The organism is Aquitalea sp. ASV11 (genome assembly GCF_016429185.1).
In the GTDB taxonomy this organism is placed as follows: domain Bacteria; phylum Pseudomonadota; class Gammaproteobacteria; order Burkholderiales; family Chromobacteriaceae; genus Aquitalea; species Aquitalea pelogenes.
In genome coordinates this window covers 1-55,435 of sequence record NZ_JAELUD010000022.1, presented here as the reverse complement: position 1 = coordinate 55,435, position 55,435 = coordinate 1, and the positions used below count along the sequence as shown (strand labels likewise).

Annotated in this window: 57 protein-coding genes (1 of these 57 cut by a window edge); 36 read left to right on the top strand and 21 right to left on the bottom strand. The window is 59.6% G+C overall.

The window, feature by feature from the left end:
* Together JHD62_RS09530 and JHD62_RS09525 are read right to left on the bottom strand one after the other, a co-directional pair.
* Positions 1–522: the 5' portion of a mechanosensitive ion channel domain-containing protein gene (locus tag JHD62_RS09530; protein ID WP_199102689.1), read on the bottom strand. The gene continues 354 nt to the left of window position 1, outside the view; only the first 522 of its 876 coding nucleotides appear in the window; the start codon lies at positions 520–522; the stop codon falls past the left edge of the window.
* A 13-nt stretch (positions 523–535) separates the two neighbouring features.
* Complete coding sequence (locus tag JHD62_RS09525) at positions 536–2,146, bottom strand: peptide chain release factor 3 (RefSeq protein WP_199102688.1); 1,611 nt, start codon at positions 2,144–2,146, stop codon at positions 536–538.
* 245 nt (positions 2,147–2,391) lie between these two features.
* Between JHD62_RS09525 and JHD62_RS09520 the strand changes: the two genes are divergently transcribed.
* The 8 genes from JHD62_RS09520 to JHD62_RS09485 all read left to right on the top strand — a co-directional run bounded on the left by JHD62_RS09520 (position 2,392) and on the right by JHD62_RS09485 (position 8,250).
* A complete protein-coding gene (locus JHD62_RS09520; protein ID WP_199102687.1) occupies positions 2,392–3,012 on the top strand; it encodes a riboflavin synthase subunit alpha in 621 nt (206 codons plus the stop codon).
* Between the two features lie 172 nt (positions 3,013–3,184).
* The gene (gene ribBA, locus JHD62_RS09515) at positions 3,185–4,291 is read left to right on the top strand and encodes a bifunctional 3,4-dihydroxy-2-butanone-4-phosphate synthase/GTP cyclohydrolase II (protein WP_199102686.1); all 1,107 of its coding nucleotides are present in this window, start codon (positions 3,185–3,187) and stop codon (positions 4,289–4,291) included.
* Between the two features lie 102 nt (positions 4,292–4,393).
* Entirely contained in the window at positions 4,394–4,861 is a 468-nt protein-coding gene (ribH, locus tag JHD62_RS09510; protein WP_045844974.1) for a 6,7-dimethyl-8-ribityllumazine synthase, read from the top strand.
* Between the two features lie 44 nt (positions 4,862–4,905).
* Positions 4,906–5,352, top strand: a complete 447-nt coding sequence (nusB, locus tag JHD62_RS09505; RefSeq protein ID WP_045844975.1) for a transcription antitermination factor NusB — start codon at positions 4,906–4,908, stop codon at positions 5,350–5,352.
* Between the two features lie 70 nt (positions 5,353–5,422).
* Entirely contained in the window at positions 5,423–6,379 is a 957-nt protein-coding gene (thiL, locus tag JHD62_RS09500) for a thiamine-phosphate kinase (protein ID WP_199102685.1), read from the top strand.
* On the top strand, positions 6,363–6,878 hold the full coding sequence (locus JHD62_RS09495) for a phosphatidylglycerophosphatase A (RefSeq protein WP_199102684.1): 516 nt from the start codon (positions 6,363–6,365) through the stop codon (positions 6,876–6,878). The genes thiL and JHD62_RS09495 overlap by 17 nt, the downstream gene beginning before the upstream one ends.
* A gap of 19 nt (positions 6,879–6,897) precedes the next feature.
* Entirely contained in the window at positions 6,898–7,782 is an 885-nt protein-coding gene (locus JHD62_RS09490; protein ID WP_199102683.1) for a neutral zinc metallopeptidase, read from the top strand.
* 120 nt (positions 7,783–7,902) lie between these two features.
* Complete coding sequence (locus JHD62_RS09485) at positions 7,903–8,250, top strand: hypothetical protein (RefSeq protein WP_045844979.1); 348 nt, start codon at positions 7,903–7,905, stop codon at positions 8,248–8,250.
* 57 nt (positions 8,251–8,307) lie between these two features.
* On the opposite strand, the gene JHD62_RS09480 is transcribed toward JHD62_RS09485, so the two are convergent.
* Together JHD62_RS09480 and JHD62_RS09475 are read right to left on the bottom strand one after the other, a co-directional pair.
* On the bottom strand, positions 8,308–9,573 hold the full coding sequence (locus tag JHD62_RS09480; RefSeq protein WP_199102682.1) for an Hsp70 family protein: 1,266 nt from the start codon (positions 9,571–9,573) through the stop codon (positions 8,308–8,310).
* A gap of 61 nt (positions 9,574–9,634) precedes the next feature.
* Positions 9,635–10,783, bottom strand: coding sequence for a site-specific integrase (locus JHD62_RS09475; RefSeq protein ID WP_199102681.1), 1,149 nt, complete (start codon positions 10,781–10,783; stop codon positions 9,635–9,637).
* A gap of 114 nt (positions 10,784–10,897) precedes the next feature.
* Here JHD62_RS09475 and JHD62_RS09470 point away from each other — a divergent pair, with 114 nt between their 5' ends.
* The 3 genes from JHD62_RS09470 to JHD62_RS09460 all read left to right on the top strand — a co-directional run bounded on the left by JHD62_RS09470 (position 10,898) and on the right by JHD62_RS09460 (position 14,440).
* Complete coding sequence (locus JHD62_RS09470; RefSeq protein WP_199102680.1) at positions 10,898–11,854, top strand: 2-hydroxyacid dehydrogenase; 957 nt, start codon at positions 10,898–10,900, stop codon at positions 11,852–11,854.
* A gap of 92 nt (positions 11,855–11,946) precedes the next feature.
* Positions 11,947–13,086, top strand: a complete 1,140-nt coding sequence (locus JHD62_RS09465; protein WP_199102679.1) for a PleD family two-component system response regulator — start codon at positions 11,947–11,949, stop codon at positions 13,084–13,086.
* Positions 13,087–13,381: 295 nt separating this feature from the next.
* Complete coding sequence (locus JHD62_RS09460) at positions 13,382–14,440, top strand: DNA-binding protein (RefSeq protein ID WP_199102678.1); 1,059 nt, start codon at positions 13,382–13,384, stop codon at positions 14,438–14,440.
* Between the two features lie 68 nt (positions 14,441–14,508).
* Here the strand turns inward: JHD62_RS09460 and JHD62_RS09455 are convergent, their stop codons facing one another.
* The 5 genes from JHD62_RS09455 to JHD62_RS09435 all read right to left on the bottom strand — a co-directional run bounded on the left by JHD62_RS09455 (position 14,509) and on the right by JHD62_RS09435 (position 18,416).
* Positions 14,509–14,991: a GAF domain-containing protein gene (locus JHD62_RS09455; protein WP_199102677.1), complete on the bottom strand. Its 483-nt coding sequence runs from the start codon at positions 14,989–14,991 to the stop codon at positions 14,509–14,511.
* 115 nt (positions 14,992–15,106) lie between these two features.
* Entirely contained in the window at positions 15,107–15,847 is a 741-nt protein-coding gene (gene phbB / locus JHD62_RS09450) for an acetoacetyl-CoA reductase (protein ID WP_045844985.1), read from the bottom strand.
* Between the two features lie 117 nt (positions 15,848–15,964).
* Positions 15,965–16,849, bottom strand: a complete 885-nt coding sequence (gene rsgA, locus JHD62_RS09445) for a ribosome small subunit-dependent GTPase A (protein WP_199102676.1) — start codon at positions 16,847–16,849, stop codon at positions 15,965–15,967.
* Positions 16,846–17,172 carry a 4a-hydroxytetrahydrobiopterin dehydratase gene (locus tag JHD62_RS09440; RefSeq protein ID WP_199102675.1) on the bottom strand — a complete coding sequence of 109 codons (327 nt, stop codon included), beginning with the start codon at positions 17,170–17,172 and terminating at the stop codon, positions 16,846–16,848. The genes rsgA and JHD62_RS09440 overlap by 4 nt, the downstream gene beginning before the upstream one ends.
* Positions 17,169–18,416, bottom strand: a complete 1,248-nt coding sequence (locus JHD62_RS09435; protein WP_199102674.1) for a M48 family metallopeptidase — start codon at positions 18,414–18,416, stop codon at positions 17,169–17,171. The genes JHD62_RS09440 and JHD62_RS09435 overlap by 4 nt, the downstream gene beginning before the upstream one ends.
* A gap of 72 nt (positions 18,417–18,488) precedes the next feature.
* Between JHD62_RS09435 and orn the strand changes: the two genes are divergently transcribed.
* From orn to JHD62_RS09420, 3 genes are all read left to right on the top strand, one after another.
* Positions 18,489–19,034 carry an oligoribonuclease gene (orn, locus tag JHD62_RS09430; RefSeq protein ID WP_199102673.1) on the top strand — a complete coding sequence of 182 codons (546 nt, stop codon included), beginning with the start codon at positions 18,489–18,491 and terminating at the stop codon, positions 19,032–19,034.
* A gap of 140 nt (positions 19,035–19,174) precedes the next feature.
* On the top strand, positions 19,175–20,827 hold the full coding sequence (pgi, locus tag JHD62_RS09425; RefSeq protein WP_199102672.1) for a glucose-6-phosphate isomerase: 1,653 nt from the start codon (positions 19,175–19,177) through the stop codon (positions 20,825–20,827).
* Positions 20,820–21,323: a CinA family protein gene (locus JHD62_RS09420; RefSeq protein ID WP_199102671.1), complete on the top strand. Its 504-nt coding sequence runs from the start codon at positions 20,820–20,822 to the stop codon at positions 21,321–21,323. The genes pgi and JHD62_RS09420 overlap by 8 nt, the downstream gene beginning before the upstream one ends.
* Before the next feature lie 248 nt (positions 21,324–21,571).
* Here the strand turns inward: JHD62_RS09420 and nudC are convergent, their stop codons facing one another.
* From nudC to JHD62_RS09395, 5 genes are all read right to left on the bottom strand, one after another.
* Complete coding sequence (gene nudC / locus JHD62_RS09415) at positions 21,572–22,375, bottom strand: NAD(+) diphosphatase (protein WP_199102670.1); 804 nt, start codon at positions 22,373–22,375, stop codon at positions 21,572–21,574.
* 72 nt (positions 22,376–22,447) lie between these two features.
* Positions 22,448–23,569: a YbdK family carboxylate-amine ligase gene (locus JHD62_RS09410; RefSeq protein WP_199102669.1), complete on the bottom strand. Its 1,122-nt coding sequence runs from the start codon at positions 23,567–23,569 to the stop codon at positions 22,448–22,450.
* A gap of 1 nt (position 23,570) precedes the next feature.
* Positions 23,571–24,767 carry a cation:proton antiporter gene (locus JHD62_RS09405; RefSeq protein ID WP_199102668.1) on the bottom strand — a complete coding sequence of 399 codons (1,197 nt, stop codon included), beginning with the start codon at positions 24,765–24,767 and terminating at the stop codon, positions 23,571–23,573.
* 239 nt (positions 24,768–25,006) lie between these two features.
* Positions 25,007–26,305 (bottom strand): MFS transporter, encoded by a 1,299-nt coding sequence (locus tag JHD62_RS09400; protein WP_199102667.1) that lies wholly within the window; start codon positions 26,303–26,305, stop codon positions 25,007–25,009.
* Between the two features lie 213 nt (positions 26,306–26,518).
* Positions 26,519–27,583: a nitronate monooxygenase family protein gene (locus JHD62_RS09395; protein ID WP_199102666.1), complete on the bottom strand. Its 1,065-nt coding sequence runs from the start codon at positions 27,581–27,583 to the stop codon at positions 26,519–26,521.
* Between JHD62_RS09395 and JHD62_RS22540 the strand changes: the two genes are divergently transcribed.
* From JHD62_RS22540 to JHD62_RS09285, 22 genes are all read left to right on the top strand, one after another.
* Positions 27,548–27,862, top strand: coding sequence for a hypothetical protein (locus tag JHD62_RS22540; protein WP_233160795.1), 315 nt, complete (start codon positions 27,548–27,550; stop codon positions 27,860–27,862). The two genes, JHD62_RS09395 and JHD62_RS22540, sit on opposite strands and share 36 nt — an antisense overlap.
* Before the next feature lie 141 nt (positions 27,863–28,003).
* Positions 28,004–28,732 carry a 30S ribosomal protein S2 gene (gene rpsB / locus JHD62_RS09385; protein WP_199102665.1) on the top strand — a complete coding sequence of 243 codons (729 nt, stop codon included), beginning with the start codon at positions 28,004–28,006 and terminating at the stop codon, positions 28,730–28,732.
* A 74-nt stretch (positions 28,733–28,806) separates the two neighbouring features.
* Positions 28,807–29,673 carry a translation elongation factor Ts gene (tsf, locus tag JHD62_RS09380; protein ID WP_045844998.1) on the top strand — a complete coding sequence of 289 codons (867 nt, stop codon included), beginning with the start codon at positions 28,807–28,809 and terminating at the stop codon, positions 29,671–29,673.
* 92 nt (positions 29,674–29,765) lie between these two features.
* Positions 29,766–30,485 (top strand): UMP kinase, encoded by a 720-nt coding sequence (gene pyrH / locus JHD62_RS09375; protein ID WP_045844999.1) that lies wholly within the window; start codon positions 29,766–29,768, stop codon positions 30,483–30,485.
* An 81-nt stretch (positions 30,486–30,566) separates the two neighbouring features.
* Positions 30,567–31,124 carry a ribosome recycling factor gene (frr, locus tag JHD62_RS09370; RefSeq protein ID WP_045845049.1) on the top strand — a complete coding sequence of 186 codons (558 nt, stop codon included), beginning with the start codon at positions 30,567–30,569 and terminating at the stop codon, positions 31,122–31,124.
* Positions 31,125–31,135: 11 nt separating this feature from the next.
* A complete protein-coding gene (locus JHD62_RS09365; RefSeq protein ID WP_045845000.1) occupies positions 31,136–31,885 on the top strand; it encodes an isoprenyl transferase in 750 nt (249 codons plus the stop codon).
* A gap of 6 nt (positions 31,886–31,891) precedes the next feature.
* The gene (locus JHD62_RS09360) at positions 31,892–32,698 is read left to right on the top strand and encodes a phosphatidate cytidylyltransferase (protein ID WP_199102664.1); all 807 of its coding nucleotides are present in this window, start codon (positions 31,892–31,894) and stop codon (positions 32,696–32,698) included.
* A 9-nt stretch (positions 32,699–32,707) separates the two neighbouring features.
* The gene (gene ispC / locus JHD62_RS09355; protein WP_199102663.1) at positions 32,708–33,889 is read left to right on the top strand and encodes a 1-deoxy-D-xylulose-5-phosphate reductoisomerase; all 1,182 of its coding nucleotides are present in this window, start codon (positions 32,708–32,710) and stop codon (positions 33,887–33,889) included.
* Positions 33,883–35,229, top strand: coding sequence for an RIP metalloprotease RseP (gene rseP, locus JHD62_RS09350; RefSeq protein WP_199102662.1), 1,347 nt, complete (start codon positions 33,883–33,885; stop codon positions 35,227–35,229). The genes ispC and rseP overlap by 7 nt, the downstream gene beginning before the upstream one ends.
* Before the next feature lie 9 nt (positions 35,230–35,238).
* Positions 35,239–37,539, top strand: coding sequence for an outer membrane protein assembly factor BamA (bamA, locus tag JHD62_RS09345; protein ID WP_199102661.1), 2,301 nt, complete (start codon positions 35,239–35,241; stop codon positions 37,537–37,539).
* Positions 37,540–37,557: 18 nt separating this feature from the next.
* Positions 37,558–38,046 carry an OmpH family outer membrane protein gene (locus tag JHD62_RS09340; protein ID WP_199102660.1) on the top strand — a complete coding sequence of 163 codons (489 nt, stop codon included), beginning with the start codon at positions 37,558–37,560 and terminating at the stop codon, positions 38,044–38,046.
* A 52-nt stretch (positions 38,047–38,098) separates the two neighbouring features.
* A complete protein-coding gene (lpxD, locus tag JHD62_RS09335) occupies positions 38,099–39,148 on the top strand; it encodes a UDP-3-O-(3-hydroxymyristoyl)glucosamine N-acyltransferase (protein ID WP_199102659.1) in 1,050 nt (349 codons plus the stop codon).
* Positions 39,141–39,593, top strand: coding sequence for a 3-hydroxyacyl-ACP dehydratase FabZ (gene fabZ, locus JHD62_RS09330; RefSeq protein ID WP_045845007.1), 453 nt, complete (start codon positions 39,141–39,143; stop codon positions 39,591–39,593). The genes lpxD and fabZ overlap by 8 nt, the downstream gene beginning before the upstream one ends.
* Positions 39,594–39,595: 2 nt before the next feature.
* Positions 39,596–40,372, top strand: a complete 777-nt coding sequence (gene lpxA, locus JHD62_RS09325) for an acyl-ACP--UDP-N-acetylglucosamine O-acyltransferase (protein ID WP_062788913.1) — start codon at positions 39,596–39,598, stop codon at positions 40,370–40,372.
* Between the two features lie 2 nt (positions 40,373–40,374).
* Entirely contained in the window at positions 40,375–41,559 is a 1,185-nt protein-coding gene (gene lpxB, locus JHD62_RS09320) for a lipid-A-disaccharide synthase (RefSeq protein ID WP_199102658.1), read from the top strand.
* Complete coding sequence (rnhB, locus tag JHD62_RS09315; RefSeq protein WP_199102657.1) at positions 41,556–42,149, top strand: ribonuclease HII; 594 nt, start codon at positions 41,556–41,558, stop codon at positions 42,147–42,149. The genes lpxB and rnhB overlap by 4 nt, the downstream gene beginning before the upstream one ends.
* Positions 42,150–42,160: 11 nt before the next feature.
* Positions 42,161–42,667 carry a DNA-deoxyinosine glycosylase gene (locus JHD62_RS09310; RefSeq protein ID WP_370541049.1) on the top strand — a complete coding sequence of 169 codons (507 nt, stop codon included), beginning with the start codon at positions 42,161–42,163 and terminating at the stop codon, positions 42,665–42,667.
* A gap of 110 nt (positions 42,668–42,777) precedes the next feature.
* Positions 42,778–43,905 carry a succinylglutamate desuccinylase/aspartoacylase family protein gene (locus tag JHD62_RS09305; RefSeq protein ID WP_199102656.1) on the top strand — a complete coding sequence of 376 codons (1,128 nt, stop codon included), beginning with the start codon at positions 42,778–42,780 and terminating at the stop codon, positions 43,903–43,905.
* A gap of 176 nt (positions 43,906–44,081) precedes the next feature.
* The gene (locus JHD62_RS09300) at positions 44,082–44,300 is read left to right on the top strand and encodes a hypothetical protein (RefSeq protein ID WP_045845011.1); all 219 of its coding nucleotides are present in this window, start codon (positions 44,082–44,084) and stop codon (positions 44,298–44,300) included.
* A gap of 82 nt (positions 44,301–44,382) precedes the next feature.
* Positions 44,383–44,940 carry a molybdopterin-guanine dinucleotide biosynthesis protein B gene (gene mobB / locus JHD62_RS09295; RefSeq protein WP_233160793.1) on the top strand — a complete coding sequence of 186 codons (558 nt, stop codon included), beginning with the start codon at positions 44,383–44,385 and terminating at the stop codon, positions 44,938–44,940.
* Complete coding sequence (glp, locus tag JHD62_RS09290; RefSeq protein WP_199102655.1) at positions 44,927–46,120, top strand: gephyrin-like molybdotransferase Glp; 1,194 nt, start codon at positions 44,927–44,929, stop codon at positions 46,118–46,120. Before mobB ends, glp begins: the two co-directional genes overlap by 14 nt.
* Positions 46,121–46,122: 2 nt before the next feature.
* Positions 46,123–46,467: a 2Fe-2S iron-sulfur cluster-binding protein gene (locus JHD62_RS09285; protein WP_199102654.1), complete on the top strand. Its 345-nt coding sequence runs from the start codon at positions 46,123–46,125 to the stop codon at positions 46,465–46,467.
* Between the two features lie 86 nt (positions 46,468–46,553).
* On the opposite strand, the gene JHD62_RS09280 is transcribed toward JHD62_RS09285, so the two are convergent.
* The 7 genes from JHD62_RS09280 to JHD62_RS09250 form a co-directional block, all read right to left on the bottom strand.
* Positions 46,554–48,194: a CHASE2 domain-containing protein gene (locus JHD62_RS09280; RefSeq protein ID WP_199102653.1), complete on the bottom strand. Its 1,641-nt coding sequence runs from the start codon at positions 48,192–48,194 to the stop codon at positions 46,554–46,556.
* A 2-nt stretch (positions 48,195–48,196) separates the two neighbouring features.
* Entirely contained in the window at positions 48,197–49,747 is a 1,551-nt protein-coding gene (locus JHD62_RS09275; protein ID WP_199102652.1) for a FecR domain-containing protein, read from the bottom strand.
* Between the two features lie 185 nt (positions 49,748–49,932).
* Complete coding sequence (locus tag JHD62_RS09270) at positions 49,933–50,751, bottom strand: ABC transporter permease (RefSeq protein ID WP_045845016.1); 819 nt, start codon at positions 50,749–50,751, stop codon at positions 49,933–49,935.
* A gap of 26 nt (positions 50,752–50,777) precedes the next feature.
* On the bottom strand, positions 50,778–52,046 hold the full coding sequence (locus JHD62_RS09265; protein WP_199102651.1) for an ABC transporter permease: 1,269 nt from the start codon (positions 52,044–52,046) through the stop codon (positions 50,778–50,780).
* A gap of 112 nt (positions 52,047–52,158) precedes the next feature.
* Positions 52,159–53,184: an ABC transporter substrate-binding protein gene (locus JHD62_RS09260; protein WP_233160791.1), complete on the bottom strand. Its 1,026-nt coding sequence runs from the start codon at positions 53,182–53,184 to the stop codon at positions 52,159–52,161.
* Positions 53,185–53,253: 69 nt separating this feature from the next.
* Entirely contained in the window at positions 53,254–54,360 is a 1,107-nt protein-coding gene (locus JHD62_RS09255) for an ABC transporter ATP-binding protein (RefSeq protein ID WP_199102650.1), read from the bottom strand.
* A gap of 157 nt (positions 54,361–54,517) precedes the next feature.
* On the bottom strand, positions 54,518–55,435 hold a 918-nt coding region (locus tag JHD62_RS09250; RefSeq protein ID WP_199102649.1), incomplete at its 5' end, for a hybrid sensor histidine kinase/response regulator.

Here is a 55,435-nt window from a genome sequence, read left to right as displayed (position 1 = left end):
GTAATTTTCCCGGATCACCGCATTGGACAGCAGCAGGCTGTTGGGAAAGGTAAGGGCGCGGCCGGTCATCTGGTGGGCATTGTGCTGCGGCCCTATCTCCATCACCGTGGTGGACAACAGACCGATATCCACTACCCGGCCGCGTATATTGCCCACCTCGATATGATCCCCCAGGCTGTAGCTGTTGGACGCGTGGCGCACCACGAAGCCCGACACGCACAAAATCAGCTCCTTGGTGGCCAGAATCAGCGCTGCGGCAAAGGCCAGCATGGACACCGCGATGGTTTGCAGCTCTTCCGCCCAGATCAGGCCTATCCCGGCCAGGCCGGAAATGAACAGCACATTGCGGGTGGAGACCGACCAGCGACGGCGCTCCTCCACCGGCACGCTGACGTTGCTGGACAGGATATGCCCCACCACGACGCGGATCAGCACCAGCACGGTCACCAGCATCAGCGAGCGCACGATTTCGTGGCTGTAATCGGTGCGCAGCTGACGCAACAGGTCGATCAGTTCGGACATGGCGCTGTCAGGCTCAGTCGTTCAGCTTGACCGCGTGTTCACGGGTTTCGTGGAACACGATGTCCGGCCAGCGTTCCTGCGTCAGTTGCAGGTTGACGCGGTTGGGGGCCAGATAAGCCAGGTTGCCGCCGGCGTCGGTGGCAATGTTCATTTGCAGGGCCTTGATGAATTCATCCAGCTTCTTGCGGTCGCTGCAGGTAAACCAGCGCGCCGACCAGATGCTGGCGGATTCAAACACCGCGTCCACGCTGTATTCCGCCGCCAGGCGGCTGGCCACCACTTCGTACTGCAGCACTCCAACAGCACCCAGGATCAGGTCGCCGCCGCTATGTGGCTTGAATACCTGTACCGCGCCTTCCTCGCCCAGCTGTTGCAGGCCTTTTTGCAGCTGCTTCAGTTTCAGCGGGTTCTTGATGCGTACCGAGCGGAACAGTTCCGGCGCAAAGAAGGGAATGCCGGTGAAGGCCAGTTCTTCGCCCGAGGAAAAGCTGTCGCCAATCTGGATATTGCCGTGGTTGGGGATGCCGATGATGTCGCCGGCAAAGGCTTCTTCCACGATCTCGCGGTCATGCGACATGAAAGTCACCACGCTGGAGGCGGCAATCTCACGGTTCAGGCGCAGGTGCTTCATTTTCATGCCGCGCTCGAACTGGCCGGAACACACGCGCAAGAACGCAATGCGGTCGCGGTGCTTGGGGTCCATATTGGCCTGGATCTTGAACACGAAGCCAGAGAACTTGCCTTCGGTCGGGCTCACCATGCGCACGGTGGCGTCACGGTCTTGCGGGGCCGGGGCCCAGTTGATCAGGGCATCCAGGATTTCGCGCACGCCAAAGTTGTTGATGGCCGAGCCAAAGAACACCGGGGTGAGTTCGCCAGCCAGGAATTCTTCCAGATTCCATTCGTTGGACGCGCCCTTGACCAGTTCGATCTCCATGCGCAGATTGTCCATTTCCAGCGGAAACAGCTCGTCCAGGCGCGGGTTGTCGATGCCCTTGATCACTTCGATATCGCTGATCAGTTTTTCGCTGCCGGCTTCAAACAGGATGACTTCGTCGTTCAGCAGGCTGTACACGCCGCGGAAGGTCTTGCCCATGCCGATAGGCCAGGTGATGGGCGCGCAGCGGATTTTCAGCACGTTTTCCACTTCGTCCAGCAATTCCAGCGAATCGCGCACTTCACGGTCGTACTTGTTCATGAAGGTGACGATGGGGGTGTTGCGCAGACGGCAGACATTCAGCAGCTTGATGGTTTGCTCTTCCACACCCTTGGCAGCGTCAATCACCATCAGCGCGCTGTCCACGGCGGTGAGCACGCGGTAGGTATCTTCCGAGAAGTCCTGGTGGCCCGGGGTGTCCAGCAGGTTGACGGTGTGCTCGCGGTAGTCGAACTGCATGACCGAGGAGGCTACCGAAATGCCACGTTGCTTTTCGATTTCCATCCAGTCCGAGGTGGCAAACTTGCCACCCTTCTTGCCTTTTACCGTACCGGCCATCTGGATGGCGCCTGAAAACAGCAGCAGTTTTTCGGTGAGCGTGGTTTTACCGGCGTCAGGGTGGGAAATGATGGCGAAGGTGCGGCGGCGCGCCACTTCCTCGGCAATGCGGGACAATTCTGCGGACATGGATTAGGAACAGGCTTGATCTTGAGAAGGCGGTGATTTTACAGGATAGCTGCGCACAACAAAACCTCGGGCGCTGCAAATAGTTTGCGCCGGTTTTTCTTTTTCACATCAGCAAGATAGCGGCACTTTTTACCATGAAGGCCTGGCCAGGGCGGGAAAGCGGGTCGGCAGCGTGGCATGATTTGGTTATCATCAGTGTTTCGTTGCCGGTATTGACCGGCAGGCAGGATAGAACAGGAGCAGGCATGTTTACCGGTATCGTGCAGGGCATGGCCGAGGTGGTGGCCATCGAGGAAAAGCAGGATTTTCGTCGTCATGTGGTAAGGCTTCCGCAGGCGCTGACCGGCGGTATCGAGCTGGGCGCGTCCATTGCGCACAACGGCTGCTGCCTGACCGTGACCGAGGTGAATGAGGACCTGGTGGCCTTCGACCTGATGGCCGAAACCCTGCGGCTGACCAATCTGGGTGTTTTGCAAGTGGGCGACAGGGTGAATGTGGAGCGCGCGGCGAAGTTTGGCGATGAAATCGGCGGCCATGCCATGTCCGGTCACATCATTTGCCTGGCGCGGGTGGAGGAAGTTATCCGCTCGCCGAACAACTGCACGGTATGGTTCAGCCTGCCGGCAGAATTCACCAAATATGTGTTTGCCAAGGGCTATATCGGTATTGACGGTTGCAGCCTCACCATTGGTTCTGTGGATGGCAACCGCTTTTGCGTGCACCTGATTCCGGAAACGCTGGAGCGCACCATCATCCAGTTCCGCCAACCGGGCGATGCCATCAACATCGAAATCGACCCGCAAACCCAGGCCATTGTCGATACCGTGGAGCGGGTGCTGGCGCAGCGCAATTCTTTTGCCATTTGAAATTGGATAAAAATCTGGCCCGATGGCTTGATGCTGGCCTGATTGTCTCCATGTTTTATTAAATACGTGGGCGGTTTTCGCCGTGAACAGGCTGCAAATCGGCCTGTTGCTACAGATTTTATTGCCTACCTGGCATGCCGGGTGGCGCAAACCCGATATAAGGATGCAGCAAATGGTTATTTCTCCGGTGCAGGACATCATTGCCGATATCAAGGCAGGCAAGATGGTGGTGCTGGCTGATGCGGAAGACAGGGAAAACGAAGGCGATATCGTGATGGCGGCCGAGTTCGTCACGCCGGAAGCCATCAATTTCATGGCCAAGCATGCTCGCGGCCTGATCTGCCTTACCCTGACCGAGCAGCGTTGCAAGCTGCTGGAACTGCCGATGATGGCAGCCAATAACGGCACATCTTTCGGTACCAACTTCACTGTCTCCATCGAAGCAGCCGAAGGTGTCACCACCGGCATTTCCGCTGCCGACCGCGCCAAAACCGTGCAGGCCGCCGTGGCGCGCAATGCCAAGGCCAGTGATCTGGTACAGCCTGGCCATATCTTCCCGCTCAAGGCGCAAAACGGTGGTGTGCTGATTCGTGCCGGCCATACCGAAGCGGCCTGCGACCTGCCGATGCTGGCTGGCCTGGAGCCTGCCGGGGTGATCTGCGAAATCATGAACGATGACGGCACCATGGCACGCATGCCGGAATTGCTGGCCTTTGCCAAGACGCACGGCCTGAAGGTAGGCACCATCGCCGATCTCATCCATTACCGCAGCCGTACCGAATCGCTGGTGGAGGAAGTGGGTCAGCGCCCGGTGGAAACACCGTTCGGTGCGTTCGATCTGCATGTATTCCGCGATGTCACCACCCGCGAAACCCATCTGGCACTGGTTAAGGGCAAGCTGGACGAAAACGAGGAAACCCTGGTTCGCGTGCACGAGCCGCTGTCCATCATGGATGTGCTGGACCCGACTTCGCGTCCGCACTCCTGGACGGTGCCTGGTGCGCTGGAAGCTATCGACGAAGCCGGCAAGGGCGTGGTCATTCTGCTGTATCGCGATGAAACCGGTGACGACCTGCTGCAGCGTGCGCTGGGGCAGAATGTGAAACGCTCGCCCTGGGACGGCAAGACCTTCGGCGTGGGTGCGCAAATGCTCAAATCGCTGGGCGTAGGCAAGATGAAGCTGATGTCGCCGCCGCTGAACGTACCGTCGATGGCCGGTTTCAATCTGGAAGTAACCGGATTTTGCCAGCCTGAACACTTTCATATCGAAATCGGTTAAAATAACCGGTTTTCCGTCATGACCATCCCCTGATGGCGCCGCTAGCCCGGCTGTCAGGGGCTTATCTGATTGCCTTATCTGATTTTTGCCGTGAGGACTCAAATGCTTGAAGCTATCCAGCGCATTGCCCCCGATTTCAACGGTCAAGGCCTCAAGGTCGGTATCGTTCAGGCCCGCTTTACCGAAGAGGTTTGCCATGGCCTGCGTGATGCTTGCCTGGCCGAGCTGAAAACGCTGGGTGTGGCCGCCGCCGATGTAACCCTGGCCACTGTGCCGGGTGCTCTGGAAGTGCCGCTGGTGCTGCAAACCATGGCCAAGAGTGGCAAGTTCGACGCGCTGGTGGCGCTGGGTGCCATCATTCGTGGCGAAACCTACCACTTCGAGCTGGTTTCCAATGAATCCGGTGCTGGTGTGACCCGTGTCGGTCTGGACTTCGACATCCCCATCGCCAATGCCATCCTCACCACCGAGAATGACGAGCAGGCTGAAGTACGCATGCTGGAAAAAGGCCGCGACGCAGCCCGCGTTGCGGTGGAAATGGCCAATCTGCACAAAACGCTGCGCGGCTGACTCTTGCGGGCTTGCCGCTCACTTGCTCTTTTTAGGAAACCGATATGAAAACCGCCCGTCGCCGTGCCCGCGAATTTGCCGTTCAGGGCATTTATGAATGGGAATTGAATCCGGATCGTCCGGCTTCGCTGATTGAAAAGCACCTGCGCGAAAACGAATACTTCGCCAAGGCGGATGAAACCCTGTTCCGCGCAGTACTGTACGGTGTACTGAAGGATGTGCCGCTGTTGTCCGGCCAGATCCGCCCGTACTACGAACGCAACGAAGAAGAAGTCAGCCCGGTGGAACGTGCCGTGCTACTGATGGCTGCACTGGAACTGACCCAGCATCCGGAAACTCCGTACCCGGTCATCATCAACGAAGCCATTGAAATCACCAAAACTTTTGGTGGCACCGACGGCCATAAATTCGTCAATGGCGTGTTGGACAAGCTGGCTGCTGATGTACGTGCTGACGAGGTTGCCTCGCAGCGTTCACGTCGTCAGGGCTGATGACGCTGATGTCTGATGCTGACACCCGCTACGGCGGGTGTTTTTGCATCCAGACCCGGAATCTATCTACATGAATGAATTCGACCTGATTCGCCAGTACTTCACCCGCCCGGCCCCCTCTGCGGTACTGGGTGTCGGCGATGATGCCGCCATCCTGCGCCCGACACCGGGGCAGGACCTGCATGTTTCTGTCGACATGCTGGTGGAAGGGCGGCATTTCTTTGCCGATGTCAGTCCGCAAGCCTTGGGGCACAAAACCTTGGCAGTGAATCTGTCAGACATGGCAGCCATGGGTGCGAAGCCGCGCTGGGCTTTCCTGTCACTGGCCTTGCCTAAGCTGGACGAAGCCTGGGCGCGCGATTTCAGCCGTGGCCTGTTTGCGCTGGCCGGGCAATATGGCGTGGAGCTGGCTGGTGGCGACACCACGCGCGGGCCGCTGACACTGTCCGTCACCATCATGGGTGAAACACCGCAAGGCCAGGCCTTGCGGCGCGATGCTGCGCAAGTGGGCGATGATGTGTGGGTGAGTGGTGAGCTGGGCCTGGGTGCCATCGCCGTTGCCGTGCGTAATGGGCTGCTGGCAGACGCTGGCTTGAGTGAGGATGTACTGGCGGCTTGTCAGTGCAAGCTGGATTTTCCGGTGCCGCGGCTGGAGCTGGGGCAGGCCCTGCTTGGCGTGGCGCATGCGGCGGCTGATGTGTCAGACGGGCTATTGGCTGATCTGGGGCATATCCTGACTGCTTCTGGCGTGGCGGCGGAAATCCGGGCCGACAGCCTGCCATCCTTGCCGCAGCTGGAAGCCGAGCGCGCGCGCTGGCTGGATTATCTGGCCGCGGGCGGCGATGATTACGAGCTGTGCTTCACCACGCCAGCAGCAGCTCGCACAACCGTGGAGGCGGCTGGCAGGGCGGCAGGCTGCAGGGTGACGCGTATCGGCCATATCGTGGCGGGCAGCGGCGTGCGCCTGCTGGATGGGCAGGGCGCAGCGATGACATTGAAAAAGGCGGGTTATGACCACTTCGCATAAGCAGGCTCCGGCCTTCCGCCCGGATTGGGCATTTCTCATGCGCCATCCGGCGCATTTGCTGGCTTTTGGCTTTGGCAGCGGCCTGGCCCGCAAGGCACCGGGCACCTGGGGTACGCTGGTGGCCTATCCGCTTTTTTTCCTGTTGCTGGCGCTGGGTGCCGGGCCCTTGCTGATCAGCCTGCTGTGCGTGCCGCTGTTTGTGCTGGGTGTGTGGGCTTGCCAGAAGACCGGCGATGCGCTGGGTGTGCACGACTACGGTGGCATTGTGTGGGACGAAGTAGTAGCCATGCTGCTGGTGCTGGCCTGGGCACCGGCTGGTTGGGCAGGCTGGCTGCTGGCCTTTGCGCTGTTCCGTCTGTTTGATATTGTAAAACCCTGGCCGATAGGCTGGTTCGACCGGCGCGTGCATGGTGGTTTCGGTGTGATGCTGGACGACATCATTGCCGCCGGTTTTGCCCTGGTGGTGCAGGCGCTGCTGGCAAGCTGGCTGCCGGTCTGATTTTTGCAAGGAGAGCTTCATGCGGTGGGATGGCAATCGCGAAAGTGACAATGTCGAGGACAGGCGCGACGAAGAAAGCGGCTCCTCTGGCGGCTTCAGTCTTGGTGGCGGCAGCATAGGGCTGGGTACGGTGGCCATTGGTCTGGTGGCCTGGCTGGTTTTTGGTGCCAACCCCTTGCAGGTGATTTCCGCCCTGAGTGGCGGCGGTCATCAGCAGGTGCAGACCCAGCCGCATCAGCCCAAAGTGCATTCTGCCGAAGAAGAGCGCGAAGCCAAGCTGGTGCGGGTGGTGCTGGCTGATACCGAAGACGTATGGGGACAGATTTTCCAGCAGCGTGGCGGCAGTTACGAGCGGCCCAGGCTGGTCATGTTCAGCAACAGCACGCCCACCGCCTGTGGGCGCGGTGAGTCAGCCATGGGGCCGTTTTACTGCCCAGCCGATCGCAAGGTGTATATCGACCTGGCGTTCTATCGCACGCTGAACCAGCAACTGGGTGCGCCGGGTGAGTTTGCCGAGGCGTATGTGATTGCCCATGAGGTGGGTCACCACGTGCAAAACCTGCTGGGCATTTCCGGCAAGGTGGATGCGGCGCGGCGTGGAGCTTCGGAGCGCAAGTCCAATGCACTGTCGGTGCGGCTGGAGTTGCAGGCCGATTGCTTTGCCGGGGTGTGGGGTAGTCATGCCGACAAGGCGCGCCACATTCTGGAGACGGGCGATCTGGAAACTGCGCTCAATGCGGCGTCGAAGATTGGCGACGATACCCTGCAACGTTCTGCCGGTCATGCCGTGGTGCCGGACAGCTTTACTCACGGCAGCAGCGAGCAGCGCGTGCGCTGGTTCAGGCGCGGCTTTGACAGTGGTGATATCGCGCAGTGCGATACCTTCGCGGCCAACCCTTTGTAAGTATTTCTCTGTGGCTTATGCGATGCGCTTAATTGCACGTGCCGCAGGCCGGTCTGCCCCATCTGCTGCGGCTTTGTGGTATTCTTGCGCCCCTCTTGATTGTGACCCGTCACCCATCCAATGAAAGATCCCTGCGATCACTACACTTTTGACCTGATCGGCGGCGTGCAGAAAAAGCCTGGACGCAAGCCCTTGGGTGAGCGCGCCATGACGGTGGCCGAACGCAAGCGCCGCAGCCGCGAGCAGCGCCGTAATCGCCTGCAAGAGCTGTCGGTGACTGTGGAGCTGAGTCGCGATGCGCAGAAGTCGCTGGACAAGATGATCGAGTGGTGGGGGGTGAGCAAGAAAGAAGCGATCAACCGTGCCTTGCAGATTGCCTGCCAGTCGCAAACCGGCCGCACCGGCATGTTGTTTGGTTTTGAACTGCCGCCAGGCGGAAAAAAAGCCTCGCGCAAACGGCAGGGCTGATACGGTTCGGGATAGTAAAAAAGGCTGCTCCAGTGGGGCAGCCTTTTTGTTTGGGCATCAGCCGTAACGTTTTCTTGCTTCGATGGCAAGACCGCTGCCGATGCTGCCAAACAGATTGCCTTCCACATGGCGGGCATTGGGTAGCTGGTCCTGCACACACTGGCGCAGCGCCGGTACGCCGCTGGAGCCGCCAGTAAAAAACACGGTATCGATCTGGCTGGCCTGGATATCGGCATCCTGCAGCAGCTTGTCGATGGTTTTGCCGATTTGTCCCAGCATGCTGGCAATGCTGTTGTTGAACTGTTCGCGCAGCAGCTCGGCATACAGGCCGTCTTCGATCAGCTCCAGGTCAAGGCGGTGGCTGTCGCTGCCGGACAGGGCAATCTTGGCCTCTTCCACCTGCATGGCCAGCCAGTGGCCGGCGCGTTCCTGGATCAGCTTGAACAGACGGTCGAAGGCGCGCGGGTCTTCCACGTCGCGATGAATATCCTGCAAGTCCATCCATGCCTTGCGGGTGTAGGCAAAGTTGATGGTGTGCCAGGTAGCCAGATTGAAGTATTGCGCCGAGGGCATTTCGGCATTGTTGCGCAGGCGGCTCTTGAAGCCGAACAGCGGCATCACGCCGTGCAGGCTCAGTTGCTTGTCGAAATCCGTCCCGCCGATGTGTACGCCGCCGGTGGCCAGAATATCGGCGCGACGGTCATCCAGCAGGCGGCGTTCCGGTGACAGGCGTACCAGGGAAAAGTCCGAGGTGCCGCCGCCGATATCCACGATCAGCACCAGTTCTTCACGGGTGATGGAGGATTCGTAGTCGAATGCAGCAGCCAGCGGCTCAAACTGGAAGGAAATGTCCTTGAAGCCTACCTGGCGGGCAATCTGGGCCAGGGTTTCTTCAGCCAGTGCGTCGGCCTTGGGGTTGTCGTCGACAAAGAACACCGGGCGACCAAGCACCACTTGCTCGAACGGGCGGCCTGCGGCCCGGTCAGCACGTTGTTTGACTTCCTGGATGAACAGGGTAAGCAGGTGGCGGAACGGCAGCGCGCGGCCTTGCACTTCGGTCTGGCTGTCGATCAGGCTGCTGCCCAGCAGGCTCTTGAGGGAGCGCATCAGGCGGCCTTCGTAGCCTTCGGTATATTCCAGCAATGCCTTGCGGCCAAACACCGAGTGGTCTTCTTCGTAGTTGAAGAAAACAACCGAGGGCAGGGTGATCTTGCCGTCTTCCAGTGCAATCAGCGTGTCCGCGCCGGGGCGCAGCCAGCCAACGGTGGAGTTTGAGGTGCCAAAGTCGATGCCGCATGCCCGCGCAGCGCTGCTTGTATTCATGATTCCATCCCGAAAAGCGAGGCGGGATGGTACGCGGAACCGGCCATTTTGGGAAGAGGCCTTAGGGTGTGTTGCTGTCTGTTTGCGCGCTGCGGTCCGGTTTCAGGGCTGTTTCCATATCGGTTTCCCGCTCCTGCATGCGGTGCAGGCCGGTGGCTGCGTGGCGGGCATCGTCTTCGCTGTGCAGGTAGCGACGGGTGGTCTGTATGCTGGCGTGACGCATGTTCTGGCTCACCATCAGCAAGGGGATGCCGGCATCCAGCTGATGACTGGCAGCGGTGTGGCGCAGCCAGTGTGTGCTGGCTTGTATCAGGCGGCTGCGCACCGCTTCGTCAGCGCTTTGGCTGGCGGCGCGTTGAAATACTTCACGACAGATCAGATAAATGGCCTTGTCACTGATGGCCTGCAAAGGCTGGTACTTGGCTCCGGGCAGCTTGCAAGCCAGTGGTGTGTCCTCCTGATGCTCCGGCTGTGTGCTCAGCCCCAGGCTGTTTCGATAAGCGGCCATGGCAGTCATCAGTTCGTCAGAAACCGGAATGTCGGCATGGCTGCCGCCCTTGCCCTGTACACGCCACCACCATTGCTGACGGCGCTGGCTGAAGTCGCCCATTCTGGCCTGTGCAACTTCCTGGCGTCTTGCGCCGGTCAGATAGAGCAGGGTAATCAGCCAGCGCGCACGTGCTGCCTGCTGCTGGTCGCGGCGCGATTCGACGGGAAGTGTGTCGATGGCGTGCAGGATGGCCTGCCAGCTTTGCTGGTCGAAGAAGCGCTCCACCGGCAGTGTTGCTGCCTGCTGGCGCTTGCGCACCAGCTTGAACGGGTTGCCGCGGCGGTAGCCTGCCTCGCTCAGGTAGCTGAACAAGGCAGACAAGACGGTGAGTGCCTGCCGGATGCTGCCAGGCTGCAGTGGGCCGGTGAATGGCTTCCAGTGCGGGTGCTGGCGCGGGCGTGCCGGGCCGACCCAGCGTTCCGGCGGCCATGGGGCCTGCAGGAAGCGTTGGTAGTCCAATACGTCTTCGCGCTGCACCTGCTGCAATTGTTTGTTGCGGTCGCTGAGCCATAGCAAGAAACGTTCGGTCTCCTTGCGGTAGCTGCGCAAGGTGGCGGGCCGGTCCATGAATTCGCTGAGCCACAGCAGGACGGCCTGTTGGTCGGACTGGGCTGCGATCAGTAGCGGGCTTGCTGGAAGTACGGGAAGGGTGTCTGGCATGTTGTGCCCGATTCTAGAAGCAGGCCGTGCTTGCGACAAGGATTTTGCATGTCAGTCCGGGCTTGGTCCGCGGACCGGGTGGTAGCATGAATTTTCCCTGATGGAGTGAATGAAATGATGCAACAAACAAATCGGCCGGTCATTTTCATTACCGTGCCTTTGGCGCCGGCCTTGATGGCGCAACTGAGTGCGCAGTTTGACTGCCTGCATGGCTGGGAATTGCAGGACGCCTTGTTGGCGGGTGAGGTGTGGCCAGCAGTGCGGGCGGTGGTTACAACTGGCGGCGCCGGGGCTGCGCGCAAGTTGTTGCGGGCGCTGCCTGCTGTCGAGCTGGTAGCGTGCGTGGGTGTGGGATTTGATGCCATTGATCTGGATTATGCGCGAGAGCATGGCATTGCCGTCACCACCACGCCGGGCGTGCTGGATCGCTGTGTGGCTGATACGGCATTGGCCTTGTTGCTGGCGGTATTCCGTCAGCTGGTGCAGGCCGATGCGTTCGTGCGGCAGGGGCGCTGGCTGCAAGGGGGATTTCCTCTGGCACGCAGCCTGTACGGCAAGCGTTGCGGCATTGTCGGGCTGGGTAATATCGGGAGGGCCATTGCGCGCCGTGCTGAAGCCTTTGATATGCAAGTGAGCTACCACGGCCCCAGTCGCAAGGTGGATGTTGCTTATCCCTACTATGCCGATCTGCTTGAAATGGCTGCTGCGGTTGATGTGCTGGTTCTGGCGCTGCCGGGTGGCACGGCTACGCACCATGTGGTGGATGGCCGGGTGCTGGATGCTTTGGGGCCGGAGGGCGTGCTGATCAATGTTGCCAGAGGTTCGGTGGTGGATCAGGCTGCGCTGGTGGAGCGCCTGCTGGATGGGTGCCTGGGTGGTGCCGGGCTGGATGTTTTCGAGCAGGAGCCGCAAGTGCCAGAGGCATTGTTTGACTTGCCCAATGTGGTGCTGACGCCGCATATGGCCAGCGCTACCGTGGAAACACGGACGGCCATGGCCTGGTTGATGCTGGATAACCTGCTTGCCCATTTCTCGGGTCGGCCCTTGTTGACTCCCTTGCGTCTATCATGAGCCCAATTGCTGCGCCCGGCTTGTATTGTGTGCGATTGCCCAGCTATAGATCAAAGGTGATTGCTTTACATCAAAAGGGTGCAGGGGGTCTGATGAGTGAAAAACCAACAATACTGGTGGTCGATGATGTGCTGGTCACCCGGCGCTTGATGAGGGCTGGTCTGGCGCATTGCTTTGAGGTGGTGGACGCGGAAAGTGGAGAGCAGGCGCTGGCGCTGTTGCCGCAACTTGAGCTGGCGGCAATTGTGCTGGATGTGGAAATGCAGCCCGGAATGGATGGTTTCGAGACCTGCCGTCTTATTCGGGCTGATGAGCGCTTTGCGCATGTTCCGGTTGTGTTTGTCTCGGCGCGCGAGGCGGTTGAAGACCGTTTGAGCGGCTATGAGGCGGGTGGTGAGGACTATATCGTCAAGCCGTTCTCGGCACTGGAGCTGGAAGCAAAGCTACGTCGACTGATCGAGGCGAGCGGCGAGCGGCGGCGGCTGGATGGCCAGGTGCGTGACGCCAGCTCGGCTGCCATGACGGCCATGGTTAGCATGAGTGAAATGGGAGCCTTGCTGGAGGTGATCAAGCAGCTGGGTGCGGCTGGCAGCATGGCTGAGTTGGCTGATGCCCTGGTGGCTGGCGTGCGCCTGTATGGCCTGCAAGGGTGTGTGCAGTTGCGTGCTGCTGCGGGCGTTCTCAATCGCAGTAGCGATGGGGATGCCAGTCCGCTGGAGTTGTCGGTGCTGGAGCATCTGGCGGGCATGGGGCGCATGGTGCAGTTCAAGAATCGCATGATCATCAACTATCCCGAGGTTTCCTTGTTGCTGCGCGATATGCCGGTTGAGGATGAGGATAGATGCGGGCGGTTGCGGGATCATCTGACCATGCTGGTGGAGGCTGCCAATGTGCATGTTGGATCCCTGGCTGTACTGGCTGCGGCACGGCAGCGTGACAGGCAGGTGGTGGCGGTGGCCATGCGCATGATACAGACCCTGGGGGAGGTGGATCGGGCGCAGCGGGACAATCAGGTGGCGGGACGTATTGCGCTGGAGGATATTCGTCAGCGTATTGATGAGGCTTGTGTTTCCATGTTGTTGACCAATTCGCAGGAGGCGCTGCTGCATCGTGCGCTGGATGAGGGAATCGAGTCCATGCTGGGTTCCCAGTCAGATACTACCCAGCTGCAGGATCGCCTGTCGCAAATGGTGCAGGAGCTGCGGCAGGTGGCTGGCGTGCATGGTGACTGAGTTTGCTGGCTGTTGATGAATCGGCTGAGTGGCGTGTGAGGCGTAGGCCCGTTATTGAGGATGAGTAGGGGTGGTAAGGAAAAGCCCGGCGTAAGCCGGGTATTTTTTTGCTCTCTTGGTGGTGGGTGTGTTTTTTAGGGTGGTACGAGCGGTTTATTCGGGCATTAACTTCCGATAATTATAGTAATCGGAAAAAGTATTGCTTTGAGTGTATAAATATAATGTAATACGTAATAAATTATGAATGTGCAATTGTGTTATATTGCCTGCATTGAACTGTTGGCGAGGTGGCAAGATGGCAGCTGATATTTATTCCCGTATCAGGCAGGTTGCGTTGGAGTTGGTGGGTGAGGGGGTGTGGCCTACCGTGGTGGAAGTGCGTGCCCGGCTAGGGACCGGCTCCAACACCACCATCAACAACACACTGAAAGAATGGCGTCAGGATTTTTTGTCGCGCATGGCCAGCTCGTCGCGTCACCCGGATTGGCCGTATGGCCTGGCCGAAGCGTTTGGCATGATCTGGCAGAAATCCTGCGAGGCGGCAGAACAGCAATGGGAGGCCGTGCGGGAGGAGGCGGAGGCGGAAGTTGCGAGTGCCAGGCAGGCGCAGCAGGCAATGCAAGCGCAACTGGAGGGGGTGGAGTCTTCCTTGCAATCCGCCTTGCGAGAAATAGCGCTGCGTACCGAGCATCAGCAGGCTCTGGAGCTAAAGCTGCAAACCTTGACGCAGCAATATGCACAGCTTGAGTCGCGCTGTCAGGGTCTGGAGCAGCAACTGGTACAGGAGCGTGCCGCTGTGCAGCAGGCGAGGCAGGATAGCGATGCGCGCCAGGCTGAAACAGAAGCCCGCCATGAATTGCGCTTGCAGGAAGCAAGGCAGGAGGCGGAGCGGCGTGAGTCGCTGGCGTATGAGCGGCTGGAAGGTTTGCGCTTGCGCCTGTACGAACAGGTGGAAGAAGAGCGGGTCACCATGAAGCAGGCGACTGCCTTGCTGAATGAGGAAATGCAGACCTTGCGCCAGCAAGCGGCACAGGCGGAGCAGCAATGGCGCGAACGGCTGGCAGACCGGGAGCGTGAAGCTGGCAAGCAGCAGGCGCGACTGGAAATGCTGGAGCAGCGCAATCTGGAGCTGCAAGAAGCAACAGAGCGTCAACAGGCCATCAATGAGCAGGGCAATGCGCGCTTATTGGCCATGGCAGGTGAGAACGCAAGACTTGCTGCCGAGCTGTCAGCCGGTGTGGCGCGGCAGGTGACCCGGCTGGCGCAAGCCATGCAAGAGGCGGGGGCTGGGTTGCTGGAGCTGGATGAGGCTGGAAAAGAGGCCTGGCTCAGTCAGCAGCTGTCACCTTTATGAGTCGCCTGTTGTAAAAAAACGGATGCCACGGCATCCGTTTTTTTTGATGGTCACCACTCAGAATGAATTCAGAACAAATGTTGCAGTGCCTGGCAGATCTGTTCCAGATAGCGTGCGTCGGTGGCGTCAAACTGGTCGAGACTGCTGGAGTCAACGTCCAGCACGGCCACCACCTCACCCTTGCTGTTGTGAACCGGCACCACGATTTCCGAGCGGGCGCTGGATGAGCAGGCGATATGGCCGGGGAATGCATCCACATCCGGCACTACCAGGGTGCGGTTCTGCGCCCAAGCGCTGCCACATACGCCTTTGCCGTGGGCAATGCGGGTGCAGGCGATCGGCCCCTGAAACGGGCCTAATACCAGTTGCTGGTTTTTTACCAGATAAAAGCCGGTCCACAGCCAGTCGAATGTGCTGTGCAGGGCGGCGGTCAGGTTGGCCAGCGCGGCAATCTGGTCATCTTCGTACTGCACCAGGGCTTGTGCTTGCGGCAACAGTGTCTGGTACTTTTCTTCCTTGGTTTCGCCCTGAATGGTCAAATGTTCAGCCATGTTGTGCTCGGTCTTGTATTGCAAGGCCGACAGCATAGCAGAATGTTTCTGCCAGAATTACCAATAAAAAACCCGGCTTGGGGCCGGGTTTTGTGTCAAGCCTTTCTGGGGCTTGTTACATCATGTGCTGACCGCCGTTGATGGCCAGGTTGGCACCGGTCATGAAGCCGGATACATCGGATGCCAGGTAGTTGATCAGCCCGGCAATTTCTTCCGGCTTGCCCAGGCGGCCTACCGGAATGTTGGCGATGATCTTGTTGCGAACTTCCTCCGGCACGGCCATTACCATGTCGGTAGCGATATAGCCCGGGGAGATGGTGTTGACGGTTACGCCCTTGCGTGCCACTTCCTGGGCCAGCGCCATGGTAAAGCCGTGCATGCCGGCCTTGGCTGCGGAGTAGTTGGTTTGGCCGAACTGACCTTTCTGCCCGTTAATGGAAGAAATGTTGATGATGCGACCAAAGCCACGCTCCACCATGCCATCCAGTACCGGCTTCACCATATTGAACAGCGAATCCAGATTGGTTTTGATGACGGCGTCCCAGTCATCCTTGGTTTGCTTCTTGAATGTGCCATCGCGGGTGATGCCGGCATTGTTCACCAGTACATCCACGGCACCCACTTCGGCTTGTGCCTTGGCCAGCATGGCGGCGCAGGCTGCGGTATCGGTGACGTCACACTGATAGGCATGAATGTCGTCAAAACCCATGCCCTTCATGTCTGCCAGCCAGGCCTGTTCCTTGCCCGGCTTGCTGTAGGTGGTGATGACGGTGTGGCCGGATTCGGCCAGAGCCTTGCAGATGGCGGTTCCAATGCCGCCCATGCCTCCGGTTACGAGTGCGATGCGTTTTGTCATGATGCTGGCTCCTTGTCTTTGTCGGGGTAAAAGTCGCTGATCTCAGTCTGATGTAATTTTTCTTACCAGAATATGAGTCCTACAAAGAATTGTAAACAGCTTGGATGACAAAACGTTTTATGCCGATTGATTTAACAATTCATTACTCAAACGTTGGAGTAAATCCAGTCTTTGTTGCGCGATCAAGCCATCTGCGGCGGCTTGCTTGACGGCGCAGTCCGGCTCTTTGCGGTGCGTGCAGTTATGAAATCGGCATTGGCCGATCAACGGGCGCATCTCCGGGAAGTAGTGCAGCAGGTCGCTGGCCTGCAAATGCTTGAGGCCGAATTCCTGCAGGCCGGGGGAGTCGATCAGGTCGCTGCTGGCAGACAGATCGTTCAGGTGATAGAGCGTGGCATGGGTGGTGGTGTGGCGGCCGGAATCCAGTGCCTCGGAAATATCACCGATGCGCGCGTTGGCTTCCGGCAGCAAGGCATTGGTCAGCGTGGACTTGCCCATACCGGACTGGCCGACAAACACGCAGGTTTCTCCATCCAGCAGCGGCAGCAGAGGAGTCATGTCCTGTTTGGCTGACAGGGTGATCATCTTGTAGCCAAGCCTGGCGTAGGGTTGCAGTTTTTCCACCAGTGCAGGCGTCTCGGGCAGGTCGGCCTTGTTGATCAGGATGACCGGATCGATGTCGGCTGCTTCGGCGGCAATCAGGCAGCGGTTGAGCAGTTCTTCACTGGGGCTGGGGACGGCGGCAATCACGAACAGGATGCGGCTGACGTTTGCCGCAATGACCTTGGTTTTCCATTCGTCCTGCCGGTACAGCAGGCTGCTGCGCGGCAGGCTTTCTTCAATGACTGCCTGTTCCTTGTTCTGGATGAGGATTTCCACGCGGTCGCCACAAGCAAAGTCCACGCGCTTGCCGCGGGTGGAGCAGCCATAAGTCTGGCCCTCTGCCTCAACGATGAAACGTCGACCGTGGCTGCGGATGATCTGTCCGATGGCTGCTCTCATGCGCGTCCTTGCAGTGCTTCGGTTTTGGCCGCGCAAATGAAATCATTCAGGGTCAGGCCGCCGGCATCGTGCGTGCTGAAGCACACCATCACGCGGTTGTAGTGCACCGACAGGTCGGGGTGGTGATCTTCCTGATGGGCAATCCAGGCCAGGGCATTCACAAAGGCCATGGTCTGGTAGTAGTCGGCAAAACGGAAGGTCTTGCACAACTCGATACCCTTGATTTCCCAGTCTGGCAGCTTGGCCAGAAACTGGCTGGTGGTGTTGGCGTCCAGCGGGCTCAGGCCGTGGGCGGTTTCGCAGTGCAGTTCGAGCAGATTCATGTGCTGGCTCCTTTCAGGTGGGCGATACGCAGGCTCGCCGGTGGGTGGGAGTCGTAAAAGGCGGAGTGCAACGGGTCCGGTGTCAGGGTGGACGCATTGTCACGGTAAAGTTTCACCAGGGCATCAATCAGATGCCGGGCATCCGCCTGGCTGGCGGCAAAGCTGTCTGCTTCGTATTCGTGGCGGCGCGACATCAGGCTGGACAAGGGTGTCAGCGGGAAAGTAAAGGCAGGCACAGCCATGAAGAACAGGATCAGGGCCATCGCCGTGCTGGGGGTGCTGACGCCCAGTGCGGTATAGAACCAGCTGGCATCCAGTAACTGTCCCAGAATGAAGAGGAAGCCCAGCGACAGGGCAAAGGCAAAGCTGATGCGCTTGACGATGTGCTTGCGTTTGAAGTGTCCCAGTTCGTGGGCGAGGACTGCTTCAATTTCTTGCGGCGCCAGTTGTTTCAGTAGTGTGTCGAAAAACACGATGCGCTTGGCGCTGCCAAAGCCGGTGAAGTAGGCATTGCCGTGGCTGGAGCGGCGTGAGCCATCCATCACGAACACACCCTGGCTTTTAAAGCCGGTGCGGGCAAGCAAGGCCTCGATGCGTTGTTTGAGTTCAAGGTCTTCCAGCGGGCTGAAGCGGTTGAACAAGGGGGCAATCAGCGTGGGGTAGAGCGCCACCATCAATAGCTGGAATGCCGACCATACCAGCCATACCCACAGCCACCACAGCGGGCCGGCCTGGGCCATCAGCCACAGTACCAGCGCCAGTAGCGGCAGGCCGATGACGGCGCCAATCAGGCTGCCCTTGATCAGGTCCAGTACGAACATGCGCAAGCTCATTTTGTTGAAGCCATAGCGGGCTTCAATGCGGAAAGTGCTATACAGCGAAATGGGCAGGCTGATGGCCGAACTGATGATGGTGACGGCAAGCACCAGCAATATGCCACCCAGCATGGCGCTGGTATGCAGTTGCTGGATTTGCTGGCTGATCCAGTCCAGCCCGCCGCCCAGTGTCAGGCACAGGATCAGGCCGGTATCGATGACGGCCGACAACAGACTCAGCCGGGTTTTGGCCATGCTGTAATCGGCAGCGTGCTGATGTTGTTGCAGGGTGATGCTGCCGGCAAAGTCGGCCGGTACGCTGTGGCGGTGGCGGGCGATATGGCGCAGATGGCGCAGGCCCAGCCATAGCTTGAGTGACAGGGTGACCGCCAGTGCGGCCAGAAACAGGGTGCAGAATGCCTCGGTCATGATTTACGCAGGTGGGTTTGCCGCCAGGGCGGCAATGAAGGAAAATACGCAGACACGTAAAGATTGGACAGTATGGCACAAGATCAGAACAACCTCATCTGGCTCGACATGGAAATGACCGGGCTGAATCCTGAAACCGACCGCATCATCGAAGTGGCAATGATTGCCACCGACAGCCAGCTCAACATCCTTGGCCAGTCGCCGGTATTGGTGATTCATCAGCCGGACAGCGTGCTGGACGGCATGGATGACTGGAACAAGAACACCCATGGCAAGAGCGGCCTGATTGACAAGGTCAAGGCTTCAACCCTGACTGAAGCCGAGGCCGAGGCGACTTTGCTGGCATTCATGGCGGACTATGTACCGGCCCGTACTACGCCGATGTGTGGCAACACCATTCATCAGGACCGCCGCTTCATGGTGCGCTGGATGCCGCGGCTGGAAGAGTATTTCCACTACCGCAATCTGGATGTCTCCACCCTGAAGGAGCTGTGCAAGCGCTGGAAGCCGGAGGTCGCCCGTGGTGTGGTGAAGCGCGGCAAGCACGAAGCGCTGGCGGATATCGAGGAATCCATCGAAGAACTGAAGTACTACCGCGAGCATTTCATCAAGTTGTGATGTAGTGTGCGTGCTACAAATGGTAATATGCATTATGCAAGGGGACGCCAGTCCCCTTTTTCTTGTCAGTTCCCGCCATGTGGCCACGGCGGTCAATGCAAAACCGATTATCCATTTTTGATTGCAAGCACTACACGACCATGTTTGACGACAGCAAAGCCGGTATCAATCACAGCCCGATCTGGGCCAGGCTCCACCAGCATCAGCGCGCTACCCGTTTCATGCAGATGCGCGAACTCTTTCATGCAGACCCGCAACGCTTCAAGCGTTTTTCCTTGCAGCTGGATGGCTTGCTGCTGGATTACTCGAAAAACCGCATTACCGAACGGACGCTGGAGCTGCTGATTGATCTGGCGCATGAGGCCGAGCTGCCGGCATGGATGGCCCGCATGCGTGAGGGCGAACGCATCAATGTCAGCGAAAAGCGTTCGGTATTGCACACGGCCTTGCGCTTGCCACAGCAGGAAAGCCTGCTGCTGGATGGCGAGGACGTGGTGCCGGCGGTGCATGAGGTACTGCAGCGCATGCGGGTGTTTACCGACAAGGTGCGCAGCGGCCAGTGGCTGGGTTATACCGGCCAGCCCATCCGTGCGGTGGTGAATCTGGGTATTGGCGGTTCCGATCTGGGGCCGCTGGTGGTGCAGGAGGCGCTGGCTGCCTATTCCCATCCGGATCTGACCGTGCATTTCGTTTCCAATGTCGATGGTCAGCACATTGCACGTACCCTGCAGCAACTGGACCCGGCCACCACCTTGTTCGTGATTGCGTCCAAATCCTTCACCACGCCGGAAACCCTGCTCAATGCCGAAGCAGCCAAGGCCTGGTTCTTGCGTTCGGCCAGCCAGGCGGACATTGCCCGCCATTTCGTTGCGGTGTCCACCAATGCCGCTGCGGTGTCGGCCTTCGGCATTGATACCGAGCACATGTTTGGTTTCTGGGACTGGGTGGGTGGCCGTTATTCGGTATGGTCGGCCATCGGTTTGTCGGTGATGCTGTCCATAGGTTATGACAATTTCCGCGAATTCCTGGATGGCGGCTACGCCATGGATCAGCACTTCTTCGGTGCGCCGCTGGATGGCAACATTCCGGTGCTGCTGGCGCTGATCGGCATCTGGTACAACACCTTCTACCAGGCGCATACCCACGCCATCATGCCTTACGACCATGGCTTGCGCCGCTTGCCTGCCCATATCCAGCAACTGGACATGGAGTCCAATGGCAAACGCGTGGGGCGTTTTGGCGAGCCGCTGGATTTTGACACCGGCCCGGTCATCTGGGGTGAAGAGGGTGCCAACAGCCAGCATGCCTTCTTCCAGCTCCTGCATCAGGGCACCCGCCTGGTGCCTTGCGACTTCATCGTGCCGATGAACAGCCATTACGGGCTGGAGCAGCAACACCGTGTGCTGGTGGCCAACTGCTTTGCCCAGTCCGAAGCGCTGATGCGTGGCAAGAGCGAGGCGGAAGTGATGGCAGAACTGCCAGACCTGCCGGGTGAAGAGCTGGACATGTTGCTGCCGCAAAAACTGTTCCCCGGCAATCAGCCTTCCAATACCATTGCGCTGGAGAAGGTGACGCCCTACAACCTGGGCATGCTGATGGCCATGTACGAACACAAGGTGTTTGTGCAGGGGGTGATCTGGGGCATCAATTCTTTTGATCAATGGGGCGTGGAGTATGGCAAGCAGCTGGCGCGGCGCATTCTGCCGGAGCTGGATGCTGCCGCCGTCTCCTCGGCCGAGCACGACAGCTCCACTCTGGGGCTGATCCGCCATTTCAGGAAAACGCATGGATAAGGAACTGAGCACGCTGTCTGCCCGCCTGGGGGCGGCCTTGCTGGCGCGTGGTGAAACAATGGCTACTGCTGAATCCTGCACCGGCGGCATGATTGCTGCTGCGCTGACCGATATTGCCGGCAGCTCGGCCTGGTTTGGCTATGGCATGGTCAGCTACAGCAATCAGGCCAAGCAGGATTTGCTGGGCGTCAGCGCCGCTACGCTGGAGGCACATGGCGCTGTCAGCGAGGCGGTGGTGCGGGAGATGGCTGCCGGTGCCCGTCAGCGTGCGGCGGCAGACTGGTCGGTGGCCGTGTCCGGCGTGGCCGGGCCGGGTGGTGGCTCGGAGGAAAAGCCGGTTGGCATGGTTTGGCTGGCGGTGGCGGGGCCGGAGGGCTGCTCACGCGCTTTTGTCAGTTATTTTGCCGGTGACCGTGCTGCAGTGCGGCGGCAAACGGTGATTGCCGCATTGAATGCCGTGCTGGAGATGCTGGCCGGGCAGCCGCTCAGTGCCTGAGTGACTGGGTCAGCCATGCAAAAAGGGAGCCAATGGCTCCCTTTTCAGGCTGCTAACGAAGTGATTTGGTACGGTGGCACTGGACCCGGCAAAGCCGGGCCTTTCGGCAAAATTATTACTTACGCAGTCTTCCTGTCTATTCCCTATCCCCCCGCCCTTTCCCTGAAAGGGAGCCTCGCTTTCTTTTCAGAAAGCGAGAGGAGTTTGTCAATAATCTGAAAAGGGAGCCAATGGCTCCCTTTGCTATTTCAATTGCGTTGTTCGGCTGGCAGGCGCAGCCAGTCGGCAGTATGGCGGATCAGCCGGTAGGCCACCGACAGCTGGGCTGGAATGGTGGGCAGGGCGTCAATGTGATACCAGCCGGCGTCTTCGATTTCACCTTCTTGCGGGCGGATGTCGCCGCCATCGTATTCGGCGGTGAAAGCCAGCATCAGCGAATGCGGGAAAGGCCAGGACTGCGAGCAGACATAGCGCAGGTTCTTTACCCGCACGCCCACTTCTTCCTGTGTTTCGCGGTGAACGCATTGCTCCAGTGTTTCACCCGGTTCGACAAAACCGGCCAGTGCGCTGTACACGCCAGGCAGGAAGTGCGGGCTGCGGGCCAGCAACAGCTCCTGCCCGCGATAAACCGCCACCATCATGGCGGGGGACAGGCGCGGATAGTAAAGCTGGCCGCAGCTGGGGCAGTGCTTGCCCTGGTCGTGGCCGTGTTGTTGCAAAGGGCTGGCGCAATGCCCGCAAAAACGGTGGGTGTGCTGGAACTGGCGCAGCTGGGCAGCACGGGCAATGCCGTCGGTCTGCTCCGGCGGCAAGGCCATCAAGGCGGCGCGCAGTGGCAGCCATTCGCAGTCGGCAGGTGGCGGGCCAACCAGGTCCGCAGCATACAGATTGCAGCCTTGTTGCTGGTCGATGAACAGGCGGTTGGCCAGCGGCCAGTGCCGGGCTGCATCACCGGGCAGGACCTGGTTTTGCAATAGCAGGCGCGGGCCATCGAAAATGCACCAGCGGGTTGGCAGATCGGGATTGAAATGTTCGGGCAGTTCGAGCGGCATGATGGGGTTTCGGGACGCTAAGCTGCCAGTGTAGCGGCAGACACGGTGGATTGTCTGCTGGATTTCCCCTGCTCAGTCCGGTTGATCGTGCATCCAGTAGTTGCTTTGCCGACGTACCACCTCGGAAAGCGAACCGCTGTCCTGATACACATCGCGCAGCCATTGGCTGTCCGACTGACGCTTCAGTACCCGCGCACGCAGTGCGGCCAGTTCCACTTCGCAGCCTAGCGCGTCGGCATGCGATTGCAGCAGGTTCAGTGTATCCAGCAAGTCCTCCTGCACACTGGTTTGCTGGCCGCTGCTGCTATTGACCAGCACACCGTCAAAACCGAAGCGGCAGGCCTGGAAGCGGTTGTAGCTGTAAGTCAGGTAGTGTGCGGGGCTGATGTCATGCCATTCCTGCTCCATGCAGTGCCGGGCCAGCATCTGGGCGTAAGCGGCCAGCAAGGTGGGGGTGACAATGTCCAGCGGAGTGTCGCAGATGCGTATTTCCACCGTGCCGTATTCCGGCTTGGGGCGTATGTCCCAGTAAAAATCCTTCATGCTGGCGACAATGCCCAGTTTTGCCATGTCCTGAAAATATTCATTGAACTGGTCCCAGCTTTCCACGCAGGGCATGCAGCCGGACAGGGGGAAGGCATTGACACTGGTCAGGCGTGAAGTTTGAAACCGGGTATCCATGCCCTGATAAAACGGCGAGGCGGCTGACAGGGCGATGAAGTGGGGGATGTAGCGCGCCAGATAGTGTCCCAGCCGGATGGCGCTGTCGCCGTCCGGGCAGCCGATGTGAATGTGCTGCCCGTAGACGGTGAATTGCTTGGCCAGATAGCCATACAGTGCCGAAACCAGCTGATAGCGTGCCTTAGGGTAAATCTGCTGCTCGCTCCAGTGCTGAAAAGGGTGGGCGCCGCCGCCAGCCAGACCAAGATTCAGTTTCTCCGCGTTGCGGGTCAGCAGCTGGCGGATGGCTTGCAGTTCCTGCAGCATCTCGCTGCAATGGGTGTGAATGGCGGTGCCGATTTCAATCATGCCCTGAGTGATCTCCGGCTTGATGTCATAACCATGTGGCTGACGGTCGATCAGCAGCAGCAAGTCGTCCGAGCCACGGGTCAGGTTGTAGTCGCGGCGGTTGACTATCATCAGTTCCAGTTCCACACCCAGGGTCAGTGGTGTGCTGTTGTTGAATTCCAGCATGTCAGTGCTCCTTGCTCAGTTCGCCTGCCTGTTGCAGGGCCAGTCGGCACAGCCAGGGGCCGGCCAGTTCGCTGATGACCAGTACTGCCATCAGGCAGGTAGCGGCATTGTTTGCCTGTGCGCCCAATACCACCGAGCCCATGCTCAGCAGCATGGCACTGCCGCCCGACAGCGGGTTGAGTGCCAGTCCCAGCCACAAGCCGCGTCGACGGGTGAGACAATTGGCTGGTGCCAGTGCAAACCAGAACAACATGGCAATGCCGGTACGCAACAGCAGATAGGAGATGGCCAGCGGCCAATGGCTGGCCAGTGCTTGTGGTTGCAGCCAGGCACCGGCTGCCACGAAAAAGGCGACAAAGAAAAAGTGACTGCCAGCCAGCAGGTCGGGCTCGCTGATGCTTTCGCCGCCGCGCAAATTGCGGGTGGCGAGGCCAAATACCAGCAAGGCCAGCGATGGCAGCGTGCCCAGCATCACGGCCAGGCCCACCAGCAGGGTGATCAGCCCGAACAGCAGTACGGTGCGGTGCTGGCGCTGATGGCCCAGCCAGTGGTTGAGCGCAATGGCCAGTATGCCGGCCAGCAGACCCAGCAGGCTGGAGCCCAGAATCAGCCAGGCCGGGGTGAGCAGACCGTCTGCTGATGACTGTTGCCCGAACAGGTGAGCCGAACCAAGCGCAATGGCAAAGACCAGTAGCGAAAGCAGGCTGGACAGGGCGGTGGCGGTGGCCAGCCGGTCGCTGACCTGACCTTCGGCGCGCCCCTCGCGCATCATTTCCAGAATGACGATGGGTGAGCTTGCCATGCCGATGGCGGCCATGGTGGTGCTGGTTTGCCAGTCCAGTCCGGCAAAAACCAGCAATGTGTACAGTGCAGCAAATACCAGCAGGCAGTAAGTCAGCGTGCTGAGCAGCAAGGTGCGCTCGGCACGCAGCCAGCGCAAATCGACCCTGCGCCCGCTTTCAAACAGCGCCAGACCCAGTGCCAGATTGACAAACAGGTCGGCGGCACGCAGCAGGTCTTCGTTCAGGATGTGCAGGCTGGCCGGGCCGATGATCAGGCCGATCAGCACGTAGCCGGTCATGGCGGGCAGGCGGGCAATGCGGTTGGCAATATGGCCGCCCATCACCCCCAGGGTGAGGAGGATGCCAAAGGCGGCCAGCGGGTTAAGGGCAATGTTCTGCCAGGGAAAGTTTGGCATGGGCGTCTCCGTGGTCTGGTGGAGTGGGCTGCACAGGTGCAGGTCAAGGCCGGGAGTGGCGCGGATTGGCAAGGGTTTGGCAGGTGGCGTGTTGCAAGGTTTGATTAATAAGGGACTGCTGATGTAGCTGTATGGTTCCGCGATATTTTTATTTTTCTGAAACTGGCCATGAGATCAGGTTTTGGCAGGAAATGAAAAACGGCCCGTATCGGGCCGTTGGCGAGGTGCGCACGGATGGATCAGCGCCGGCTGCGATCCTGCCATAGCAGATAGCCACCCAATGCCATGCCCATGATGCAGAGTGCGAGCACATAGCGTGCCGGTGCCAGCGGGTCGTGCTGTTGCCACAGTGTCACCACCATGGGGGTCAGGCCGCCGAAGATGGCATACGACACATTGTAGGAAAACGACAGTCCGGTGAAACGGATGGCTGGCGGGAAAGCGCGCACCATCACATAAGGCACCGCACCGACAATACCCACGCACAGCCCGGTCAGCGCGTATAGCGCATACAGCTGGCTCGCGTCATGCGCGACGGTGGTATAGAAATGATGACTGCTCATCCCCAGTAGCAGGCAGCCCAGAATGAAGGTCGTCCCGCTGCCCAGTCGGTCGATGATGCGACCGGCCAGAATGCAGCCTGCGGTCAGGGCAATAATGGCCAGGCTGTTGGCCTTCAGTGTGGTGGTGGCCGCCATGCCGAACTGCTTTTGCAAATAGGTCGGTGTCAGCAGGATGACCACCACGATGGCGGCGGACAGCAGCCAGGTCAGCAGCATGGAGACGATGATGGCCGGCTTGTGCTGGCTCAGGACGGTCTTGAGTGGCAACTCCTCGGCCAATGCCTTGCGGGCCTGCATTTCGGCGAAAACAGGGGTTTCTTCCAGCCATTGGCGCAAATACATGGCCACCAGGCCGAACACACCGCCAATCAGGAAAGGCAGTCGCCATGCCCAGTCGGCAATCTGCGCGGGGCTGAAGCTGCTGTTGATCAGCGTGGCCAGCAAGGAGCCCAGCAAGATGCCAGCCGTCAGGCCGGCTGTCAGGGTGCCGCAAGCGTAACCGGTGTGACGGGCGGGGACGTGCTCTGCGACAAATACCCAGGCACCGGGTACCTCGCCACCGATGGCGGCGCCTTGCAGAATGCGCAGGGCCAGTAGGGCCAGCGGCGCGGCAATGCCGATGCTGGCATAAGTGGGCAGCATGCCCATCAGCAAGGTTGGTACCGCCATCAGGATGATGGATAAGGTGAACATGCGCTTGCGTCCCAGCTTGTCACCAAAGTGCGCCATGATGATGCCGCCCAGCGGGCGCGCCAGATAGCCGGCAGCGAAAATGCCGAAGGTCTGGAACTGGCGCAGCCAGTCTGGCATGTCCGGCGGAAAGAACAGCTTGCCGATGACCAGGGCGAAAAACACGAAAATGATGAAGTCGTAAAACTCCAGTGCTCCGCCCAGGGCGGCCAGTGCCAGGGTGCGGTAATCCTGGCCATTGAGCGGGCGGGGTGGGGTGTCCTCAAGCAGGTGCGGGGTGGTCATGCGTATTCTCTTGGTAAATGAACAAGGCGGCCGCTCTGTGGCGGCCTGCGGTCTGCCTGTGGGCAGGGTAGTGAGAATACGAGATAGAAGGGGGCAGGGCAATGCAGCAAGCCGCCATGCGGTGGCAGCTTGTTGCGTCATGATGGGTGGTTTGTTGAGTTAATGTATTCAATCAGCCAGATATTTCATGAAAAATGCGCGGAAAGTCTTTTGTCATGAGTTGGTGTGCGGTGTGGTCGTTGCGCTGTGCAAGGCATTCAGTCGCGATAGCTGGTCTTCGGCCTCCTGCATCACGCGCAAAAAGAGTTCAGCCACTCCAGGAATGTCGTCAATCAGGCCTTGCACCTGGCCAATCAACTGCACCCCTTGCTGATGATTGCCTTCTTCAATGGCAAGGCGGATGGATTCGGTGGCTGCGCCAAACAAGGCCAGTTGGCGCAACTCCTGCGGTTTTTTCAGCATGCCGCCCAGTGCTACCTTCAGTACCGGCATCTTCAGCTTGCGGGCAACGGCGCTGGCCTTCCAGCCGGCCATCAGCAGGTTCATCGGCTTGCGACAGGCGGCGCGCGCGGCCGGGGTGTCCATCATGCGGCACCACAGGCCATCAAAATTTCGCGAATACAGGGTGTCACTGACACTGCGCTGGCGAATCATCTCCTTGCTGGTGGCGTGTACCGGGCTTTCGCGGGTCATGGCCAGGCGGCTGCCCATGGCGATGGCATCGGCACCCAGCGCCAGTGCGGCCAGCAGACCAGCCCCACTGCCAAAGCCGCCGGCGGCGATGATGGGAAGCTTGCTCACCTTGCGAATGGCTGGAATCAGAACCAGCGAAGTGACTTCGCCGCCATGCGCGGCCGCTTCGTGGCCGGTCACCAGCAGGCCATCCACACCGGATTTCTCTGCCGAGATGGCGTGTTTTTCCGTTACGACGGTGGCAATCACCTTGCCGCCGTAGGCGTGTGCTCGCTTTACAATCCAGTCGCCCTTGCCCAGGGAGAAGTTGATCACCGGCACCTGCTCTTCCAGTGCTACCACGCAATTGTCATGGGCGCCGGGCATCATCAGGGTGCAGCCAATGCCAAAGGGCTTGTCGGTCAGTTCGCGGATGCGGCGGATGGCGGCGCGGGTTTGTGCGGCATTGAGCGGCCCTGTGGCCAGAATGCCCAGGCCGCCTGCGTTGGCGGTGGCGGCCACCAGTTCGGGGGTGGCGATGTAGCTCATGCCGGGGCAGGCAAGAGGCAATTGAATGCCGAAAGTTTCGGTAAATCGGGTTTGCATGATGATGGCCGCCGTGTGGTTTACACTATGGCGCTATTGTTCAGGCTTTTTCCGAAAAATTCAAACGGTTGTTTGATTATGTACATGGTATTGATTGGCTGGCTCTACGTGGTACTGATGCTGGCAGTGGCACAGAACAGTCTGTGGGCAACATTCTCCATTCTGTTCTTTTTGGGATTTCTGCCCACCCTGTTTATTGCAAGAATGACACGCCGCCGCCTGCGCAAACGGCAGGAATTGGCGCAGGAGAGGGCAAATCAAGGCAAGACGCTTGAGTGAGGCGGCTTTGCGGTGCTAGAATCCTGCGTCCTCTGCATTGGGCAGGGGAAACACTACGCACATCCGCGCCAAAGGGTGCCGCCAACGCAAAATGGCGGTTGTCTGCGCGGATGGAGGCTTAACCCTTTAAGGAGTTTTTGCATGTCCACCAACGTTACCATGCGTCAAATGCTTGAGGCCGGCGTTCACTTCGGCCACCAAACCCGTTTCTGGAACCCGAAGATGGCTCAGTACATCTTTGGCAGCCGCAACAAGATTCACATCATCAACCTGGAAAAGACTCTGCCGCTGTTCATCGGCGCCCAGGAATATGTGCGTCGTCTGGCTGCCAACAAGGGCACCGTAATGTTTGTTGGTACCAAGCGTCAGGCGCGTGAGATCGTCCGTGAAGAAGCTGCCCGCGCTGGCATGCCGTTTGTTGATCACCGCTGGCTCGGCGGCATGCTGACCAACTACAAGACAGTGAAGCAGTCCATCAAGCGTCTTGAAGAAAAGCGTGCCATCCTGGAAGGCGCTGACATGGGTTACAACAAGAAAGAACTGTTGGACCTGCAACGCGAAGTTGACAAGCTGGAACGCTCGCTGGGCGGTATCAAGGATATGAAGGGCCTGCCGGATGCCATCTTCGTTATCGACACTGGCTACCAGAAAGGTACCATCGTTGAAGCCAAGAAACTGGGTATCCCGGTAATCGGCGTTGTTGATACCAACAACTCGCCGGATGGCATCGACTACGTTATTCCGGGCAACGACGACTCCAGCCGTGCCATCCGCCTGTACGCTCGCGGCATCGCCGACGCCGTACTGGAAGGCCGCGCCCAGTCGCTGCAAGAAGTCGTAGCTGCCGCCGAAACGGCCCAGGCTGAGTAAGCAGACTCGAAAGGGGGCGCAAGCCCCTTTTTTCAGACCTGATTACCCTTACGTATCGAATACAGGAGTTACAAATGGCGGAAATCACCGCAAAAATGGTTTCGGATCTGCGCGCTGCTACCGGCCTGGGCATGATGGAATGCAAGAAAGCCCTGGTTGAAGCTGAAGGCGACGCTGCCAAGGCTGAAGAAATTCTGCGCATCAAGTCCGGCAACAAGGCTTCCAAGATGGCTGGCCGTCTGGCTGCCGAAGGTATCATCGGTTCTTACGTTGCCGGCGGCGTTGGCGCCCTGGTTGAAGTGAACTGTGAAACCGACTTCGTTGCCAAGGACCCGACTTTCGTTGCACTGGCCAATGCTGCTGCTCAAGCTGCTGCCACTGCCAACCCGGCTGATGTTGAAGCCCTGTCCGCTGTTGTGATCGACGGCCAGTCCGTTGAAGACATCCGCAAGGCTGCCATCGCCAAGCTGGGCGAAAACATGACCATCCGTCGTTTCGTTCGTTACGAAACCACTGGTACCATTGCTACTTACCTGCACGGTGCCAAGATCGGCGTGATCGTTGACCTGAAGGGTGATGAAGCGCTGGGTCGTGACATTGCCATGCACATCGCTGCTTCCAAGCCGATCTGTGTATCCAAGGATCAGGTTCCGGCCGAAACCCTGGAACAGGAGCGCAAGATCTACACCGCTCAGGCTGCCGAATCCGGCAAGCCGGCCGATATCGTCGCCAAGATGGTTGAAGGCCGCGTCAACAAGTTCCTGGCCGAAGTGACCCTGGTTGGTCAGCCTTTCGTCAAGAACCCGGACGTGACTGTAGAAAAACTGCTGGCTGAAAAATCTGCTTCCGTAAATGCATTTGCCATGTTTGTTGTTGGCGAAGGCATCGAGAAGAAGGTTGTAGACTATGCTGCTGAAGTGGCCGCTGCTGCCAAGCTGTAAGTCTGACAAGACTGTATGATCGAACGGCACCCTGCCTGCAGGGTGCCGTTTTGCAAACTGAATGCCCCAAACACACCCAACTCGAGGTTACCATGAGCCAAGCTCCTTCCTATAAACGCATTCTGCTCAAGCTGTCCGGTGAGGCCCTGATGGGCGACGATAACTACGGCATCAACCGCTCGACCATCGAGCAGATTGTCGGTCAGATCAAGGAAGTGGTAGAGCTGGGCGTACAGGTTGGTATCGTGATCGGTGGTGGCAACATCTTCCGCGGCGTCTCCAGTGCTGCCAGCGGCATGGACCGTGCCACGGCCGACTACATGGGCATGATGGCCACCGTGATGAATGCGCTGGCGCTGAAGGATGCCATGGGCAAGGTGGGTGTGGTGGCGCGTGTGCAGTCCGCCCTCACCATGCAGCAGATTGCCGAGCCCTATGTGCGTGGCAAGGCCATGCAATACCTGGAAGAGGGCAAGGTGGTGATTTTTGGTGCCGGTACCGGCAACCCCTTCTTCACGACAGATACCGCAGCAGCCCTGCGCGGCATGGAAATGAATGTCGACATCATGCTCAAGGCCACCAAGGTGGATGGCGTGTACACGGACGACCCGAAGAAAAACCCGGATGCCGTACGCTATCAGACCCTGACCTTCGACGAAGCCATCGGCCGCAACCTGAAGGTGATGGATGCTACCGCTTTCGCGCTGTGCCGCGACCAGCACCTGAACATCAAGGTGTTCAGCATCTTCAAGCAAGGCGCACTCAAGCGCGTAGTGCTTGGCGAAGATGAAGGCACGCTGGTACACTGCTGAGCTTGATGAATACCAAGGGGCGGAAACGGCTGGAAGCCGCTTTCCGCCTTGTTTTTCAAAGTACCGATTTTTGGAGCAAGCATGATTAATGAAGTCAAGAAATCCGCCGAGCAGAAGATGACCAAGTCTCTGGAGGCGTTCAAGACCGACCTGACCAAAGTACGTACGGGTCGCGCCCATACCGGCATTCTTGATCATGTCATGGTCGACTACTACGGTAGCGACGTGCCGGTAAACCAGGTGGCCAATGTAAGCCTGATTGATGCCCGTACCATCGGTGTACAGGCATGGGAAAAGAACATGGTGGCCAAGATCGAGAAAGCCATTCGCGATTCCGATCTGGGTCTGAACCCGGCTTCCATGGGCGACATCATCCGCGTGCCGATGCCGATGCTGACCGAAGAACGTCGCCGTGACCTGATCAAGGTGGTGCGTAGCGAGGCTGAAGGCGCGCGCGTGGCTGTGCGCAATATCCGTCGCGATGCCAATAACGAATTCAAGAACCTGATCAAGGACAAGGCCATTACCGAGGACGACGAGCGCCGCGGCCAGGATGACATCCAGAAAATGACCGACAAGTACATCGCCGAGATCGACAAGGCGCTGGCGGCCAAAGAAGCGGACCTGATGGCGGTATAAAGGAAATAGCCTTGTTTGGAAGCTCCACCAAGGACGTGCCGGAGGTGCGCTGCGTACCCCGGCATATCGCCATCATCATGGATGGCAATGGCCGCTGGGCCAAGAAGCGTTTCCTGCCGCGGGTGGCAGGGCACAAGAAGGGCCTGGACACCGTCCGTGAAATTGTCACCACCTGCAAGGAATTGGGGGTGGAGTACCTGACGCTGTTTGCCTTCTCCACTGAAAACTGGCGTCGTCCGCCGGATGAGGTGAGCTTCCTGATGGACCTGTTCATCCGTGCGCTGGAAAACGAAGTCAGCAAGCTGCATGCCAACAATATCCGCCTGCGGGTATTGGGCACGCGCGAGCGCTTCAGTCCGGCACTGGCCGAGCGCATCCAGGCAGCGGAAGACAAGACAGCGGGTAATGACGGGCTGGTGCTCAGTATCGCTGCCGATTATGGCGGTCGCTGGGACGTGCTCAATGCAGTCAATGGCCTGATCGCCGATGGTGTCAGTGAAATCACTGAAGAAAACCTGGCTTCCCGCCTGTCCACCCACTGGGCACCGGAGCCGGATCTGTTCATCCGTACTGGCGGGGAGCAGCGCATCAGCAATTTCCTGCTGTGGCAACTGGCTTATTCCGAGTTGTATTTCACTGATCTGCTGTGGCCGGATTTCAACCGTGCGGCACTGGATCAGGCACTGGACTCCTACCGCTCGCGCGAGCGCCGTTTTGGCCGCACCAGCGAGCAGCTGCCTGAACAGCAGCGCAGAAACTGACCCCTCATGCTCAAGACCCGCATACTGACCGCTCTGGTGTTGCTGCCGCTGATGCTGGCCGCATTGTTCGTGTTTCCGGCGGATGCCTGGGCCGCTTTTTCCTGGCTGATCATCCTGTTGGCCCTGTGGGAATATGCCCGCATGACGCCCCTGCGCGGCCTGGCCAAGTGGGGATATCTGGGCTTGAGTACGGCTTTTGCCGGTGTTTCCTGGTGGCAGGGCTGGCAGATGCCGCCGGTCGCGCATCTGCTCACGCTGGTGTTCTGGTTGCTGGTGATGCCCTTGTGGCTGGCCCGTCGCTGGACGGTAAAGTCCCCCGGCGTGGCCGCCGTGCTCGGCTGGGTGCTGATGCTGCCGGCCTGGTATGGCTTTCTGGAATGGCGGCCGCAGGCTGATGCCAGCCATGCGCTGACCTTGCTGGCCGTGATGGGCCTGGTGTGGGTGGCGGACGTGGCCGCCTACTTCTCCGGCAAGGCATTCGGCAAGCGCAAGCTGGCACCTTCCATCAGCCCTGGCAAAAGCTGGGAAGGCGTGTACGGCGCGCTGGTAGGCGTGGCTGTTTATGTGGTCATTGTCAGCCGCCTGGGCTGGATTTCCGTCGGCCTGCCAGTGTGGGCGCTGGTATTGCTGGCCTTGCCGTTGACTGCGGTCAGCGTTTGCGGCGACTTGCTGGAATCCTGGTTCAAACGTGCGTCAGGCATCAAGGACAGCAGCAAGCTGCTGCCTGGTCATGGCGGCGTTTATGACCGAATCGATAGTCTCATTGCCGTTCTGGCAGTCAGCAATGCGCTGCGCGTGCTGGGCGGGCTGTAAGCACATCTCATGAAACCTCAAGGTATTGCAGTTCTTGGGGCAACCGGCAGCATCGGCGTCAATACGCTGGATGTGGTTGCCCGTCATCCCGAGCGCTACCGCGTGGTGGCGCTCAGTGGTCATCATCAGGTCGACCGTCTGTTTGAGCAGGCCTGCCGTTTTTCTCCCCTTTATGTTGTCGTGGCGGATGCTGTATCTGCCAATGATTTGCAAGGCCGCTTGCAAGAGCAGGGTCTGGCTACCGAAGTGTTGCATGGCGCGGCAGCGCTGGAACGTGTGGCCAGCTTGCCTGAAGTGGATGTGGTGATGGCAGCCATCGTCGGGGCGGCGGGCTTGCCTTCGGCCATGGCGGCGGCGCGCGCTGGCAAGAAGATATTGCTGGCCAACAAGGAATCGCTGGTGGTGGCCGGTCGCCTGTTCGTGGAGGCGGTGCGCGAGCATGGTGCCACCTTGTTGCCGGTGGATAGCGAACACAGTGCCATTTTCCAGTCCCTGCCGCATGACTATGCCGGCAATCTGGATGCTTCCGGCATTCGCAAGATCATTCTCACTGCCTCGGGTGGACCCTTCCGTCAGCACAGTGCCGAAGCCTTGTTGCACGTCACGGTGGAAGATGCCTGTCGTCACCCCAACTGGGTGATGGGACGCAAGATTTCCGTGGATTCGGCCAGCCTGATGAACAAGGGGCTGGAGGTCATCGAAGCACACTGGCTGTTTTCTGCTCCGCCGGAACGTATCGACGTGGTGGTGCATCCGCAAAGCGTGATTCATTCCATGGTGCAGTACCGTGATGGTTCGGTGATGGCACAGCTGGGTTCGCCCGACATGCGCACCCCGATTGCCTGCGCACTGGCATGGCCGGAGCGCATCGAGGCTGGCGTCAGCTCGCTGGATTTCTTCAGCATGGGCAGTCTGAGTTTCGAGCAGCCGGATATGGCGCGTTTCCCCTGTCTTGGGCTGGCGTTTGACTCGCTGCGCAGCGGCGGCGATGCTCCTGCAGTACTCAATGCAGCGAATGAAGTGGCGGTGGCGGCCTTCCTGGAAGGGCGCTTGCGCTTTGTCGATATTGCCGCCGTGGTGGAAGCCACGCTGGCCGGTGTCAGCCTGTCACCCAGCACCTCGCTGGCTGCCTTGCTGGACAAGGATGGTGAAGCGCGTCGCTTTGCCATGAACAAGGTGGGTTCATGCTGACATTCCTGGCATTCCTGGTGGCCATCGGTGTGCTGGTCACCTTTCACGAACTGGGTCATTACTGGGTAGCCCGCTTGTGCGGGGTGAAAGTCCTGCGCTTCTCGGTAGGTTTTGGTGCTCCTTTGTATACCTTCCGTCGTGGCGATACCGAGTGGGCCATCAGCCCCATTCCGCTGGGTGGCTATGTGCGCATGCTGGATGAGCGCGAAATGGATGTTGCTCCGGAAGAGCGCCATCTGGCATTCAATACCCAGCCGGTTTACAAGCGCATGGCCATTGTGGCGGCTGGCCCGCTGGCCAATCTGGTGCTGGCCGTGCTGTTTTACTGGCTGGTGATTGCTGGTGGCGTCACGCAGTTGCTGCCGCAAATCGGCACGGTCATCACACCCAGTCTGGCCGCCACTGCCGGCTTCCAGTCTGGCGACCGCGTGCTGTCGGTGAATGGACAGAAGGTGGATGACTGGCAAGGCCTGCGCCTGGCACTGGTGGATGCCGTAGGCAGTGGCGATGTGCCGTTGCGCCTGCAGGTGAAGACTGCCCAGTCGGCCACGGTGCTGCGCAGTATCGACCCGGCCCAGGCGGATGAGGACACCCTCAAGGCGCTGGAGCAAGGGAACCCCGGCTTCATGCCCATGCGCTATCTGCCTGCCATCGGCGGTGTGGAAGAAGGTGGTGTGGCCGCACGAGCCGGGCTGAAAGCAGGGGACAAGCTGATTGCCGTGGATGGCAAGCCGCTAGGCAGCTGGGATGCCTGGGTGCGCCTGGTGCATGAGAGCCCGGGCAAGGAGCTGCTGATCCGCATTCAGCGTGATGGCAAGCAGCAGGATGTCAAGCTGCGTCCGGCCACTGTGGCAGATGGCGACGTGATGATAGGCCGTATCGGTGCAGCGCCGCTGCTGGATGCCGCCTGGATGAAACAACTGGCATTTACGCACAAACCCGGCGTTGCCGAAGCGGGGGTGGAAGCCTGGCGCAAGATGACCGACACCGCCTGGATGAGCCTGAAGTTTCTGGGCCGCATGGTGATTGGCCAGGCTTCGCTGGATAATCTGTCCGGCCCGCTGACCATTGCCAGCATTGCCGGACAGACCGCCCGTGAAGGCTGGAGTCCCTACCTGGAATTTCTCGCGCTGATCAGTGTCAGCATCGGTGTGTTGAATCTGTTGCCAATACCTGTGCTGGATGGCGGGCACTTAATGTATTATGTCGCGGAGCTGGTCAAAGGCCGCCCGCTGAGCGAGCGTGCGCAACTGTTTGGACAGAAGATCGGATTCATCCTGCTGGCGTCGCTGATGCTGTTTGCTGTGCTGAATGATATCAGCCGCCTTTTTGGGGGTTAAAACAAACCTATGAAATTGAAATTACTCGCGGCCGCTGTGCTGGGCATGACTACGGCAACAGCTGTTTGGGCTGCGGATCCGTTCGTGATCAAGGATATCCGGGTTGAAGGCCTGCAACGTACCGAAGCCGGTACGGTCTTCAACTACCTGCCGGTCAAGGTGGGCGATACATTCAATGACGAGAAGGCACGTGAGTCCATCAAGAGCCTGTTTGCCACCGGCTTCTTTGATGATGTACGCGTGGAGTCGCGCGATGGTGTGGTGATTGTCGCCGTTGCCGAGCGACCGGTGATCACCCAGCTCAACATCAATGGCGCCAAGGAATTCAGCAAGGATCAGCTCAAAAAAGCCCTGAAGGATAACGGCTTTGCCGAATCCCGCATTTTTGACCAGGCCCTGCTGGACGGCGCGGTGCAGGAACTGAAGCGTCAGTACTACAGCCGTGGCAAGTATGCGGTGGAGATTACCCCGCAAGTCACCAAGCTGGAGCGCAATCGCGTGGCCGTGACACTGGATATCACCGAAGGGGTGACTGCCCAGATCAAGGACATCCATTTTGTCGGCAACAAGGCATTCAGCCAGGACAAGCTGCTGGATGAGATGTCGCTGACTTCCGGTGGCTGGTTCTCCTGGATAACCAAGGATAACCAGTACTCCAAGCAAAAGCTGACTGGCGATCTGGAGAAGCTCAAGGCTTTCTACCAGAACCAGGGCTATCTGGAATTCAATATCGAATCCACCCAGGTATCCATCAGCGCCGACAAGCAGCAAATGTTCCTGACGCTGAACATCAATGAAGGCAGCAAGTTCACCGTTGCCGACATCAAGCTGGCTGGTGACCTGAAAGTGCCTGAAGCCGAGCTGCGCAAGCTGATTACCGTGAAATCCGGCACCGTGTTCGACAATGAAAAGGTGACCGAAAGCGTGAAAGCGCTGAGTGATCGTCTGGGCAATGAAGGCTACGCCTTTGCCAACGTCAATGCCTTGCCAGACATCAATCGCGACAAGCAGCAAGTCGGCTTTACCTTCTTTGTCGATCCGGGTCGCAAGACCTATGTACGCCGCGTCAATATTGCCGGCAATACCAAGACCCGTGACGAAGTGGTACGCCGCGAACTGCGCCAGCTGGAAGGCTCGGTTTACAACGCTGCCAATGTGAAGCGCAGCAAGGACCGTGTCGAGCTGCTGGGCTATTTTGAAGATGTGAACGTGGAAACCCCGGCGGTGGCAGATGCGCCCGATCAGGTGGACATGAACATCTCGCTGAAGGAACGCGCCACCGGCAGCATCTCCGCTGGTGTCGGTTTCGTGCAGGGCGAAGGCATCCAGTTGTCGGCCAGTGTTTCGCAGAGCAATATTTTCGGCTCCGGCAAATACATGTCTTTCGGTATTTCCAATGGCTCGGTGAACAAGAATGCCACCTTGTCGTTTACCGATCCGTACTTCACCGCCGACGGCGTAAGCCTGGGTTACGACCTGTACCACCGCGTGTACAAGCCGTATAACAGCTCATCGTCCAGCACTACGCACTACAAGACGTCCACTGACGGTGCCGCCATGCGCTTTGGTGTACCGGTAACGGAAACCGACCGTATCAACTTCAGCCTGGGTCTGGAGCAGACCAAGGTCGGTACCTGGAGCGACAGTCCCACCCGCTATCTGGACTTCGTCAACAAGTACGGCAGCAACAACCTGTCGCTGATCGGTACTGCCGGCTGGGGCCGTGATACCCGTGACAGCTCGCTGTGGCCGACACGTGGTGCCAACATCAAGGTGCAGGCCGATGCAGCCCTGCCGGGCGGCGACCTCGAATGGTACCGTCTGACGCACTCGCAGCAGTGGTTCTTCCCGCTGTCCAAAACCTTCACCCTGATGCTGAACGGTGAAGTGGGTTATGCCAATGGTTATGGCAAGACCAACACACTGCCGTTCTTCCAGAACTTCTATCTGGGTGGTCTGGGTTCGGTGCGTGGTTACGATTCCAACAGCCTGGGGCCGAAGGATGCCAGCACTGGTGACTATCTGGGCGGTACCCGCAAGATGGTGGCCAATGCCGAAATCCTGTTCCCCTTCCCGGGCATGAAGGACAACAAGTCGGTGCGTGCCAGCGTATTCTTCGACTCCGGCACGGTGTGGGATAGCACCATCAGCGGTAGTACCCCGAGCAGCGAGCTGCGTTACTCCACTGGTGCGGCCGTGACCTGGCTGTCCCCGCTGGGACCGATGAAGTTCAGTCTGGCCAAAGCCCTGCGCAAGAAGGAAGGCGACAAGTACCAGAGCTTCCAGTTCCAGCTGGGTACCGTCTTCTAAACCGAAAGAGGCCTGAACATGAAATCAATTTTCAAGTGCTTGATTGCCGGGCTGGCCATGGTCAGCCTGCAGGCCTCGGCCGCAGACTTCAAGCTGGGATTCGTCAACATCGAGCGGGTATACCGCGAGGCGGCACCGGCGATTGCCATCCAGAAAAAACTGGACAAGGAATTTGGTGATCGTCGTGCCGAGCTGAAGAAAATGGAAAAGCGTGCCAAGGAGCTGGAAGGCCTGCTGGCCAAGAGCACGCTGTCCATTGATGACCGCAAACGCTACGAGCGCGAATATGCCGGGCTGGACCGCGACTATCAGGCCAAGGCCCGCGAGTTGTCGGAAGACTTCAACCAGCGTCGCAACGAAGAGTTTGCTTCGGTACAGGAGCGCGCCAACCGGGTGCTGCGCCAGATCGCTGATCGCGAGCAATACGACCTGATCCTGCAGGATGTGGTTTATGTCAATCCTAAGTACGACCTGACCGGTAAGGTGCTGAAGGAACTGGAAAAATAATCCTGCCTAACTGTTACGGGAGAAGCCGACCCGGGGTCGGCTTTCATTTTTGATGGCGTACACACTTTCTCATATCGTGGCCAGCCTGGGTGGTGTGCTCAAGGGCGAAGACCGTACGGTCGAACGCCTGGCACCGCTGGATGTGGCGACCGCGAGCGATATTACCTTTCTGTCCAATCCCAAGTACCGCAAGCAGCTGGACGGATGTGCCGCCGGTGCGGTGATTGTTTCGCCCAAGCTGGAAGCAGAGCTGGACCCGGCGCGCTCCTGGATTGTGGTGGATGACCCCTATCTGTATTTTGCCAAGGTGGCAACCTTGTTCCACCCGCCTGCACAGCCGCAGCCGGGCATCCATGCCAGCGCGGTGATCGGCGAGGGCGCTGTCATTGCTGCCAGCAGCGAAGTACGCGAACACGTGAGCATCGGTGCCGGTGCGGTGATTGGCGAGCGTTGCATCTTGCATCCTGGCGTGGTGATCGGTGCTGGCACGGTACTGGGCGATGATGTTGTGTTGTATCCCAATGTCACGGTTTACCATGGCTGCGTACTGGGTAACCGCGTGGCCGTGCACTCGGGCAGCGTGATCGGGGCGGACGGCTTTGGCCTGGCATGGGCCAAGGATCAATGGTTCAAGATTCCGCAAACCGGTCGTGCCATTCTGGAAGATGATGTCGAAGTGGGTGCCAACACCACCATCGACCGTGGCGCACTGGCGGACACCATCATCCGGCGTGGTGCCAAGATCGATAATCTGGTGCAGATTGCCCACAACGTGCAGATTGGCGAGCATACCGCCATCGCCGGATGTGTCGGTATTGCCGGTAGTACCAGCATTGGCGCTTATTGTACGGTGGGCGGTGCGGCCATGTTTGTCGGTCATATCGAAGTGGCAGACAAGACGCATATCGGCGGCGGTACGCTGGTGTCGAAGTCCATCCGCCAGCCGGATACCTACGCTTCGTCCTACCCGCTGCAAACCATGAAGGAATGGCTGGGCAATGCCGTTCATGTAAGACATCTGGACGATCTCGCCAAGCGGATAAAACAACTCGAACGCGAGATCGGCATGCTGAAAGAAAACAAGGACAATACAAATGACTGAACACGCCGTAAACATTGATGTACGTGAAATCATGAAGTGCCTGCCGCACCGCTATCCTTTCCTGCTGGTGGATCGCGTGACCGAAATGGTACCGGACACCCGCATCAAGGCGCTGAAGAACGTCACCATCAACGAACCCTTCTTCTGCGGCCACTTCGAGCAATACCCGGTAATGCCGGGCGTGCTGATCATCGAAGCGCTGGCACAGGCTGCCGGCATTCTGGCAATCAAGAGCCAGGGCGAGCGCGCCGAAAACGAGCTGTACTTTTTTGTCGGCATCGACAAGGCCCGCTTCAAGCGCCAGGTGGTACCGGGCGATCAGCTCATTTTCGAAGTGGAGCAAATCACCGTGAAGCGCGGCATCGGCAAATACAATGCCCGTGCACTGGTGGATGGTCAGGTGGCTTGTGAAGCCGAAATCATGTGTGCCAAACGCGAGGTCTGAGCATGGCCATTCATCCGACAGCGATTGTCGACCCCAAGGCAAACATTGCCGCTGATGTGGAAATTGGCGCCTATTCCATCATTGGCCCGGATGTATCCATCGACAGCGGTACCTGGGTAGGTCCGCACGTGGTGATCGAAGGGCATACCAGCATCGGCAAGAACAACCGCATTTTCCAGTTCAGCTCGCTGGGTGCCATTCCGCAGGACAAGAAGTACGCCGGTGAGCCTACCCGGCTGGAAATCGGCGATAACAACACCATCCGCGAATTCTGCACCTTCAATATCGGTACCGCGCAGGATGTGGGCGTGACCCGTCTGGGCAACAACAACTGGATCATGGCTTACGTGCATCTGGGCCATGACTGCCAGATTGGCAACAATACCATTTTTGCCAACAACGCCACGCTGGGCGGCCACGTGCATATTGGTGACTGGGTGATCCTGGGTGGTTTCACCAGCGTGCACCAGTTTGCCATCATCGGCGATCACGCCATGACCGCCTTTGCCAGTGCGGTGGCGCAGGATGTGCCGCCCTACGTGATGGCTCATGGCAACCGTGCAGTGCCGGCCGGCATCAATGCCGAAGGCCTGAAGCGTCGTGGCTTCACTCCGGAGCAGATCCGCCGGGTGCGCAATGCCTACAAGGCCCTGTACCGTCAGGGTCTGCAATACGATGCTGCCAAGGAAGCCATTCTGGCCGAAGCACAGCAAGGCCATGTCGAGCTGGAACCGTTCACCCGCTTCTTTGCCCAGTCCGAGCGAGGCATCATCCGCTAACCATGTCTGAACCCTTGTTCAAGCGTAAAGGCGCGCTCAAGGTGGCAATGGTGGCTGGCGAGGCCTCCGGCGACCTGCTGGCGGCTCACCTGATGGAAGCCTTGCAGGCAAGATACGCCGATATCGAATTTGCCGGTATCGGCGGCCCGCGCATGGAAGCGCGGGGTTTTGTCAGCCACGCGCCACAAAGCCGTCTGGCAGTGATGGGTTATGTCGAAGTGCTCAAGCGCCTGCCGGAGCTGCTGCGTATCCGTCGCACCCTGCGTGACCGCCTGTTGGCCGAAAAGCCGGATGTCTTTATCGGCGTGGATGCACCGGACTTCAATCTGGCGCTGGAAGCCGCACTGAAGAAGCAGGGCATTGCCACCATCCACTACGTCAGCCCGTCAGTATGGGCATGGCGGTTGGAGCGCATCTACAAGATAGGCCGCGCCGTCAATCGCGTGCTGTGCCTGTTTCCGATGGAGCCGGCCTTGTATCAGCAGGCCAAGGTGCGGGCGGATTTTGTCGGTCATCCCCTGGCCAGCGCAATCCCGATGGCCCCGGACCAGCTGGCCATGCGTGAACAGCTGGGTTTGCCGCGGCAGGGGCCCATTTTCACCCTGATGCCGGGCAGCCGCAAAAGCGAGCTGGAATTCATGGAACCGTTGTATATCGAAGTGGCCCGCATGCTGCTGCGCGATTACCCCGATGCCACCTTCCTGGTGCCGCTGGCTACCCGCGCCACCATGGATCAGTTCGATCAGCTGCTGACCCGTCACAAGGCCTGGGACTTGCCGCTGCGCAAGTTGTTTGGGCACGCCCAGATGGCAATGATTGCCAGCGACGTGGTGCTGGTGACCAGTGGCACTGCCACGCTTGAAGTAGCATTGACCAAGCGGCCGATGGTGATCAGCTACAAGCTGTCATGGCTCACCTACCTGCTGGTCAAACGCAAGATCAAGCTACCTTACGTCGGCTTGCCCAATATCCTGTGCGGACGCTTTGTGGTGCCGGAACTGCTGCAAAAGGACGCCACTGTTGAAAAACTGACTGCGGAAGTGAAGCGGCTGTACGAAGACAAGGATGCCCGGGCCGAGATGGTGCAGGCCTTTACCGATCTGCATCAGTCATTGCTGGCTGATACGGCCGGGCTGGCCGCTGCAGCGGTATTGCAGGAGGCCGGATGTCAGGCGAAGCCTGCATGAGCACCGAGCTGATTGCCGGTGTGGATGAGGCCGGGCGCGGTCCTCTGGCTGGTGCGGTATTTGCCGCCGCAGTCATTCTGGACCCGGCCCGCCCCATTGCCGGGCTGGCGGACTCCAAAGTGCTGAGTGAAGCACGGCGCGATGCGCTGGCGGTGCTAATCAAGCAGGATGCGCTGGCCTGGTGCATTGCCAGCGCCAGTGTCGAGGAAATCGACAAGATCAACATCCTGCAAGCCACCATGCTGGCCATGAGCCGGGCGGTAGCCGGGCTTGCAGTAACGCCGGGCAAGGTGTTGATTGACGGCAACCGCGTGCCAAAGCAGATTACCCTGCCTGCCGAAGCCATCGTCAAGGGCGACGCCAAGGTGCAGGCCATTTCGGCGGCTTCCATTCTGGCCAAGACAGCGCGTGATGCCGAACTGGTTGCGCTGGATGCCCTGCATCCGCAATACGGCTTTGCCCGCCACAAGGGCTATCCCACTGCCGAGCATCTGGCAGCACTGGAGCAGTACGGTGCGCTGGCCGAGCATCGCAAGTCCTTTGGCCCGGTCAAGGCCTGGCTGGCACGCCAGCAAGGTCAGCTGTTCTAGGCCGCCACGCCGTGACCGACGTGGCCAAAACCTGCTTTCCCCCGGTAGTGGATGCGCACACCCGGCTGCTGATCCTGGGCTCGCTACCCGGCGACGCCTCGCTACAAGCCGCCCAGTATTACGCCCATCCGCGCAACCAGTTCTGGCGTTTGCTGGAACAGGTACTGCAACAAGCCCTGATTGAATTGCCCTATGCCCAGCGTCTGGCATGCCTGCAAGCGTGCGGTGTCGGGCTGTGGGATGTGGTGGCCCAGGCGCAGCGGCAGGGCAGTCTGGACACTGCCATCCGCGCAGCCAGCCACAACGACCTCTCCACCTTGTGCATGGGGCTGCCGCAGTTGCAGGCACTTGCCTTCAATGGCGCTACCGCAGCGCGAATCGGCAGCAAACAGCTGCACGGCCAGGCGGCGTTGCTGCAGTGCCTGACGCTGCCATCTTCCAGCCCCGCCCATACCATGCCTTTCGCACAGAAGTTGGAGCAATGGCTGCCATTGCGCAGTGTGCTGATGTCCGGTTGAAACCGTCAGTCACCTGTGCCTGACGCAGGTTTTGCTTGAAGTCCGCGCTTTGCTGTGGTGTTCTGTGCCATCTGGCCAAGCCGCCTGCCTTATCTGCTACAGGAGCATCCATGCGTACTGAACATCATCCGCTACTATCCCCCAGCCTTGGTACCCAGCGCAGCATCACCAGCTTTCACTTCGGGCCGACGGGCGGTGGGGGCGGCTGGCCGCGCAAGGTGTATATCCAGGCCAGTCTGCATGCCGGGGAAATTCCGGGCATGCTGGTGGCCCACCTGTTGCGCCAGCAATTTGCCGATCTGGAAGCGCGTGGGCTGTTGCAGGCGGAAATCGTGCTGGTGCCGGTGGCCAATCCCATCGGCCTGGCGCAGCAACTGCATTACCAGCCGCAGGGACGGTTTGATCTGGCCAGTGGTGAAAACTTCAACCGCCTTTACAGTGAACCCTCCGCGCAAGTCATTCCGCAATTGCGTGAACAACTGACGCAGGATGCCGATACCAACCGCAGCCTCATCCGTCAGGCCTTGCGCAAGGCGATTGCCAGCGGGCCGGTGCATACCGAGCTGCAAAGCCTGCGCCAGACCCTGCACCTGCTGGCGCTGGATGCCGACCTGGTACTGGACCTGCACTGCGACTTTGCCGGTGAAGTGCACATTTACTCGCATAGCGAACACTGGCCGCTGGTGGAAGACCTGGCCGCGCACCTGCAATGTGGCGCTTCGCTGCTGGCCGATGAATATGGCGTGATGCCGTTTGATGAAGCCATTTTCCTGCCCTGGGCCAGGATTCGCGCTGCCTTGCCGCAATTCCCGGTGCCGTTTGACAGCGTGGCAGTCACTGTAGAACTGCGGGGTGAGGGCGATGTCGATTACCGGCTGGCCGGGCAGGACAGTCAGGCCATCCTGCATTATCTGACCGGTCGGGGCGTGATTGCCGGTGAGCCGGTCGCACCTGCACCCTTGCCGTACCCGGCAACCCCGCTGTCCGGCTCCGAAACCCTGATCGCCCCGCATGCCGGGGTAATCGTGATGCGGGCCGAGCTGGGTAGTGTGGTGGCAGCGGGTGATGCCATCGCGGATGTGATCGACCCGATTGCCGGCACCACTACCACCTTGCATGCCGGAACCGGCGGCATGTTCTATGTGTTTGCCCGTCATCCCTATGTGGTACGTGGTGGTACGGTGGCCAAGATAGCTGGCCGGCATCCGCTGAGTGAACGCAATTTGCTGGGTGCATGAAAAAGTTGCAACTAGCTTCCCGAATGCCAGAAGGCAAGCAGGGCAAGGCTGATTTGTCGTGTTTTCCGTACCAAGGCATGGCTGGATGATGCAGTACATGCCCGAAAACTTGCAGTTTGCTGCCGCTTGCACTGATATTGGTAGTGTCTGGCATCCAGCAAGAGAGGAGGATAAGCATGAGTCGTTATTGCATCTGGTTTGTCACCCCGGACGACACGGTCATGCGGCGTGCCGAGGTGGCCATCAACGGCAGCATCCATTGTCATCAGGTACTGGAAGAAATCGAGGCGCAGCTTGCGCTGGATTGCGGGCTCAGTCAGGTGATGATTGTGGACTGGAAGCGATTCGAACAAGTGGAAGCCCAAAGCGCGCCACTGGCGCGTGCAGTGGCCTGAGTTCGCACCGGACTGCTCCTGCATTGGTGTGATCGGACCTAGTTCGTCAGAGGGAAGAAACGGGATTGGTCTGCATGCTATCATGCGGCCCATCCCTTTTTATCTGGATCTCGCCATCATGTATGTGCTGGGCGTAGCAGGCTATTCAGGCAGTGGCAAAACCACCTTGCTGGAGAAAATCATCCCGCTGCTGTGTGCCGCTGGTGTGGATGTTGCCGTGATCAAGCACACCCATCACGACGTGGACTGGGACCAGCCCGGCAAGGACAGCTGGCGTCACCGCGAGGCGGGTGCTGCCCAGGTGTTGCTGGCCGGTGCCAGGCGCCGCCTGCTGGTGCAAACCATGCCGCAGGGTAATGATGCGCCACTGGCTGAACATGTGGCCGCCTTGCGCCCCTGCGACCTGGTATTGGCCGAAGGCTTCAAGCATGAGGCCATTGCCAAACTGGAAGTCTACGACCCGGCACTGGGACATGCGCCGTTGTATATGCAGGACCCGGCCGTGCTCGCGGTGGTGACGGATGCAGCGCCGTCAGACTTGCCACCCACCGCTTTACCCCGCTTCGGGCGGGATGATGTCGAAGCCATTGCCCGTTTCATTCTTGCCTTACTGGAAAAACATCAAGATGCTCACCGTTGATCAGGCCCGTGACTGGCTGTTGCAGCGTGCCCAGCCGGTACGTGCTACCGAAACCCTCCCGCTGCTGCAGGCGCTGGGCCGCATTCTGGCCGAACCGGTACTGGCCGGCCTTGACGTGCCGCCGCAGGACAATAGCGCGATGGATGGCTATGCCCTGAACAGTGCAGATGGCAATGGCCCGTTCGCAGTTTCGCAGCGCATTCCCGCCGGCACCCAGCCGCAGCCATTGCAAGCCGGTACGGCGGCGCGCATTTTTACCGGCGCACCCATTCCAGCCGGGGCTGACGCGGTGGTGATGCAGGAAATGGCCGAGCTGCAGGCGGATGGTCAGGTGCTGTTCAGCCAGCCGGTGAAGCCGGGTCAGAATATCCGCCGTGCTGGCGAGGATATCCTGCGTGGAGCCACCGTGCTGTCTGCCGGACAGTTGCTCAGTGCTGCCGATCTGGGGCTGGCCGCTTCCATTGGTGTGCCCACGCTGACGGTATACCGCCCCTTGCGGGTGGCGGTGTTCTTTACCGGTGATGAGCTGACCGATCCGGGCCAGCCGCTGCAAGCAGGGCAGATTTACAATTCCAATCGCTATTGGCTGGTGCCGGAACTGATGCGGCTGGGTTGCGACGTGACCGATCTTGGCATCGTGCCGGATTCGCTCAGCCGCACCCGCGAAATCCTGCAGGATGCCGCCGGGCTGGCCGATGTCATCATGACTTGCGGCGGTGTGTCGGTTGGCGAGGAGGACCATGTGAAGGCGGCGGTGGAAGCCGAAGGTAGTCTGGATTTGTGGAAGATCGCCATCAAGCCGGGCAAGCCGCTGGCCAGCGGCAAGGTGGGGCAGGCCGGCTTCATCGGCTTGCCGGGTAATCCGGTATCCGGCTTTGTCACCTATCAGGTGCTGGTAAAACCCTATCTGCAGCGCTGTGCCGGTTTGCAGCAAGATGAAACGCGGCCGATGGCGCAATACCCCGCCGGGTTTGCCTGGGAGCGCCCGGACACCCGACGTGAGGAGTTCCTGAGGGTGAAACTGGTGCAGCAAGATGGCCAGTGGCAATTGCAGCGTTATCCGAATCAGGGTTCCGGTGTGCTTACTTCCTGCGCCTGGGCGGACGGTCTGGTGCGGCTTGCTGCCGGACAACAGGTACAGCCTGGCGACATGCTGGCCTTGCTGCCCATTTCCGGCTGAACATGCCCACACTGCATTTTGTCGATGGTGCCGGGCAGCTATTGGCTGCGGTGGATGCGCAGCCTGGTGATGTGCTGCTGGATGTTGCCCGTCTTTCGGATGTGCCTTTGCACTGGCGCTGTGGCCAGGGCACCTGCGGCACTTGCAAGGTGAGCATTCGTCATGCTGACCCACAGCAGCCAGTCAAGCTGACACGCAAGGAGCGCAATGTGCTGCTGCGCGCCGGTTTGATTGATGCGGCACAAGCTGCACAGGAAAGCTGGCCGGATGTCTCGGCCGGCTGGCGGCTGGCTTGTCATGTGCCGGTGGGTGCGCAGGACTGGCAGGTGGTCTGTCCGCAGGACTGAGCACGGGTTTGCATGACAAAAACAGAGCCACGATCAAGGTCGTGGCTTTGTTTATTATTGTTTTTCATTATTGTGGACGGTGCATGTCAGCTGGATGCCGGGCTGACCACATTGCGCCCGGAGCGCTTGGCAATATACAGCGCGCCATCGGCTTCTTCGTAAATGCGCTGGGCAGTGTCATCCGCCTGCGGAATGCGTGCCGCCACGCCTATGCTGCAGGTTACCTTGTGCAAGGGGCTGCCATCATGCGGCAGGTCCAGGTCTTCCAGCCGCTGGCGGAAGGTTTCTGCGGCATCCACTGCTTCCTGCATGCTGGTGCCAGGCATCAGCACGCCAAACTCTTCCCCGCCCAGGCGGGCTGGCAGCACGCCTTTGCGCTTGAAAGTGTCTTGCAGTACATGGGCCACCCGCTTGAGGATCATGTCGCCTGCATAGTGGCCGTACTGGTCGTTGTACAGCTTGAAGTGGTCAATATCGAGCAGGATGAAGGCCAGCGGCTGGCTGGCATTGCGCTGCCTGTCAATCGCCGGAATGAACACCTCGTCAAAATGACGCCGGTTGGCCAGCTGGGTCAAACCATCGGTGGTGGCCAGCGTTTGCAGGCTGGCCTGCCGCTCGATGAAGCGGGCAAAACCGCAAACCAGCAGCACCAGCATGCAGCTGACCGGTGCAAACCAGTAGCGGGCAAACAGCAGGCCGGCAATGCTGATCAAGGCCGGAATGGCGCTTGCGGCCGCATAAGCCTGCAAGGCATTGCGGCGGCGGCCCCAGGGGGAGAGCAGGTAATCCAGCCCCAGCACCAGCAGCAGGCTGAACAGGGCTTGCTGGGTCAGTGTGAGCGGGCGAATCAGGCTGCCATCCTGCAAGCCGCGCAGCAGATAGGCGTTGATCACCACACCGGGCATGCTGCCTGCTCCGGCGGACAAGGGCGTGGTATGCATGTCGCCCAGCCCGGCGGCGGTGACGCCAATCAGCACGATGCGGTTGCGGAACAGTTCCGGGTCGGTGTTAGCGAGGGCGTCGATATACGACAGCCGCTGGAAAGGCTCGGCCCCTTTGCCGTAGGGCACCATGATCTCATCACTGCGCACCCAGGGTTCGTCACGGCTGTGCACCAGCGTGGCAGCACTACTGGCCGGTTTGCCCTCGGCAACGTCCAGAACAGCACGGGCAAAGGCCGGGTAGTCGGCACTGCCCAGGCCCGCATGCAGATAGCCGCGTCGCACGATGCCGTCATCGTCCCGTTCGAAGTCGGTATGGCCCAGACGGTTGGATGCTGCGGCAAACAGCGGTAGCGGGCGGGTTTCAGTCAGCACGCCGCCGCTGTTTTCCGGAAACACCGGGCTGACTACCTTGCCGTTATCGTGTATGGCACTGGCCAGCGCCTGGTCCGGGCGGCTGCTGCTGAGTGTGCTTTCTGCCAGTGCAATGTCCAGCCCCACGGCCTTGGCTGATTGCAACTGGCGGATGAGGTGGGCGTGCAGTTCGCGCGGCCACGGCCAGTTGCCCATTTCCGCCAGGCTGCGGTTGTCCACTTCAATCAGGATGGGGTCGTCCGGTGCTTTGCCCAGCTGGCGCTGGCTGATTGCAACATCATAAAACCAGTTGTCCAGACGTTGCAGCGCGCCGCTCAGTACCAATAGCAAAACAACTGCTCCGGCCAGTAGCGGGAGCAGTTGTTGCCATGGCGGCCTGCGGGCAGGCGGCGTGGATGGGTCAACAGGCATGGTCAGTGCAGCTGGATGATTTCGTTGGCCTCAATGGCGTGATAGCCCGCCTCGCCATGGATTTCCAACCGTGCCAGAAACTGTCCTTTGGGAAGCTGGGACAGCGGCCAGCTCGGCTGACTGGCAGTGTTGCGGTAAACCACGGTCTGGCGGTCGGCCTGAGCCAGCAGGGTCAGGGTATAGCGTGCGTCCTTTACCGGGTAATGCCGTGCCAACAGCACAGGCAGCGCCGGTTTCAGGGAGGAGAACACGCCCTTGGACAGCAGGGACTGGATTTCGCTGTAGGGGCCGGGCTGGCCCTGGCCATCCACATGCGCCACACGCCAATACCATTGGCCGTCCTCAGGCAAGGTCAGCTTGCTCTCTGGAGTGGTCAGCAGCAGGGTTTGACTGATCTGGCTGAAATCCGGCTGGCGCGACAGCTGCCATTGCACCGGTCGTTCCGGGCTGGCGGTAGTGTTCAGGCTGAAAGTCTGGCCGCGGATTTCCTGCGGGCCGGCGGTTCCCAGCAGCAAGGGCGGTGTCGGGTAGGCCTTGAGTTCGAAGGTCTTGCTGCTGTCGTAACCTTCCAGCCCGTGGGCATTCTTGGCCCGTGCGGCAAGCTGGTACTGACCGTTGGCGGGCAAGGACAGGTAAAACTGCGGCCCGTTGACCGTGCGTTCGGATAATTGCTGGCCAGTGCTGCCCGGGCCATTGATCCTGACCCGGTAGGCCACGGCTTGCTGGTCGGCTGTCCATTGCAGCAGGGGGGGATTGAAACTGCTTTGGGCCGGTAGCGGACTCAGGTCTGGCGCGGCGGGCAGTGCTTCCGGTGTGGTCGGTTTGGCGCCTTGCTGCGTCATGGTGCCAAAACCGGCCGGAACCTCTACCTTGCCGCGTTGCTGGCCACCCACATTCACCTTGCCGCGCAGCACTTCGGTGGCCGTGCTGTCGGCTGACTCGGCGCTGACGCGGAATTCCGTGCCGCGCACGGTAGTAACCGCAGACGGCGTGCGGATCTGGTAGCGACCGGGCATCAGGATGTTGGGTATCACCGAACTGCCGGCATTGCCCTTGTCCAGGCGGATTTCGGTTTTGGCCGAACCGGTGCTGGGGTAATAGATTTCAGTTTGCAGCTGGGCGCTGGAATTGGCACCCATCAGCAGGGTGGAGCCGTCTTCAAAGCGCAGCTTGAGCATGGCGTCGTTGCCGGTCTGGAAACGGACACCCTTGGGATAGCGTGTTTCCTTGTTGATCGGCAACGGCTGGTTCTTGCTGTCCTGTGCAGTGACGTCACCGGAGAATTCCTCGATACGGGCGCTGGAAGGCTGCTGCTTGACCCAGGGGTAGGGCACGCGCACACGGCTGCCGGGCGTCAGCCGGTAAGGGTCGGCAATATGGTTCAGCTTTTGCAGGCGGGGAACATAGGCGGGGGAAGCCAGGTGCTGGTCGGCCAGCGACCACAGGGAGTCACCGGATTTGACCTGATACTCCCAGTAGGCACTGTCGATGCCGGAGGCGGCATGGGCTTGCATACAGAGCGCGATCAGGCCGGAAAGCAGAATGATTCTCATAAATACGGTCGGGAAATGGCGCAAAAACGCAGAATATCTGCATAGTAAGCCCCTGACGAGGGATTGCAACCAGGCGCGGCGGCTTTTTTTGATTTGTTTGAAATTATTAAAAAAAGCGGGCCAATCGGTAAGGATTGGCCCTGAATGTCGGTACTGCACGGAGCTGATGAAGAAATGCTTCCTGCTTAGCTGGTACGCAGTCGCTCGCTGCGGCCTCGCAACCATTCCAGTGTCAACAGCAGCAGGATGGAAAAGCCGATCAGCAGGGTGGCCGCCGCCGCAATGGTGGGGCTGAGGTTTTCGCGAATGCCGCTGAACATCTGACGCGGCAGGGTGGCTTGTTCCGGACCGGCCAGGAACAGTGTCACCACCACTTCGTCAAAGGACGTGGCAAAGGCGAACAGGGCACCGGAAATCACGCCTGGCGCAATCAGCGGCAGGGTGATGCGGAAAAAGGTGGTGATGGGCGAAGCACCCAGGTTGGCTGCCGCACGGGTCAGGTTGTGGTTATAGCCCTGCAGGGTGGCGGTCACGGTGATGATGACAAACGGCACGCCCAGCGCAGCATGTTCCAGAATCAGCGTGGTGTAGCTGTTGTCCATGCCCAGCGGGGCAAAGAACAGGTAGCTGGCCACGCCGACAATCACCACCGGCACTACCATCGGCGAAATCAGCAGGAACATGATGATGCCCTTGCCACGGAACTCACCACGGGTGAGACCGATGGAAGCCAGGGTGCCCAGCACCATGGCCAGCACGGTGGCGGCCGGGGCCACGATCATGCTGTTCTGCAAGGAGCGGATCCACTCCGGTGCGCTGAACAGGTCCTGATACCAGCGGAAGGAGAAGCCGGTCAGCGGGTACACCAGGAAAGAGCCTTCGTTGAAGGACAGCGGAATGATCACCAGTACCGGCAGGATCAGGAACAGCAGGGTCAGGCCGCTGGTAATGCGCAGAACGTAGTGCCACACCTTTTCGATGGGCGACATGGTCGGGTTCAGCATGGTTATGTCTCCGTGAAGGGTGAGGGTTAGCCCAGGCGCAGGCTCTTGGCGCCTACCAGCCAGTTGTAAACGATGTACAGGATCATGGTGGCTGCCAGCAGCAGGCCGCCCAGTGCGGTTGCCATGCCCCAGTTGATCGAGGTGTTGGTGTAGAAGGCCACGAAGTAGCTCACCATCTGGTCGTTCGGGCTACCCAGCAAGGCCGGGGTGATGTAGTAGCCGATGGACAGGATGAACACCAGCAGGGCACCGGCACTGATACCGGCCACGGTCTGCGGGAAGTACACGCGCCAGAAGCTGGCAAACGGGTGGCAGCCCAGCGAGATGGCAGCCTTCATGTAGCTTGGCGAAATGCCTTTCATCACGCTGTAGATGGGCAGGATCATGAAGGGCAGCAGGATGTGCACCATGGAGATGTACACGCCGGTGCGGTTGAATACCAGTTGCAGCGGGTGATCGATCAGGCCCAGCCATTGCATGGTGGAGTTGATCAGGCCGCCCGATTGCAGCAGGACGATCCAGGCGGCAACGCGCACCAGAACCGAGGTCCAGAACGGCAGCAGCACCAGAATCATCAGCAGGTTGCTGGTGCGGGTGGGCAGGTTCACCAAGAGGTAAGCCAGCGGGTAAGCCAGGGCCAGGGCGATGGCGGTGACTACCAGGCTCATCCAGAAAGTACGGGTGAAAATGTCCAGGTAAATGGCCTGGTCCGGCGCGGAGCGGCTGATTTCGCCCAGGTCGTCCACGCGGTGGTCCATGGCGGCCAGCAGGTAGAACGGAGTCTGGGTGCTGGTGTTGCGGCGGATGGCCTGCCAGTAGGCCGGGTCACCCCAGCGCTCGTCCAGATTGGTCAGCGCTTCCTTGTAGGATTTCGGGGCCGGGTCCATCGGCAGGGCGCGGGCAGTTTTGTTGAGCAGGCTGCGGTAGCCGGCTACTTCCATGTTCAGGCGTTTGCCCAGATCGCCCAGTTTCTGGTCGTCATGAGCTTGCTGGATGTCTTGTGCCGCAGCGGCATATACCGCTTCTGGCGGCAGGGCACGGCCGCTCCAGCTGGAAATGGCCTTGACCGTGTGCGGCATGGCGTCAACCACTTCGGGGTTGTTGACGCTCTTGAACAAGAGGCTGGTAATGGGCAGCACGAATACCAGCAGGATAAACAGCACCAGCGGCAGAATCAGCAGCTGCGATTTCAGCTTGTTCATGCGCTCGGCGCGGGCCAGCTTCTGTTTCAGCGAACGGCCGGCCTCCGGCAGGGTGGCTGCGACAGCGGTGGTGGGTGCAGAGGAAGCGGTCATTCTTCCGGCTCCGGATCAGGTAAGGGGTGAAACCCCCTGGGGATGAACCCCCGAGGGGGCGGACCTGCTACCGGCAGACATCACCGGTAGCAGTCATGCGTGTTACAGCTGCTTACTTGGCAGCCCAGGCGTTGAAGCGTTGTTCCAGCGATTCGCCGTAGTCAGCCCAGAAAGCCACATCCACGGCTACGCCGCTCTTGATGTTTTGCGGGGCGGTCGGCAGGTCGGCAACCAGCTGCTTGTCCAAGAGCGGTACGGCTTTCTTGTTGGTCGGGCCGTAAGCGATGTTCTGCGAGTACACCTTCTGGTTTTCCGGCTTGCTGGCGAAAGCGATGAACTTCAGCGCAGCGTCCTTGTTCGGGGAACCCTTCGGAATGGCCCAGGAGTCGAAGTCATACATGCCGCCGTTCCAGACGATCTTCAGGTTCTTGCCTTCCTTCTGGGTGTTGGCGATACGGCCGTTGTAGGCCGAGCTCATCACCACGTCGCCGGATACCAGGTACTGCGGCGGTTGTGCGCCGGCTTCCCACCACTGGATGTTCGGCTTCAGCTGGTCCAGCTTCTTGAAGGCGCGATCAACGCCAGCCGGGGTGGCCAGAACCTTGTACACGTCTTTCGGTGCCACGCCGTCAGCCATCAGGGCCACTTCCAGGGTGTACTTGGCACCCTTGCGCATGCCGCGCTTGCCCGGGAATTTCTTCACATCCCAGAAATCTTTCCAGCTGGTCGGGCCAACCTTCAGCTTGTCGGCGTTGTAGGCCAGTACGGTGGACCATACGAAGATGCCCACGCCGCAAGTCTGGGCGGCGCCCGGTACGAAGTCGGCCTTGTTGCCGATCTTGCTGTAGTCCAGCTTTTCGAACATGCCTTCGTCACAGCCGCGAGCCAGTTCCGGGGACTCTACTTCCAGTACGTCCCAGGACACGCTCTTGGTGTCGACCATGGCTTTGACCTTGGCCATTTCGCCGTTGTATTCGCCGCCAACCACCTTGATGCCGGTGGCTTTGGTGAACGGAGCGTAGTAGGCCTTTTCCTGGGCTGCCTTGTTGGCACCACCAAAGGAAATCACGGTCAGGTCAGCGGCTTGGGCAGCCTGAGCGCAACAAGCGGCCACAACCGCCAGCGAAAGAGCTTTCATGCATTTCTTCATTTGATAGTTCTCCATATTGTTTTGGGACTACAACTACACGCACTCACTCGCACGCACTCATTCAGCCAGTTCGACAGGATCGAGCGCTCTTACGTGTTCTACATTCCAGCCCAGGGAAATCACGTCGCCCACGGACAGTTTCGGGTCCAGAGTGGCGATAGGCTGTTTGACGATGAAACTGGAATTGCCACAGGCTTCCAGGCGGATACGCACATGGTCACCCAGGTAAATGAATTCGCGCACACGGCCGGAGAAGCGGTTTTGCTCCTGCTGCACGTTCAGCTTGATGCGCTCCGGACGGATGGACAGCGACACCGGCGCGCCAGGGGCGGCATCGTGAATGGCCATGGCTTCCACGCGCTCGCCGTTTTCCAGGCCCACGGTACAGCGTTCGCCTTCGCGGCTGATCAGCTTGCCGTGCAGGCGGTTGTTTTCGCCGATGAAGTTGGCCACAAAGGTGTTGCGCGGGTGTTCGTACAGGTTTTGCGGGCTGTCGATCTGCTGGATTTCACCCTGATGGAATACGGCCACGCGGTCGGACATGGTCAGCGCTTCGCTCTGGTCGTGGGTGACGTACACCACGGTCACGCCCAGACGTTCGTGCAGGTGCTTGATTTCCATTTGCATGTGTTCGCGCAGCTGCTTGTCCAGTGCGCCCAGCGGTTCGTCCATCAGCACCAGTTGCGGTTCGAAAACCAGGGCGCGGGCCAGGGCCACACGCTGTTGCTGACCACCGGACATCTGGCCGGGGTAGCGGTTGGCAAACTTGTCCAGCTGCACCATGGACAGCGCGCGCTTCACCCGTTCGGTGACGTCGGTCTTGTCCATGCCGCGAACCTTGAGCGGGAAGGCCAGGTTTTCGGCCACGGTCATGTGCGGGAACAGTGCGTAGTTCTGGAACACCATGCCGATGTCGCGCTTGTGCGGCGGTACGCGGTTGAGCGAGCGATCACCCAGCATGATTTCACCGGCGGTGGGGGTCTCGAAACCGGCCAGCATCATCAGGCTGGTGGTCTTGCCGGAGCCGGACGGTCCCAACAGGGTAAGGAATTCGCCTTTGCGAATGTCCAGGTTCAGATCCTTGACGATCAGGGTCTCGCCGTCGTAGCTCTTTTGTACGTTCTTGAAGCGGACCAGGATGTCGCTTGCACTCGTTTCAGCCATGACCACTCCTGTTGTTTAAATGGTGATGACTGAATTGTAAAAACCGGATGACAGCCGGGATATCGGCCAGCGGCGGATTTTGCTGTCAGGATATTTGCTGACAGTGTGTAGGGCGATTCCTACAAGACGTCAGCATTGACTCTGCTGCGTTGCGGCATCAGACGGTACTCAACAACTGTTGCAGGCTGCCATACAAGGCAGCGGCATCCACCGGCTTGTGCAGCAGTACTGCGCCGCTGGATTGCGCCTCGCGCAGGCGGTTGGGCGCGGTGTCGCCGGTCATGATGATGGAGGGTAGGGTGCGGCCCAGCTGCTGGTAAATCTGCTTGAGCACCTGCTGGCCGGTCTGGTTGCCGCGCAGGCGGTAGTCGGCAATCACCACTTGCGGCTGGAAGCTGTCCAGGCAATCCAGCGCCTCGTCAGCACCTTCCACCGTGAGAATGCGACAGCCCCAGCAACCCAGCAGCGCTTCCATGGCCGAGCGCACCGCGTAGTCGTCATCAATCACCAGTATCGGCACCGCTTGCAAGGGGAGCTGGCGCGGTGCGCTGCTGACGGCTTCCTCCATGGTGGCCGGGCCTGCCAGCCGCGGCATGGTCAGGCGGAACACCGAACCGCGGCCCGGGCGGGATTGCAAACCGACGGTCAGCCCCATGGTGTGGGCCAGGCCGCGTACGATGGCAAGCCCCAGGCCCAGGCCCTTGCGCCGGTCACGTTCCGGGTTGCCCAGCTGGTGGAATTCGCGGAATACCTCTTGTTGCTGGGTGGCAGGAATGCCGATGCCGGTATCCCATACCTCGATCAGCAAATGCTCGCCACGCTGGCGACAGCCAATCAAAATGCCACCGCTCTGGGTGTAGTTGATGGCATTGCTGATCAGGTTGCGCAGGATCAGCTCCAGCAGGCTGGGGTCGGTATACACCTGTACCGCACTTTCCCTTACCCGGAACACCAGGTTCTTGCCATTGGCCAGTGGTGCGAATTCGCATTCCAGCTTGTACAGGACACTTTGCAAGGCCAGCTGGCGTGGCCGGGCTTCGATGACACCGGCTTCCAGCTTGGAGAAGTCCAGCAG

What these genes read in the sequence shown, in the direction of transcription:
- JHD62_RS09525 (WP_199102688.1), bottom strand. Translation starts at nt 2,146, where the DNA reads ATGTCCGCAGAATTGTCCCGCATTGCCGAGGAAGTGGCGCGCCGCCGC.
- JHD62_RS09520 (WP_199102687.1), top strand. Translation starts at nt 2,392, where the DNA reads ATGTTTACCGGTATCGTGCAGGGCATGGCCGAGGTGGTGGCCATCGAG.
- ribBA (WP_199102686.1), top strand. Translation starts at nt 3,185, where the DNA reads ATGGTTATTTCTCCGGTGCAGGACATCATTGCCGATATCAAGGCAGGC.
- ribH (WP_045844974.1), top strand. Translation starts at nt 4,394, where the DNA reads ATGCTTGAAGCTATCCAGCGCATTGCCCCCGATTTCAACGGTCAAGGC.
- nusB (WP_045844975.1), top strand. Translation starts at nt 4,906, where the DNA reads ATGAAAACCGCCCGTCGCCGTGCCCGCGAATTTGCCGTTCAGGGCATT.
- thiL (WP_199102685.1), top strand. Translation starts at nt 5,423, where the DNA reads ATGAATGAATTCGACCTGATTCGCCAGTACTTCACCCGCCCGGCCCCC.
- JHD62_RS09495 (WP_199102684.1), top strand. Translation starts at nt 6,363, where the DNA reads ATGACCACTTCGCATAAGCAGGCTCCGGCCTTCCGCCCGGATTGGGCA.
- JHD62_RS09490 (WP_199102683.1), top strand. Translation starts at nt 6,898, where the DNA reads ATGCGGTGGGATGGCAATCGCGAAAGTGACAATGTCGAGGACAGGCGC.
- JHD62_RS09485 (WP_045844979.1), top strand. Translation starts at nt 7,903, where the DNA reads ATGAAAGATCCCTGCGATCACTACACTTTTGACCTGATCGGCGGCGTG.
- JHD62_RS09480 (WP_199102682.1), bottom strand. Translation starts at nt 9,573, where the DNA reads ATGAATACAAGCAGCGCTGCGCGGGCATGCGGCATCGACTTTGGCACC.
- JHD62_RS09475 (WP_199102681.1), bottom strand. Translation starts at nt 10,783, where the DNA reads ATGCCAGACACCCTTCCCGTACTTCCAGCAAGCCCGCTACTGATCGCA.
- JHD62_RS09470 (WP_199102680.1), top strand. Translation starts at nt 10,898, where the DNA reads ATGATGCAACAAACAAATCGGCCGGTCATTTTCATTACCGTGCCTTTG.
- JHD62_RS09465 (WP_199102679.1), top strand. Translation starts at nt 11,947, where the DNA reads ATGAGTGAAAAACCAACAATACTGGTGGTCGATGATGTGCTGGTCACC.
- JHD62_RS09460 (WP_199102678.1), top strand. Translation starts at nt 13,382, where the DNA reads ATGGCAGCTGATATTTATTCCCGTATCAGGCAGGTTGCGTTGGAGTTG.
- JHD62_RS09455 (WP_199102677.1), bottom strand. Translation starts at nt 14,991, where the DNA reads ATGGCTGAACATTTGACCATTCAGGGCGAAACCAAGGAAGAAAAGTAC.
- phbB (WP_045844985.1), bottom strand. Translation starts at nt 15,847, where the DNA reads ATGACAAAACGCATCGCACTCGTAACCGGAGGCATGGGCGGCATTGGA.
- rsgA (WP_199102676.1), bottom strand. Translation starts at nt 16,849, where the DNA reads ATGAGAGCAGCCATCGGACAGATCATCCGCAGCCACGGTCGACGTTTC.
- JHD62_RS09440 (WP_199102675.1), bottom strand. Translation starts at nt 17,172, where the DNA reads ATGAATCTGCTCGAACTGCACTGCGAAACCGCCCACGGCCTGAGCCCG.
- JHD62_RS09435 (WP_199102674.1), bottom strand. Translation starts at nt 18,416, where the DNA reads ATGACCGAGGCATTCTGCACCCTGTTTCTGGCCGCACTGGCGGTCACC.
- orn (WP_199102673.1), top strand. Translation starts at nt 18,489, where the DNA reads ATGGCACAAGATCAGAACAACCTCATCTGGCTCGACATGGAAATGACC.
- pgi (WP_199102672.1), top strand. Translation starts at nt 19,175, where the DNA reads ATGTTTGACGACAGCAAAGCCGGTATCAATCACAGCCCGATCTGGGCC.
- JHD62_RS09420 (WP_199102671.1), top strand. Translation starts at nt 20,820, where the DNA reads ATGGATAAGGAACTGAGCACGCTGTCTGCCCGCCTGGGGGCGGCCTTG.
- nudC (WP_199102670.1), bottom strand. Translation starts at nt 22,375, where the DNA reads ATGCCGCTCGAACTGCCCGAACATTTCAATCCCGATCTGCCAACCCGC.
- JHD62_RS09410 (WP_199102669.1), bottom strand. Translation starts at nt 23,569, where the DNA reads ATGCTGGAATTCAACAACAGCACACCACTGACCCTGGGTGTGGAACTG.
- JHD62_RS09405 (WP_199102668.1), bottom strand. Translation starts at nt 24,767, where the DNA reads ATGCCAAACTTTCCCTGGCAGAACATTGCCCTTAACCCGCTGGCCGCC.
- JHD62_RS09400 (WP_199102667.1), bottom strand. Translation starts at nt 26,305, where the DNA reads ATGACCACCCCGCACCTGCTTGAGGACACCCCACCCCGCCCGCTCAAT.
- JHD62_RS09395 (WP_199102666.1), bottom strand. Translation starts at nt 27,583, where the DNA reads ATGCAAACCCGATTTACCGAAACTTTCGGCATTCAATTGCCTCTTGCC.
- rpsB (WP_199102665.1), top strand. Translation starts at nt 28,004, where the DNA reads ATGTCCACCAACGTTACCATGCGTCAAATGCTTGAGGCCGGCGTTCAC.
- tsf (WP_045844998.1), top strand. Translation starts at nt 28,807, where the DNA reads ATGGCGGAAATCACCGCAAAAATGGTTTCGGATCTGCGCGCTGCTACC.
- pyrH (WP_045844999.1), top strand. Translation starts at nt 29,766, where the DNA reads ATGAGCCAAGCTCCTTCCTATAAACGCATTCTGCTCAAGCTGTCCGGT.
- frr (WP_045845049.1), top strand. Translation starts at nt 30,567, where the DNA reads ATGATTAATGAAGTCAAGAAATCCGCCGAGCAGAAGATGACCAAGTCT.
- JHD62_RS09360 (WP_199102664.1), top strand. Translation starts at nt 31,892, where the DNA reads ATGCTCAAGACCCGCATACTGACCGCTCTGGTGTTGCTGCCGCTGATG.
- ispC (WP_199102663.1), top strand. Translation starts at nt 32,708, where the DNA reads ATGAAACCTCAAGGTATTGCAGTTCTTGGGGCAACCGGCAGCATCGGC.
- rseP (WP_199102662.1), top strand. Translation starts at nt 33,883, where the DNA reads ATGCTGACATTCCTGGCATTCCTGGTGGCCATCGGTGTGCTGGTCACC.
- bamA (WP_199102661.1), top strand. Translation starts at nt 35,239, where the DNA reads ATGAAATTGAAATTACTCGCGGCCGCTGTGCTGGGCATGACTACGGCA.
- JHD62_RS09340 (WP_199102660.1), top strand. Translation starts at nt 37,558, where the DNA reads ATGAAATCAATTTTCAAGTGCTTGATTGCCGGGCTGGCCATGGTCAGC.
- lpxD (WP_199102659.1), top strand. Translation starts at nt 38,099, where the DNA reads ATGGCGTACACACTTTCTCATATCGTGGCCAGCCTGGGTGGTGTGCTC.
- fabZ (WP_045845007.1), top strand. Translation starts at nt 39,141, where the DNA reads ATGACTGAACACGCCGTAAACATTGATGTACGTGAAATCATGAAGTGC.
- lpxA (WP_062788913.1), top strand. Translation starts at nt 39,596, where the DNA reads ATGGCCATTCATCCGACAGCGATTGTCGACCCCAAGGCAAACATTGCC.
- lpxB (WP_199102658.1), top strand. Translation starts at nt 40,375, where the DNA reads ATGTCTGAACCCTTGTTCAAGCGTAAAGGCGCGCTCAAGGTGGCAATG.
- rnhB (WP_199102657.1), top strand. Translation starts at nt 41,556, where the DNA reads ATGAGCACCGAGCTGATTGCCGGTGTGGATGAGGCCGGGCGCGGTCCT.
- JHD62_RS09305 (WP_199102656.1), top strand. Translation starts at nt 42,778, where the DNA reads ATGCGTACTGAACATCATCCGCTACTATCCCCCAGCCTTGGTACCCAG.
- JHD62_RS09300 (WP_045845011.1), top strand. Translation starts at nt 44,082, where the DNA reads ATGAGTCGTTATTGCATCTGGTTTGTCACCCCGGACGACACGGTCATG.
- mobB (WP_233160793.1), top strand. Translation starts at nt 44,383, where the DNA reads ATGCGGCCCATCCCTTTTTATCTGGATCTCGCCATCATGTATGTGCTG.
- glp (WP_199102655.1), top strand. Translation starts at nt 44,927, where the DNA reads ATGCTCACCGTTGATCAGGCCCGTGACTGGCTGTTGCAGCGTGCCCAG.
- JHD62_RS09285 (WP_199102654.1), top strand. Translation starts at nt 46,123, where the DNA reads ATGCCCACACTGCATTTTGTCGATGGTGCCGGGCAGCTATTGGCTGCG.
- JHD62_RS09280 (WP_199102653.1), bottom strand. Translation starts at nt 48,194, where the DNA reads ATGCCTGTTGACCCATCCACGCCGCCTGCCCGCAGGCCGCCATGGCAA.
- JHD62_RS09275 (WP_199102652.1), bottom strand. Translation starts at nt 49,747, where the DNA reads ATGAGAATCATTCTGCTTTCCGGCCTGATCGCGCTCTGTATGCAAGCC.
- JHD62_RS09270 (WP_045845016.1), bottom strand. Translation starts at nt 50,751, where the DNA reads ATGCTGAACCCGACCATGTCGCCCATCGAAAAGGTGTGGCACTACGTT.
- JHD62_RS09265 (WP_199102651.1), bottom strand. Translation starts at nt 52,046, where the DNA reads ATGACCGCTTCCTCTGCACCCACCACCGCTGTCGCAGCCACCCTGCCG.
- JHD62_RS09260 (WP_233160791.1), bottom strand. Translation starts at nt 53,184, where the DNA reads ATGAAAGCTCTTTCGCTGGCGGTTGTGGCCGCTTGTTGCGCTCAGGCT.
- JHD62_RS09255 (WP_199102650.1), bottom strand. Translation starts at nt 54,360, where the DNA reads ATGGCTGAAACGAGTGCAAGCGACATCCTGGTCCGCTTCAAGAACGTA.